Source organism: Sphingomonas sp. GM_Shp_2, from assembly GCF_026540875.1.
In the GTDB taxonomy this organism is placed as follows: domain Bacteria; phylum Pseudomonadota; class Alphaproteobacteria; order Sphingomonadales; family Sphingomonadaceae; genus Sphingomonas; species Sphingomonas carotinifaciens.
Genome location: NZ_JALNUQ010000034.1, coordinates 1 through 44,570 on the forward strand (window position 1 = coordinate 1; position 44,570 = coordinate 44,570).

The following is a 44,570-nucleotide window of genomic DNA, read 5'->3' on the forward strand; positions in this document are numbered from 1 at the left end:
ACCGGATCGAGCTGACCGAAGTGCACGGCGCGCCCGAAGGGGATGCGGTGGTGCCGCCGTTCACCGGCTGGCGCGAGGTGGCGCGCGAGGATCACGGTGCGGAGGGCGACCGGCCGGCGTACAGCTACGTCACGCTGGTGCGCGGGTGACGGGCGTTCTATAGCGCGCGCCATGCAGCGTCTTGACGGTGACGCGCCCGTTCCGCCGATGCTGGCCGGCGGGATCGTCGCGCTCGGCAATTTCGATGGGTTTCACCTCGGTCATCAGGCGGTGGTCGGGGCGGCGGTGGCGCGCGCGCGGGGCGAGGGGCGACCGGCGATCGTCGCGACCTTCGACCCGCATCCGGTGCGCCTGTTCCGACCCGACACGCCGCCCTTTCGCCTGACCACGCTCGCACAGCGCGCGCGGTTGTTCGCGGAGGCCGGCGCCGATGCGATGGTGGTGTTCCGCTTCGACGAGGCACTGGCGGCGCTGTCGGCGGAAGCGTTCGTCACCGAGCGGCTGATGGAGCGGTTGCGCGTCGGCGGGGTGGTGACGGGGGAGGATTTCACCTTCGGCGCACGCAAGAGCGGCAATGTCGCGATCCTGCGCGCGCTGGGTGCCGTGCACGGCTTCTCGACGCAGGCGATCGGCCCGGTGACGCTGGACGGAGAGCCGGTATCCTCCAGCCGCATCCGCGCGCACCTGCGCCTGGGCGAGGCGCGCGCCGCGGCACGGCTGCTGACCCGGCCGTTCGCGATACAGGGACTGGTGCAGCACGGCGACAAGGTAGGGCGCACGATCGGCTACCCCACCGCCAATGTCGACATGGGCAAATATCTGCGCCCGGCCTACGGCATCTATGCGGTGCGCGGGCGGCTGGCGGACGGGCGCGTGCTGGACGGCGCGGCCAATCTGGGCATCCGGCCGAGTTTCGACCCGCCCAAGGAATTGCTGGAGCCGCATTTCTTCGACTTTGCCGGCGACCTGTACGGCGAGCGGATCGAGGTGGAGCTGGTCGACTATCTGCGGCCCGAGGCGAAGTTCGACAGCCTGGACGCGCTGGTGGCGCAGATGGATGCCGATTGCGCGCGCGCCAGAGCGATCCTGCGCGCCTGATTTCGCGGGCCCGATTCTGGAGGGCTGACGGCGCCCGGCAAAGCCGCTAAGGGCGGCAGACTTATGACCGACACGCCCGAGGCCGCCAAGGATTGGCGCGACACCGTCTTCCTGCCGAAGACCGATTTCCCCATGAAGGCCGGGCTTGCCGCCAAGGAGCCGGCGATCCTGGAGCGCTGGGCGAAGATCGGGCTGTACCAGCGGCTGCGCGCCGAGCGGCAGGGACGCGAACGCTTCATCCTGCATGACGGCCCGCCCTATGCCAATGGCGACATCCATATGGGTCACGCCATGAACAAGGTGCTGAAGGACATCATCGTCCGTTCGCAGACCCTGGCCGGCAAGGACGCGCCCTATGTGCCCGGCTGGGACTGTCACGGCCTGCCGATCGAGTGGAAGGTCGAGGAAGCCTATCGCGCCAAGAAGCAGAACAAGGACGAGGTGCCGGTCGCGCAGTTCCGTGCCGAATGCCGCGCCTATGCCGACAAATGGGTCGGCGTGCAGCGCGCGCAGTTCGAGCGGCTGGGAGTGATGGGCGACTGGGCCGACCCGTATCTGACGATGACCTATGCCGCGGAGGCGACGATCGTCGGCGAGCTGTTGAAGTTCGCCGAGTCGGGGCAGCTTTATCGCGGCGCCAAGCCGGTGATGTGGTCGCCGGTGGAAAAGACCGCGCTGGCCGAGGCCGAGGTCGAGTATGAGGATATCGTCTCGACCCAGATCGATGTCGGGTTCGAGATCGTGGAAGCGCCGAATGCGCCCGAACTGGTCGGCGCGCATGCGGTGATCTGGACGACGACGCCGTGGACGATTCCGGTGAACCAGGCTTTGGCCTATGGGCCGGAGGTCGTTTACGAACTGATCGAGTGGAACGATCGCCGGTACATCATTGCGGCGGACCTTCAGGCAACGGCGCTGAAGCGCTGGGGCTTTGATCCGACCGAGGCCGGATCGCGCAGCCTTGGGCAGTTCAAGGGCACTCAACTCGAAGGCGCCGTCGTGCGTCACCCGATGCACGCGCTCGGCGGCTTCTTCGCCAAGCCGCGGCCGATGCTGCCGGGCGAATTCGTCACCACCGATGCGGGTACGGGTCTGGTCCACATGGCGCCCGATCACGGCGAGGACGACTTCCTGCTGTGCAAGGCGCATGGCATCGAGCCGGTGTTCGCGGTCGATGGCGCGGGGCTGTACCGCGCGGACTGGGCCTGGCTGGGTGGCCAGGGATCGGTGATCAACAAGAAGTTCGTCGCATCCGATGGGCCGATCTGTTCGGACCTGCGCGATGCCGGCGCGCTGCTGGCGGCGTCGGACGACTTCAAGCACAGCTATCCGCATTCGTGGCGGTCCAAGGCGAAGGTGATCTTTCGCGCGACGCCGCAGTGGTTCATTCCGATGGACCGCGCCGAGCAGGCTGAGCGCGCCGCTCCTGTCCTGACCACCGGTGACCCGGCCGACCTGCAACTTGGCCATGCCCAGGGCAACGGTGCCACGCTGCGCGAAACCGCGCTGGATGCGATCGGGCGGACGCGGTGGGTGCCGGCGCGTGCCGAGAACCGTATCCGGTCGATGGTCGAAGGGCGGCCCGACTGGGTGATCAGCCGCCAGCGCGCCTGGGGCGTGCCGATCGCGCTCTATGTGCACCGCGCGACGGGCGAGTATCTGAACGATCCGGCGGTCAATGCGCGGATCGTGGAGGCCTTCCGCGAAGGCGGGGCGGATGCGTGGTTCACCGCCGATCATCAGGCGCTGCTGGGCAGCGGCTATGATCTGCACGAATATGAGCCGGTCAACGACATTCTGGACGTGTGGTTCGATTCGGGTTCGACCCACGCCTTCGTGGTGGAGGCGCGGTTCGGCGAGGGCACGCGCGCGAACCTGTATGTCGAGGGGTCCGACCAGCATCGCGGCTGGTTCCAGTCGTCGCTGCTGGAGAGCTGCGGCACGCGGGGGCGGGCGCCCTATGACGCGGTACTGACCCACGGCTTCGCGCTCGACGGGCAGGGCCGCAAGATGTCCAAGTCGCTGGGCAACGTCGTCGATCCGCTGAAGGTGATCGGCGAGTCGGGTGCCGACATCCTGCGCATCTGGGTGGCCTCGGTCGATTATTTCGAGGACGTCCGCATCGGCAAGGAAGTGCTGGCGACCGCATCGGACAGCTATCGCAAGCTGCGCAACACTTTCCGCTATCTGCTCGGTGCGCTGGACGGGTTTGCGGAGGAAGAGCGCGTCGCGGTGGAGGCGATGCCGGAGCTGGAGCGCTATGTGCTGGCGCTGCTCGGGCAGCTGGACGCCGAATTGCGCTCGGCGGCGGATGCGTTCGAGTTCAACCGCTACTTACGCGCGCTGACCGATTTCGCGAACGAGGACCTGTCGGCCTTCTTCTTCGATATCCGCAAGGACGCGCTCTACTGCGATGCGGCCGACTCGCTGCGCCGTCGTGCCTATCGCACCGTGCTCGACACGCTGTTCCATACGCTGGTCCGTTATGCCGCGCCGATCATCTGCTTCACCGCCGAAGAGGTATGGCAGGCGCGCTATCCGTCCGAGGACGGATCGGTGCACCTGCTGGAATGGCCCGAGCTGCCGGCATTGCCGGGCGACGATGCGCTGTCGACGCGCTGGGCCGAGGTGCGGTCGCTGCGCACGCGGGTGACCGAGGCGATCGAGCCGCTGCGCCGTGAAAAGACCGTGCGGTCGTCGCTGGAGGCGGAGGTGTCCGTGCCGGCGCTGCCGCTGGCCGAGGATGCGCTGGCCGAGGCGTTCATCGTCGCGGCGGTCCGCCCCGGCGACGGCGTGAGCGTGTCGCGCACCAATTACGCCAAGTGCGGGCGCTGCTGGCGGCACCTGCCCGAAGTGAGCGCCGATGGCGGCCTGTGCGACCGGTGCGATGCGGTGGTGACGCATGGCTAAGCTTCCCCGTACCGGGCTTCTCGTCGCGCTGGCGCTGTTCATCGCCGACCAGGCGAGCAAGCTGTTCGTCACGCAGGGGCTGGGCATCCGCTATCTGGGTGACGTGCGCGACGTGCTGCCGATCTTTGCGCTGCGCTTCGTGCCCAATTACGGCATCTCGCTGGGGCTGCTGACCGCGGACGGGACGCTGCAGCGCTGGGCGCTGGTGGCGTTGACCAGCGCGATCGCGGTGGGCGTGGCGGTGTGGATGACGCGCGAGCGCAACCGGGCGGACCAGATCGCGCTGGGATGCGTGCTGGGCGGGGCGCTCGGCAATATCCTGGACCGGGCGCGGCTTGGCTATGTCGTCGATTTCGCCGACCTGCACTTTTCAACCCCGTGGAATCCGGATTGGCGACCGTTTTTGGTCTTCAATGTCGCCGATGCGGCGATTACGATAGGCGTTCTGGTTCTGCTGGCCCGCGCCCTGTTGGTGCGCGACAAGGCTGCCCCTGTGGAGAATAGCAATGCGTAAGTTGGTGCCCGTGATCGCAGGTCTGTCCTGCGCCGCGCTGCTGGCGGGCTGTGGTGGCCGTGGGGGTCTGGACCGAGCGCGGCCCGACGAGTTCGCGGTGGCGCGCCAGGCGCCGCTGGTGATCCCGCCCGATTTCGCGCTGGTCCCGCCGCAGCCGGGTGCCGCGCCGCAGGCGACGGGCGGGCAGCAGCAGACGCTGGACGCGCTGTTCGGCGGCCGCGCGCAGCGCAGCGCCGGCGAGCAGGCGGTGGTTGGCGCCGCGGGCGACGATGCGGCGGATGCCGGCATCCGTTCGTCGGTGGGCGATCCCGAAACCAATGTGGTCGACAAGGGCACCACGACCCGCGACATCGTGGCGGCGCCCGAGGGTGACGGCCAGGACGCACGCGCCGGCGCCCAGTAAGCTTCCCGGGGCAAACGAAAAGGGGGCGGCTTCCGCTATGGGAAGCCGCCCCCTTTTTCGCGTCCTGCCGATGGGATCAGAACGCGGCGGTCAGCGAGAACAGCACGGTGCCGTTGGCGATCGACTTGCCGCCCGGTTCCTGGAACTTCGAGAAATTCGGCTGGAGATAGGCGGATTCGGCGCGGGTGATGTCGGTGTCGATATAGGAGACGTTGAAGGTCAGGTTCTTGTACGCGACCACGTCGGCGCCGACGCCCCAGTCCCAATATTCGCCGGTGGGGGCCAGGCTGGTGCCGTTGGGGCCGAGGCCGGGATTGCCGTCCGAATAGCCGATATGCGCCTTCAGCGTGACGGGCGTGTTGGGGACGGCCACGACGCCGTCACCGGTCAGGTAGACATTGTGCTGGCGCTGCCCACGGCTGAACGGGGTGTTGGAGAAATTGCCGAGCGAAGTCTGCTTGGGCGCGTAATAGACGCCGGCGGTCAGCGTGGCGGGCCCCGCGACGCCGGACAGGCGACTGAAGAATTCCACCACGTCCGACTCGGACGCGCCGCCCGGATAGGTGTACCAGGTCACGCCCGCATCGACGGTGGCGGAGCCGACCGTGGTCTTGTAGCCGCCGATCGCATCGAGTTCGAGATTGGCGCCGCCGAACGTGCCCCAGCCGGCGAGGTTCGAGGCGAAGGTGCCGATATAGAAGCCGCTTTCATGAGCGACGGTCAGTGCGCCCTGCACGGCGGCGTTCCTGTTGGTCTGGGATATGCCGCGCAGGCGATAGTCGGTCAGCACCGCGACGCTGCCGCTGACCGTGATCGGCTCCGGCGGGGCGGTGTCCTGGGCGAAGGCGGGGGTGGTGACCGCCAGCATGAGGCCGCCCAGGAGTAGAGTGGAGAAGCGCATCGTTTCCCTTCCAAACGGAGAAGTCGATGTTCTCACCTGCATATCGCCGGATGCAGCGTCTGTTGGCGGCTGGAAGCCGCCTGCGCTGTCTATTCGGCGATGTCCGATTTGTGACAGCGGCTGTTGCGGTGCACAAGACGATTCTCGCGTCGGTACGCTTGTGACGTGACCGGATGTTGCGCCAGGGTCACAGCGGCGGCGGCGTGTCTTTCGGAGCATGGGGCGCGGTGCGGATGTGCACGTCGCGCTGCGGATAGGGCAGGGTGATGTCGTGCTCCTTGAACAGCCACCAGAGGCGGTTCAGCACGTCGGAGCGGACATTGCCGACGCCGCTCTCGGGATCGCTGATCCAGGCGAGTATCTCATGCTCCAGCGCATAGTCGCCATAGGACATCAGCCAGATGGTGGGCTTGGGGCTTTTCAGGACGCGGGGCGACTCGGCCGCGGCGCGCAGCATGAGTTGCTGGGCGAGGCGCAGGTCGGCGTCATAGGATACGCGAACGGGGATGCGGACGCGCACGTTGCGATCGGAATAGGACCAGTTCTCCACCTCCTGCGTCATCAGGTTCTCGTTGGGGATCAGGTGTTCCTTGCCGTCGCGGGTGACTATGGATACGGCGCGCACGCCGATCTTGTTCACCCAGCCGATCTCCTGCCCCAGCGCGATGACGTCGCCGGGCTTGATCGAGCGATCGAGCAGCAGGATGATGCCGGCGATGAGGTTGCCGATGGTCTTTTGCAGGCCGAAGCCGACGGCAAGGCCGAGGCCGCCGGAGAAGATGGCAAAGGTGGTCAGGTCGATTTCGAGGAGGTCGGTGCCGAAGAAGAAGGCGGCGACGACGATGGCGATGCTGGCGAGCTTCTGGCCGAGCAGGCGCTGGGTGGGGTCGAGGCCGCGGGCATGGGCGATCCAGTGTTCGACCACGCGGTTGGCGAGCCGGACGACCGCGTAGAGCGCGACGACGGTGACCAGCATGGTGACGAGGAGCATCAGCGAGAAGCGGCGGGTGCCGATGTTGAAGCCGATCGCCTCAAGCACGCGGATGATGGGGGCAAGGCCGCCGACCGCCTGGCTGAACAACCCGACGAACAGCATCGCCGCGGCCGTCCACGCCATCCACCGCGGCAGGCCGAGGCCGCGCAGCATCTGCACCGCGGCCAGCGCCGCCGTCACGCCCAGAGCCAGCCCGATCGGTGCCTGCGCCCAGGGCGACCAGCGCCACGCCGCCGACAGGATCGCCAGCAGCACGGCCGAGGTCAGATAGCGGGTGATGGTACAGAGCCGGCCGGCGACAAGCTCGCCATGATTGGCCGCGTGGCGCGTCCAGAAGCCGGCGAAGCGCGGGCCGGCGACGCGGCCCGCCACCGTGCCGGCGCCGAGCATCGCCAGCATCAGTCCGGTGGCGATCGCCGCCTCGATCCCCTCGGCCCGCGACGGGAGGTCGAGCCCGTTGGCCTGAAGCCATTCGGGAAGCGTCATCCCAGCGTCGCGCGGAACCGGGCCAGCCCGCGCTCGAGATCGGCGATCAGGTCGGCTGTGTCCTCCAGCCCGATCTGGAGGCGGACGATGGGGCCGGCGAAAGCGGTGCGCGCCACCGAGCGGATGCGACCAACATCGACCGGCGTGGCGAGGCTTTCGAAGCCGCCCCAGCTATAGCCGATGCCGAACAGTTCGAGCGCGTCGATCAGCGCCGCCCGCGCCGCCTCGCCGCCGCCGTTCAGGACAAAGGAGAAGAGGCCGCTGGAGCCGGAAAAGTCGCGTGCCCAGATGTCGTGGCCGGGACAGGTGGGAAGGGCGGGGTGCAGCACCTCGGCCACCTCGGCACGGTCCTGCAACCAGCGGGCGATGGTGAGCGCGCTTTCCTGATGCCGGTCGAGCCGGACGGCCATGGTGCGCAGGCCGCGACTGCCCAGCCAGCTGTCGTCCGGGCTGGTGACCTGGCCAAGCTGGAAGCTGGTATCGCGCAGCGCCGCAAAGCGGCCGGGCGCGGCGGTGACGGAGCCGAGCATCACGTCCGAATGGCCGACGATATATTTGGTGGCGGCCAGGATGCTGTAATCCACGCCCTTGTCGATCGCGGAAAAGAACAGCGGCGTCGCCCAGGTATTGTCGAGCAGCGTGACGATGCCGCGCGCCTTCGCCACCGCGACGATCGCGGGCACGTCCTGGATCTCGAAGGTCAGGCTGCCGGGGCTTTCCATGAAGATGGCACGGGTACGGTCGCCGATCAGGTCGGCGATGCCGGCGCCGATCAGCGGATCGTAGAAGCGGGTGGTGATGCCGAAGCGGTCGAGCAGCGACGCGGTCATCGCACGGGTCGGCTCATAGGCGCTGTCGACCATCAGCAGTTCGTCGCCGGGCGACAGCACCGCGAGCAGCGCGGCAGCGATGGCGGCGACGCCGGAGGGGTAGAGGAACGTCGCCTCTGCCCCCGGCTCCAGGCTGGTCAGCGCATCGGCGAGCGACCACTGGGTCGGCGTGCCGCGACGGCCATAATAGAGACGGTGATGCGTGTCGCGGCCGGCACTGGCGCGCAGATCGGCGATCGATTCGTAGAGGATCGTCGAGGCGCGCCAGACGGGCGGGCTGACGATGCCGGTGGTCCATTCCTTGCGCCGGCCGGCCTGTACCACGCGCGTGGCCGCACCCAGCGTATCGTCGTCCTTCATGTCAGTCCTTTGCCTTTGGCGTGTCGGGATGGCTGCCCCATTCGGCCCAGCTGCCGTCATAGACGACCATGGCGTGGCCGAGCAGATGGGCGCCGAAGGCCAGCACGGTGGCGGTGATGCCCGAGCCGCAGGTGGCGACGATGGGGCGGTCGAAATCGACGCCGGCCTCTGCAAAGGCGGCCGCGAGGGCTTCGCCGCGCTTCCACCGGCCATCCGGTTCGAACAGCCGGGCATAATGGAGGTTCTGCGAACCGGGGATGTAGCCGGGGATGACGCCGGCGCGCGGTTCCGGCTCCGTACCGGCAAAGCGGGCGGGCGAGCGGGCGTCGATCACCTGTTCGGCATCGGTGGCGAGGTTCGCCTGCATTTGGGCAAGGGTTCGCAGATGCGCGGCGGGCGGATGGGCAACGAAGTGGCCGGGGGCGGGGGCGGGTGCCGCGACCTGTTCGATCGGCAGGCCGGCCGCTTGCCAGGCGGGGAGACCGCCGTCGAGGATGGCGACGTTTGCCGCACCGAAGCTGCGCAGCATCCACCAGCCGCGCGCGGCGCTGTGCAGGGGAGACTGGTCGTACACGACGATGCGGTCGTCGGTGTTGATGCCGAGGTCGGCCATCGCGGTGGCAAAGCGCTCGGGCGAGGGCATCATCATCGGCAGGCTGGTGTCGGGATCGACCAGATGGTCGAGATCCATGAAGCGGGCGCCGGGGATATGGCCGTGATGAAACAGACGCCGGGACTGTTCGCCGCCGGGATCGCCGAGCAGGTGGGTCGCATCGAGCAGGCGGATGCCCGGATCGTCCAACAGCGCCGCCAGCGCCTGCGGTGTCAGCAATGCGTCCATCGTCACCTCCAGCGCGAAAGTCCCTATCGGGCCTGTCCGTCGCCGTCGATAGGAAGCGGGCGTTGGCGTCGGGCGCGACAGGCCCTACATGGCGGGCATGAATCCCATGCATCTTGGACAGACCAGCACGCTTCCCGCCAGCCCGGACGAGGCGGTGCTCGACTATGTACCCAATCCCCGGCCTGGCCGGACGTATCTGGTGCGTTTTGCGGCGCCGGAATTCACCTCGCTCTGCCCCGTCACGGGCCAGCCGGATTTCGCCCATCTGGTTATCGATTACGTTCCCGGCGAAACGATCGTCGAGTCCAAGTCGCTGAAGCTGTTCCTGGGCAGCTTTCGCAACCATGCCGGTTTCCATGAGGATTGCACGGTCGGCATCGGCGAGAGATTGTTCAATGAAATGAAGCCGGTATGGCTGCGGATCGGCGGGTATTGGTATCCACGCGGCGGCATTCCGATCGACGTGTTCTGGCAATCGGCGGCGCCGCCTGCCGCGCTTTGGCTGCCGGATCAAGGCGTTTCAGGGTATCGCGGGCGCGGCTGATCGCAGGGGCCGCGCGGCTCATCCTGCATTGCAACAGAAATGCAACCAACCCCGTCCTCGACTGTTCATCCCTCCGCAAGGTTTCGGGCAGGTTCATGTCCGGCGATGTCGAGGGTTGGCAGGATGGTGACGACGGATGGCGCGATGATCGAACGGCTGGCACTGATCGGCAATTTCCTGCCGCGGCAGTGTGGCCTCGCGACGTTCACGACCGATGTGTACAAGGCGATGCGGGACCGTTTCCCGGACATCGCGGTCGATGTCTATGCGATGGACGACCATCCGGGTCGCTACGCCTATCCGTCCGAAGTGACGGGCACGATCCCCCAGAACGACCGTGTGGCCTATCTCGACACCGCCCGCCGGATCGAGGCGAGCGGCGCGCAGGCGATCTGGGTGCAGCATGAATATGGCATCTATGGCGGCGCGGCCGGCGAGCATATCCTGGCGCTGCTCGACCGCACCACGCTGCCGCTGATCGTCACGCTGCATACCGTGCTCGAAAAGCCGAGCGTCGATGAACGCCGCGTGCTCGAAGGACTGTTGCAGCGTGCCGCGCGCGTGGTCGTGATGGCCGAGCGCGGTCGCGAAATCCTGCAGCGCGTCTATGGCGCCGATCCGCGACAGATCGTGATGATCCCGCACGGCGTGCCCGACCGGCCGCTGGTCGCCGCGGAAGCGATGAAGGATGCGTTCGGCTGGCAGGGCCGCAAGGTCGTGCTGACCTTCGGCCTGCTGGCGCCGAACAAGGGTATCGAGACGATGATCGAAGCGCTGCCCACAGTGGCGCAGCGGCATCCCGAACTGCTCTACGTCGTGCTGGGCGCGACGCATCCCAACCTGATCGCGCATGAGGGCGAGGCATATCGAGACCGTCTGAAGGCGCTGGCGGAAAGCCGCGGCGTGGCGGACAATGTCGCCTTCATCGACGGGTTCGTCGAGCATGAGGAGCTGCTGGATTATCTCCAGGCGGCGGACATCTATGCGACGCCGTACAGCAACCCGGCCCAGATCACGAGCGGGACGCTGTCCTACGCGGTGGGCATGGGCAAGGCGGTGATCTCGACGCCCTATGTCCACGCCACCGAAATCCTGGCCGATGGCCACGGTGTGCTGGTCGATTTCAACGACCATGAAGCCTTTGCACGGGAAATCGATCACCTGTTCTCTATCGAGCAGGACCGTAATCGTCTGTCGCAGCGCGCCTATGAGCGCGGGCGGACGATGATCTGGCCACGTCTGGCCGAAGCGACGCTCACGGAGATCAAGGCAATGGTGGCGACGCGCCCTAGACGGATGGTGCAGCAGGCACCGGCGATGAAACCCCTGGCGCCGGATTTCGCCGCGGTGGAGCGGATGAGTGATGCGACGGGGATGTTGCAGCATTCGATCTATTCGATCCCGGACCGCCGGCATGGCTATTGCATCGACGACAATGCCCGCGCGCTGATCTTCATGAGCGCGATGAGCGATCTGGATCCGGTGGTGCGTGACAAGTGGACGACGATCTACGCATCGTTCCTGCAATATGCGTGGAACCCAGAGGCGCGGCGCTATCGCAACTTCATGCGCTTCGACCGGACGTGGTGCGAGGATGTCGGGTCGGAAGATTCGAACGGCCGGACGCTGTGGGCGCTGGGCATCACCGCACGCGACGCGCAGTTGCAGAAGCATCGCGACTGGGCAGGGGCGATGTTCGATTCGACCGCGTCGCTGGCCCTGGAACTGGGGTCGCTGCGGGCGCAGGCCTTTGCGCTGCTCGGAGCGGCGGCGATGGTGGAGGCGAAGCCCGGCCATCAACTGGCGCGCACGATCCTGCAAAGCCTGCCCGACATTCACCTGGAACTGCTTGCCGAGGCGCGCCGCCCGGAATGGCAGTGGTTCGAGATCGTGCTGGCCTATGACAATGCGCGCGTGCCGCAGGCCCTGATCCGTGCCGGCAAGGTGCTGGGGCGGCAGGACCTGATCGATTGCGGCATCCAGACGCTGGACTGGATCGTCGGCAAGCAGACCTCGCCGGAGGGGCGTTTCCGGGCAGTCGGCACGGAAAGCTTCGGGCGGCCCTATGCCGAGCCGTTGCAGTTCGACCAGCAGCCGCTGGAAGCGCAGGCGACGGTGGAGGCATGCGAGGCCGCCTATGAGGCGACCGGCGACGCGCGCTGGATCACCGAGGCGCAGCGTGCCTATGGCTGGTTCCTGGGGCATAACGACCTGGACCTGCCGCTTGCCACCTCGGCCGATGGCGGATGCTTCGACGGATTGATGCCGGGTGGCCTCAACCGCAACCAGGGGGCGGAGTCGATTTTGGCGCTGCAACTGGCAAATTGTGCGATTGCGGGGCTTTCCCAAGCTACCTCGAACGTGGCAGGAGCGTCGCGCGTCGTCGCCTGAGAGCGGGGATGTGTTGAAGCTGCGGTTTACGGGCGAGACGAAAGCACGATGGATCTGTTCAACCACCGGCTGCGCCTGCACGCCGATCCTTCCCGCGTCGTGGTGCGGCCCTTTCACATCGCCTGGGCGGGCGGCATCGGCGCGCCACCCAGCCGCACCGAGCGGCTGGTCGCCGAAGTGCTGGAAATGTCCGCCGAGGAGGCCCGCAACCAGCTCGAAATCGTGTTGAAGGATTTCGAGGCGCGGCATTGGCAGACGCGGCGCGTGTTCATGACGCGCTACGACCAGATCGAGGACCTGCTGGGGCTGGACGGCAGCACCATCGGCGACGAGAAGCGCCAGCTGATCGGTGCCTATTTCTGCCACGAATACAGCTATGCCGCCGCCGCGCTGATGAACCCCAGTGCGGTGCCGCATTTCGACCAGTCGGGCATGCCACCGGGATCGCAGCGCATCCTGATGTCGATGCGCGCGGTGGGCGAGGGGCATATCTCGTCCGTCGCGTTTCGCGAAGGCATCATCACCGACCAGAACCAGTTGAAGCTGGCGCCCGAGCCGCCCTTCGCCACCGCGACCGACGTGGTGGGCGCGGGCGAGAACGAGGTGCCGACGGGGCAGGTGACGGTCTATCGCCACCGCGATTCGACGCTGTCCGGCACCGTCATCTTCCCGATCACCAAGGCCCAGTCCAAGGGGCTGGAGGACATGCGGATCGTGCGGTTCGAGCATGAGGACGGCACGTTCGAGTGGATCGGGACCTATACCGCCTATAATGGCTCCGAGATCCAGTCGGAGCTGATGCGGACCAAGGATTTCCGTGCCTTCGACCTGGTGCCGATGACCGGCTCGGCGTCTCGCAACAAGGGCATGGCGCTGTTCCCGCGCAAGATCGGCGGGCAATATATGATGATGGGCCGGCAGGACGGCGAAAACCTGTTCCTGCTGAAGTCCGACAGCCTGACGCACTGGGACGAGGGCGAGAAGATCCTGACCCCGGTCTTCCCGTGGGAGCTGGTGCAGATCGGCAATTGCGGACCGCCGATCGAGATCGACGAGGGCTGGCTGCTGCTGACCCACGGCGTCGGCGCGATGCGCAAATATTCGATCGGGGCGGCGCTGCTCGACAAGAACGATCCGTCCAAGGTGCTGGGCCGGACGCGCGAGCCGATCCTGGCGGCCAAGGACCAGGACCGGGAGGGCTATGTGCCCAACGTCGTCTATTCCTGCGGCGCGATCCGGCATGGCGATTCGCTGTTCCTGCCGTACGGCATCGCGGACAGCTCGATCGGCTTCGCCTTTGTGGCGATCAGCGAGCTGCTGGCGGCGATGTGAGACGGACGCTCCGCCGCGTGAAGCGGTAGAGCGCCCCGACCAATGCGAGAAAGACGAGCGTGCCGGCCGGCAGGGCCACGGCGGCGAAATCGTCGCCGACCAGCGCCAGCGGCGCATCCGAGCCGGTCGCATAGACGATGACCGCGAAGGCGACGCCCCACAGGCTTTCGCCGACGATCATGCCGGTGGCGGTCAGCACGCCCATGCGGACCGCCGCCTCCGGATCGCGCTGGCGCAGCGCCCAGCGGTCATAGACCCAGCCGATCACCGCACCCAGCACGACCGGCAAGGTCACCGACATGGGCAGATAGATGCCGAGCCCGATGCCGAGCGGCGGCAGGCGGAGCAGGCGGGCGCGGCCCAGCCCCTCGTCGAGCGCGATCACCGCGACGCCGATCGCGGCACCGATGCCGATCATCGTCCAGTTGAGGTCGCCGCCCAGCACGCCCTTGGCAAGGGCCGAGATCAAGGCGGCCTGCGGAGCGGGGAGCGCGTTGGGGCCGGCGCCGGGTGCACCGGCGAAGCCCAGCGTGCCGTTCAACAGCTCCAGCACGGGCGGCACTACGATGCTGCCGAAAACGACGCCGATGACGAGTGCCACCTGTTGTTTCCAGGGGGTGGCGCCGACCAGTTGCCCGGTCTTCAGGTCCTGAAGATTGTCGTTGGAGATCGTCGCCACGCCGAAGACGATGCCGGTGACGATGAGGGCATAGGCGACGAGCGCCTGCGTCGTCTCCGGCGGGGTGCCGCGGCCGAACAGGCCGACGAGCAGCAGCGCGGCGGCCAGTACCGATAGGATGCCGATGCCCGATACCGGGCTGTTCGATGCACCGATCAGTCCGGCCATATAGCCGCAGACCGCCGCGATCACGAGGCCGATGACCAGCACGAACAGCAGCGCGCCCGCGATCAGCGGGATCGCGGCGCCCGCCAAGGGGCCCGCCGCCACCACGCTCCACAAAAGTGCGGCGATCGGGACGAGCAGGCCGAGCGAGATGAGGGCGACGAGGCCGATCGGCAGGTCGCGTTCGGACATGTCGAGAATGGTGCCGCTGCGCCGGGCCTGCGAGGCGGCGACGGAGGCGCGGATGCCGCGCAGCACGGGCCCGATGATACGCAGCAGCGTCCAGATCGCGGCGACGCCGATGACGCCCGCGCCGAGGAAGCGCACGTCGCGGCTGAACACGCCGCCCGCCCATTCGGCGACGCTGCCGGTGGAGGGCGCCATGGCGGTGAGGATGGGCAGCGCGATCCACCAGCCGATGACGACGCCGGCGAACATGGCGAGCCCGACCGACAGGCCGACCAGGTGGCCCGCGCCGATCAGCGCGAAGGACAGTCCGCCCGCGATGCCGGTGGCGCCGGGGCCGGCGCGGAACCACAAGGCGGCCTCCGCGACGGCGAGGCGCGTCTGGGTGAGGATGGCGAACCCGGCCGAGACGAGCGCGTTGACGAGGATGATGCGCAGGCCGCGTGCGCTTTCCGCCTCGCCCTCGCGGCTGCCGGCGCCGATCTTGAGCACCTCGGCGGCGGCGCGGCCCTCGGGATAGGGAAGCGTGGTGTCCACCACCAGCGCGCGGCGCAAGGGTACCGAGAACATCACCCCCAATATGCCGCCGGTCATGGTGATGCCGGCGGTGAGCAGGAAGGGGAAGCCGTTCCACCAGCCGATCATGACGAGGCCGGGCAGGACGAAGATGATCGCCGCCAGCGTGCCGGCGGCGGAGGCGACGGTCTGGACGATGTTGTTTTCCAGGATCGTCGCGCCGGGCAGGTAGCGCAGGATCGCCATCGAGATGACCGCGGCCGGGATCGAGGTGGCAAAGGTCAGCCCGACCTTCAGCCCGAGATAGACGTTCGCGGCGGTGAAGAGCAGCGTGATGAGCCCGCCGAGCGCGATACCGCGCAGCGTGAGTTCGGCGGGGGAGCGCGAGTCGGGCGGGGTCATGGGCGGTCGGTCCGGGCAATCAGGCTGGAAGTGGACACTACATCCCCCATGCCGTGTCCACTTACCATTTTTGCAATCGTGATCTGCGGACGGTGTGCGGCGGGGGAGCAGGCTGGCATGACGCGAGGCTATGCCAGGCGGGGGCGTGTAGGACAGCGCTTTTTGCGCTTGCCGGGGCTGCACGCATCGGCGAGCGTGGGGGCGCCTGGGGAGGGAAGTGGGAATGGGGATGCTGAACACGGTGCTGATGCTGTTGGCGGTGCCGCAGGCGCAGGCGGCGCCCCCGACCACACCGACCACACCGACCACACCGACCGCACCGGCCGCACCGGCCGCACCGGCTGGTGACGCACGGCGGCTGGATCAGGTCGCATGGCTGGGGCGGATGCTCTACACCTTTGACCGTGCGGCCTGGGTCAGCACCGATGCGCTGCTGGCGAAGGTGTCAAAGGACAAGCTGGCCGGCGTCGGCGGCTATGTGGTGGAGCCCGGCGAGGGGGAGGTGCTGCACGTGACCTATTATATGGGCACGGGCGATGCGGCGCGGGCGTTCTTCGTGGCGGATGTGCGGGGTGGCAAGGTGACCGCGAGCACCATGCTGGCCGCGCCGACACCGCTGACGCCTGCACAGGCGATGCTGGCGCGGGCACGCGACGTGGCGGCAAAGGCTGCGGTCGAGCGCGGGTACAAGCCGTGTACGTCGGCCCCGTTCAACACGGTGGTACTGCCGCTGGGCAAGGACGGGCCGACCGCAGTCTATCTGCTGACCCCGCAAAAGGATGCGCAGCATTATCCGATCGGGGGCCATTTCCGGGTCGTGGTCGGGCCGGACGGCGCGGTGTTGGCAAAGCGGCCGTACAGCGTCAGTTGCCTGTCGGTGCCGCTGGCGAAGCTGCCCAAGGGCGCCGCGCCGGTGGCGTTGACGGTGAATTACCTGTTGGAGCCGACGCCGTCGGAACTTCATGTCTTTGCGTCGTACAATCTGGGATTGCCGCTGGTCGTCGCCACGTCCGACAATTCGGTCTGGCAGGTGGCGGGTAGCCGGATCACCAAGGTGCCGCCCGCCAAGTGACGATGCGGGCGGGGCGTTGGTGCGTTCGTCTTGAGGCGGCGATCGGTCTCTCGATACGCCGTCTCGATACGCGGCTGCGCCGCTACTCGACGGCTACTCGAGACGAACGGGTGGTTGGGGCGAACGGGTGGTCGGGGCGAACGGGTGGTCGGGGCGAACGGGTGGTCGGGGCGAACGGGTGGTCGGGGCGAACGAATGCTTGGGACGGGCCGGCGGCCTTTTGCCTCAGGCGTCGATGCGGGTGCCGATCGCGGCGTTGACCAGGCCGCCGTCGACGGTCAGCGTCTCGCCCACCACATAGTCCCCGGCGCGCGACGCCAGATAGATGGCGGCGCCGGCCATGTCCTCGGGCTCGCCAATGCGGCCGGCGGGGATCGCCTGGGCGACCGCGTCGCCGTGGTCGCGGGCGGCCTTGTTCATGTCGCTGGGGAAGGCGCCGGGGGCGAGGGAGGAGACGACGATGCGGTCGCGGATCAGGCGGGCGGCCAGGCGGCGGGTGAGGTGGATCAACGCCGCCTTCGACGCCTGATAGCTGTAGGTTTCCCAGCCGTTCAGCCGCTGGCCGTCGATCGACGTGATGTTGATCACCTTGGCAAGCGGACCCGCGGCGCCCGCGGCCTTGAGCATCGGATGCAGCGCCTGGGTAAGGAAGAAGGGGGATTTGACGTTGAGCGTCATTACCTTGTCCCAGCCGGTCTCCGGAAACTCCTCGAACGCCATGCCCCAGGCGGCACCGGCATTGTTGACGAGGATGTCGAGCCGGCCCTCGCGTGCCGCGATCTCGGCGGCGAGCGCGCGGCAACCCTCGATCGTGGAAACGTCGGCGGGCAGGGGGTGGGTATCCCCGCCGATCGCTGCGGCGGCTTCCTCGCACGCCTCGGCCTTGCGCGAGGCGATATAGACGCGCGCGCCCTGTGCGGCGAAGCCGGCGGCGATCATCCGGCCGATGCCGCGCGAGCCGCCGGTGACAAGAGCGACGCGACCGTCGAGGCGGAACAGGGTGGTGGTGTCCATGATGGGTGTCCTCCGGGGATCAGCCGCCGCGCTTGAGCGTCTCGCGGGCGATGATGAGCTGCTGGATCTGGCTGGTGCCCTCGTAGATGCGGAACAGGCGAACATCGCGGTACAGCCGCTCGATGCCGTAATCCGCGATATAGCCGGCGCCGCCGAAGATCTGCACCGCCCGGTCCGCGACGCGACCGACCATTTCCGAGGCATAATATTTGGCGGCGGCGGATTCGAGCACGACATCCTCGCCCCGATCCTTGGCGGCGGCGGTATCGAGAACAAGGGCGCGGGCGGCGAGCGCCTCGGTCTTGGAGTCCGCCAGCATCGCCTGGACGAGTTGATGCTGCGCGATCGGCTGGCCGAACTGGCGGCGGTCCGAGGCATAGGCGACGCAATCGGCGATCAGCCGTTCGGCAACGCCGACGCAGACCGCGGCGATGTGCAGGCGCCCGCGGTCGAGGACGCGCATGGCGATGCGAAACCCTTCGCCTTCCGCGCCGAGCCGGTTGGCGACGGGGACGGGCACGTCGTCAAAGGTGACGTCGGCGACCTTTGCGCCGCGCTGGCCCATCTTCTTTTCGGGTGTGCCGATGGTGATGCCGGGCAGGTCGCGGGGGACGAGAAAGGCGGATACGCCACGCGCGCCCGGATCGTCGCCGGTGCGCGCCATGACGGTGAACAGGTCGGCACGGTCGGCATTGGTGATGTAACGCTTGGTGCCCGACAGGCGGTACACGTCGCCGTCGCGCACCGCGCGCGCCTTTACCGCACCGGAATCGGAGCCGATGTCCGGCTCGGTCAGCGCAAAGCTGGTGATGATCTCGCCACTGGCGATGCGGGGCAGCCATGTTTCCTGCTGCTCGGGCGAACCGGCGATGACGAGACCCTGGCTGCCGATGCCGACATTGGTGCCGAAGGCGGAGCGGAAGGCAGGCGTCGTGCGGCCCATCTCGATCGCAACGCGCGCCTCCTCCGCCATGGTGAGGCCGAGGCCACCATGTTCCGGCGCGATCGACATGCCGAACAGGCCCATCGCCTTCATTTCGGCAATGATATGCGCCGGCACGGCGTCGTCCGCCTCGACCTGCGCCTCCAGCGGGCGCAGGCGCTCGGCAACGAAGCGGCGTAGCTGCGCGATCAGCGCGTCGAAAATATCGGCATCCAGCGCCATGCCCTTGGCATCCTCATCCTTTGCGCAGAAGCGTAGCGGGGTGGATGCCAGGGTGCAAACCCGATGTTCGAAAAATGGCAACGACGGCGGATTGCGGCCTGCCTCAACCGTTCCGAGTTGTCGATCAGTCGAGCGGGATCGGAATGCGCCGGGCCTTCTCGGCCTTGGAGGCGCGGGGGCGCTTCACCTCGGCGACGATATCGCGAACGAGCGCGAGGGGATCGCCCTCTTCGCCGGGGGCGCAGCAATCGTCGGTCGGGTCGATCAGCTTGGCAACCAAGCGCGCGGCGGCGACGCCGGGACCGAGGATGTTGAAGCCGACCTGGCAGCCTTCCAGCCGTGCGACGCAGGGTGCGGCCGCGGCGCCCAGCGCGCCTTCGCCGGTGAGATAGGGATTGGAGGCGAGCGGGCCGACGGGTGCGCGCTCGTCGGGCAGCGGCAGGCGATCGTCGGCGGAACGGCGCGCACAGACGAGGATATCGGCGCCCTCGGTGCGGGGGCAGGGATCCGGATTGAGGATCGACCAGCTTTTCGGCGCATCGGCGGCGGGCAGCGGGGTGGCCGCCGTCTGGATCAGGAGCAGGGCGGCAAGGACGGGCATGGGCGGAGCCTCAGGGTTGCAGCGGGGGAAGGGGCGGATCTTCCAACGGGATGGCGACCCGGCCTCTCTTGTCCGGCTTGGGCGCGGCGGCGCTGCGGATCGCGGAGGCGAGCGCGCCGATCACCGGGGCGATCGGCAGCATGACGCCCGTCTGGCATCCCCATTGCGATGCGGCGCAGGGCGTTGCCGCAGCGGCGAGGGCACCGGCCCCGTCGACCTTGGGGTTGGAGGGGGCGGGGCGGTCGGACGGGCCCCAATCCGGTTCGCGCTCGCGGCAGATGACGATCTCCTGCCCTTTGGCCTGCGTACCGGGACAGCCGGCGAGGATCGACCAACTGCTCTTCTCGGGCGCGCTGCTGGCGCTGGTGGCGGGCTGCTGCTGGAGCAGGACAAGCGCGGCGAGCAGGATCATGGCGCGGGCTTGCGCAGCGTGGCGCCGTGCACGGACCCGTCGCCGCCGACCGTGGCACTGACCCCGGCCATGCCGCCGCCGACGAGGAAGGGGCTTTTCTCCTGGATCGGATTGGTGCGCGCGAGCAGTGCCTCCCGCTCGACACGGACGGGTTGACGGCGGGGGTCGCCGGGATCGTTGATGGTGAAGGGCACGCGAAAGCGATCGGCGTTGCGCAGGCCGCAAACGGTGATGTCGGTGCTGTGCGGATCGTGGATGCAGCGGCGTTCCGGGGATAGCCTGGCGGCTGCCTGTGCCATCATCCCCTGTGCGTCCTGCAGCATCATCAGGACGAGACCCAGTGCCAGCATCGCCGATCCTCCCAAACCGGCGTCGATCATGCCCGGTTCGGGATCATTGTGCCAGCGCGATCGGCTCAGTTGGTCAATTCTGCACGGAGCAGCGTGCGCGGCTTGCGGGTGCAGACGCGGGCGCCGACGACCGAGCAGCGGCTGCCGTCATCGCCGATCGCGCGGGCCTTGGCATCGGGATCGAGCGCATCGTCATCGTCGAGGCGGAAGGGGGAACGGGTGGGCTCGGTACCGCAGTCCGGACCTTTGCAGGCGGCGCTGAGGCGGGTGCCGGCATGCCGCATCAGGTCGCGGCGGGGGAGGTCGTGGGAGGGCAGGGCGGCGCCGATCGCGTCACCGGTTTGGAAGCTCAGCAGCAGCAAAGCCATCACCGTCATCATCGGCGCCTGTCCCCCTTATCGTCCAGCCCTCTACCTCGACATCTGAACCCGGGGGATCAGTTGCCGGTTGCGTCGGTAATCGGGGCGACCCCCAGACGGGGTATGTCGATGGCCGGGCAGCGGTCCATGACGACCTTCAGCCCGGCGGCCTCGGCACGCGCGGCCGCCTCTTCGTTGATGACGCCCAGTTGCAACCACACCGCCTTGGCGCCGATGGCGATCGCCTCGTCCACCGCCTCGCCCGCGGCCTGGGGGCGGCGGAAGATGTCGACGATGTCGATCGGGTCGCCGAGCTGGGCGAGTTCGCGAAACACGAATTCGCCGTGGACATGCTCGCCGGTGATCTGCCGATTCACCGGGATCACGCGGTATCCGTGATCCTGGAGCCGTTTCATCACCCCATAGGAGGGGCGATCCGGGCGGTCGGATGCACCCACCATCGCGATCGTGCGGGCGCTTTCGAGCAGCGCCTTGATCTCGGCATCGTCAGACAGCGGCATGGATGCATCCCGACCGGGGGAAACCTGGTCCGCTCGTGCCCAGCGGGGGCACGACCGGTGACATCATAACGTGTTACCCCCGGATTGGTTTCATGCGCGCGCAAGCCATGCGTTCACCTGTGCGGCGATCGGCGCGAACACCATATCGTCCGCCTCGGCCGCGGGCGGGCGGCCGGCATCCGATGCGGTGCGGATCGCGACGGTGAGCGGCACCCGGCCGAGAAAGGGGATGTCGAGGTCGTTGGCGGCGGCCTCCGCACCGCCGAGCCCGAACGGGTCGGAAAAGCCGCCGCAATGCGGGCAGCAATAGCCGGCCATGTTCTCGACCAGGCCGATGATCGGGATGCCGGCCTTGGCGAACAGGTCGATCGCGCGGCGCGCGTCGATCAGCGCCAGATCCTGCGGGGTGGAGACGATGATCGCGCCGGCGGGGCGATGCTTCTGCACCATGGTGAGCTGCACGTCGCCGGTGCCGGGCGGCAGGTCGAGCACCAGCGTGTCGCTGGCCCCCCAGTCGCCGTCGACGAGCTGGCCGAGCGCGCCCGCCGCCATCGGCCCGCGCCACGCGATCGCGCGGTCGGCCTCCACCAGCTGGCCCATCGACAGAAGCGGCACGCCGTAAGGGGTGGGAACCGGTTGCAGCTTGCCGTCATGCGCCACGGGCTTTGTGCCCTCCGCCGCCATCAGGCGCGGCTGCGAGGGGCCGTATATGTCGGCATCGACCAGCCCGACCCGGCGCCCCGCACGCGCGAGCGCGATGGCGAGATTGGCGGACAGCGTCGACTTCCCGACGCCGCCCTTGCCACTGGCGACCGCGATCAGCTTGCGGCCGATCCGCTCGGCGGTGACGACGACGCGCACCTCGGTGACACCCGGCCGCCTGGCGGCGGCGCGGACGTCGGCCTCCATCCGGTCGCGCGCGCCCGCATCGAGCCCCGTCGCGTCCAGCACGATGCCGGCTTTGGTGCCCTCCATGCGGATCGCGGCGCGCTTGCCCGCCACTGCGGCCACCGCCGCCTTTACTTCATCGATCAGTGCCATGGCGGCCAGATAGGATGCTTGTCCCCGCTTGGCACTGTTTTTGTCGCGCGACCCTTCCTATACAGTCCCCATGAGAACCTTGCCGGGCTGGTTGAAGCGCCCTCCGATCCTTGCCGCAGAGACACCGAAGGGCCCTTGGGGCGGCTCGGGCGACGAGGGTGGCGGATCGGATGGAAACGGATCGGGCGGTGGCCCGCGTAATCCCTGGGCCGTGCCGCCGGGCGGCCGGCGGACCGGTGCCAAGCCGACCGCGCTGGACGAGTTCCTGCGCAAGGCCCGCTCCGGCGGGCCGGGCGGCGGCGGGGGCGGCTTTGGCGGCATGCCGGGATCGCCCAATGCCCGCGCGCTGTGGCTGATCGGCGTTGCGATCATCCTGGGCATCTGGGTGCTTTACACCTCGATCCACCCGATCGGGCCGCAGCAGCGCGGCGTGGTGACCTATTTCGGGCGCTATGCCGGCATCCTGTCGCCCGGTATCCAGATCACGCCGCCGGCCCCGATCGCCAGCGTGCGCGTGCTGGACGTCCAGAAGATCCGTACCGAGAATTTTCCGGAAGGGTCGGGCGAGAACCTGACGCTGACCGGCGACCAGAACATCGTCGACCTGACCTATTCGGTGCGCTGGGACATCGCCAATCCGCGCGACTTCACCTTCCAGCTGGCCGAGCCGCAGGCGACGGTGCGCGCCGCTGCGGAAAGCGCGATGCGCGCGGTGATCGCCACCACCACGCTGGAACAGGCGCTGGGCTCCGGCCGGACGACGATCGAGCAGCGGGTGCAGGACCTGACCCAGGACCTGCTCAACCAGTATAAGTCGGGCGTGCGGGTGCAGGGCGTGTCGATCAAGCAGGCGACGCCGCCGACGCAGATCGTCGACGACTTCAACAAGGTGACGGCGGCACAGCAGGAAGCGGCGGCCGCGCTGAACCAGGCGCGGTCGTACCGGCAACAGGTGATCGCCGCCGCGCAGGGCGAGGCCGCGTCGTTCGATAAGGTGTATGCCGAATACCGGCTGGCGCCCGAAGTGACGCGCCGCCGCATGTATTACGATACGATGGAGGCCGTGCTGGCCAAGACGGACAAGACGATCGTGGAAACGCCCGGCGGGGTGGTGCCGTACCTGCCGCTGCCCCCGACGGCGCGGCGCGTGCCTGATGCCGCCTCGACGACGCCGGTCCCGGCGCAGGAGGGCGGCCAGTGAACGGCCTGTCGCTCCGCAACCCCGTGGTGCTCGGCGTAATCGCGCTGCTGGCCGTCATCCTGGCGGCGGCGACCTTTGCGATCGTGCCGGAAACCAAGCAGGCGGTGGTATACCGGCTGCAACAGCCGATCCGCGTCATCAACCGGTACCAGCCGGGCCAGGAACTGGGCCAGACCGGTGCCGGCCTGATCATGCGGCTGCCCTTTGTCGACCGGATCGTCTGGGTCGAGAAGCGGGTGCTGGACCTGGATCTGGAAAACACCCAGGTGCTGTCGACCGACCAGTTGCGCGTCAATGTCGATGCGTTCGCACGCTTCCGGGTGGTCGATCCGCGGCTGATGCTGGCGACGGCGGGCAGCGAGGACGGCGTCGCCAACCAGCTTCGCCCGATCTTCGGCTCGGCGCTCCGCAACGAACTGGGCAAGCGGCGCTTCGTCGAACTGCTCAGCCCGGAGCGCGGGCGGGTGATGGACGCGATCCAGGACGGGTTGCAGCGCGTGGCGCAGCAATATGGCGTGCAGATCGTCGATGTGCGCATCAAGGAAGCCGACCTGCCGCAGGGCACGCCGTTGCAGAGCGCGCTGCGCCGGATGCAGTCCGCGCGTCAGCAGGAGGCGATCACCATCGCGGCCGAAGGGCAGAAGCAGGCGCAGATCGTGCGCGCCGAGGCCGACGCCGAGGCCGCGCGAATCTATGCCGGCGCGTTCGGCAAGGACGCCGACTTCTACGACTTCTACCGGGCGATGCAGTCCTATCGCCGGACGTTCGGGGCCGATGGCCGACCGGCGCCGGAGGGTTCGACCTCGATCATCATGTCGCCAAACAACAGTTATCTGAGGGAGTTCGAGGGACGTGGGCGATGACGGAACGAGGCGGCCGTAATTCTTGGCCGCATCGGACCTGATCCGCTGTCCAATCGTTCATATTCAAGCAGGGTTCAGCCGAAGCGTGGCAAATAGGCCACGGTTTGCAGAATTCTTCATCTGAGAGGAACACCCTAGACGTGCGTTACGCCTACGCCATTACCAGTGCGCTCCTTCTCGGCGGTGCGACCGCGACCCTGGCGCTTCAGCCGGGCAACGCCCAAGTCGCGCAGAACGAGCCCGGTTCAATCCAGGCAGTCGCCCCGCGCCAGGGCGCGCCGATGAGCTTCGCCGACATGGTCGCCAAGTTGCAGCCGGCGGTGGTCAACATCTCCACCAAGCAGTCGATCACGGTGCGCCCGCAGGCCAATCCGTTCGCCGGCACGCCGTTCGAGGGCCTGTTCGGCCAGTTCGGCGGGCCGGGCGGTCCCGGCGGTGGCGGCGGCGGTGCGCCGCAGAAGCGCGAGGGTGCCTCGCTTGGCTCTGGCTTCATCATCTCGCCCGACGGCTATGTGGTGACCAACAACCACGTCATCGCCCCGGCGCAGGGTGCGCAGGTCGATTCGATCACGGTGACGCTGCCCGATCGCAAGGAATATACCGCCAAGGTGATCGGGCGTGACGAAACGTCCGACCTCGCGCTGCTCAAGATTCAGGCGACCGACCTGCCGTTCGTGCGCTTCGGCGACTCGGCGCGGGCGCGGGTCGGCGACTGGGTGGTGGCGATCGGCAATCCGTTCGGGCTGAACTCGACGGTGACGGCGGGCATCGTCTCGGCGGTGCACCGCGTGACCGGGCAGGGCGGTGCGAACGACCGTTTCATCCAGACCGACGCGGCGATCAACCAGGGCAATTCCGGCGGCCCGATGTTTGACATGAACGGCAACGTCATCGGCATCAACAGCCAGATCTTCTCGCAGTCGGGTGGCAACATCGGCATCGGCTTCGCCATTCCGGCCGAGGACGCCAAGCCGATCATCGACACGATGCGGCGCGGCGAGAAAATCGAGCGCGGGTATCTGGGCGTGTCGATCGGCGGACCCGTCACCGACGATGTTGCGGCCTCGCTGGGCATTCCCAAGAACCAGGGCGAGGTGATCGCCAGTGTCGAGCCGAATGGTCCGGCGGCCAAGGCGGGTCTGCGCGGGTTCGATGTCGTGACCAAGGTAAACGGTCAGGCGGTAAACCCGGACTCGACGCTCTCTTACCTCGTCGCAAACGTGAAGCCTGGCTCGCAGGTGCGCCTCGACGTGCTGCGTAACGGCAAGCCGGTGACGGTGACCGCGACCGCGGCGGTGCGTCCCTCCAATGAGGAACTGACCGCGCTAGCCGGTGGCGATGCCAATGCCTTCCCGGAATCCGATGACGATGCAGAGGTTCCGGCAGCAGCCGGCAACGGCATCGGCCTGACGGTCCAGCCGCTGACCCCGGCGATCGCGCGGGCGGTGGGCGTCGATTCGACGGTGCAGGGCGTGGTGGTCGCCGCGGTCGATCCGTCGAGCGATGCGGCCGGCAAGCTGAAGCGCGGGGACGTGATCTCGGCGATTAATGGTACGCAGGTGCGCGCCGCCGCGGACGTGCAGCGGGTCGTGGCCGAGGCCAAGTCGGCCGGCCGTACGCAGGTGCTGATGCTGGTGCAGCGGGCGCGTGGTCAGCGCGGCCTGATCCCGGTGAAGATCAAGTAAGCCATCCGGCATCGAGACGCCTTTGGCATCGAGACAGGGGGCCGTCGCAGGAAACTGCGGCGGTCCTTTTCTTTTGGGGCGGGCGCGATAGGCTGGCGCGATGGACGGCATCTTCCTCGGCTCCGATGGGGCGACGCCCCAGATCCTCGACCTGCACCGCGCCAACCGGCACGGCCTGATCGCCGGTGCGACGGGCACGGGCAAGACGGTGACGCTGCAGCGCATGGTGGAGGGGTTCGCACGCGCCGGGGTGCCGAGCTTCGTCGCGGATGTGAAAGGCGACCTGTCTGGGCTGGGCATGGCGGGATCGCCGACCGCCAGGACACACGGTGCTTTCACGACCCGCGCGGCGGAGGTGGGACTGACCGACTGGGCCTATGCGGCGATGCCGGTGCAATATTGGGACCTGTTCGGGCGGCAGGGACATCCGGTGCGCGCCACGGCGAGCGAGATGGGGCCGGTGCTGCTCGCCCGCATGATGGGCCTGAACGCGGTGCAGGAGGGGGTGCTGACCATCGCCTTCCATCTGGCGGACCGGGAAGGGCTGTTGCTGCTCGACCTGGACGATCTTCAGGCGATGCTGGCCGCGTGTGCCGCCAGGGCGGACGAGCTGACCGCGACCTATGGCAATGTGTCCAAGCAATCGGTGGGGGCGATCCAGCGCGCGTTGCTGCAGTTGCGTGCGCAAGGGGCGGAGCATTTCTTTGGCGAGCCGGCGCTGGCGCTATCCGACCTGATCCGTACCGACGATGCGGGGCAGGGCGTGGTCAACATATTGGCGGCGGACCAGTTGATGGCGAGCCCGAAGCTGTATGCGACGTTCCTGCTGTGGCTGCTGTCCGAACTGTTCGAGCAACTGCCGGAGGTGGGCGACCCCGACAAGCCGGTGTTCGTCTTCTTCTTCGACGAGGCGCATCTGCTGTTCGACGATGCGCCGCCGGCGCTGATCGAAAAGATCGAGCAGGTGGTGCGGCTGATCCGGTCAAAGGGTGTCGGCGTGTATTTCATCACCCAGAACCCCGTCGATGTGCCGGAGCGGATTGCGGGGCAGCTGGGCAACCGGGTGCAGCATGCGTTGCGCGCCTTTACCCCGCGCGATCAGGCCGCGGTACGCTCGGCCGCCGAGACATTCCGTGCCAGTCCCGGCGTGGATGTCGCGACCGCGATCACCGAACTGAAGGTAGGCGAGGCGCTGGTTTCGCTGTTGCAGGCGGATGGCGCGCCGGCCCCCGTCACGCGTACGCTGATCGCGCCGCCGGTCAGTCGGGTGGGGCCGGTGACGGCGGAGGAACGGCGCGTGCTGGTGGCGACCGATGCGGTGGGCGACCGGTACGACGTCGCGGTCGATCGGGAGTCGGCGGAAGAGATGCTGGCGGCCAAGGCGGAAGCGGCGGCGGCTTCTGCGGCGGCGGACAGGGCGGAAGCAGAGGCGGCGAAGGAGGCGAAGCGGGGTGGGGCCAGGTCCAACTGGGACGTGATGGCGACCAGTGCGGCGCGGGCGGCGAGTTCTTCGCTGGGGCGGCAGGTGGCCAACGAGATCGGGCGGCAGGTGTTTGGCGGCAAGCGGCGACGCGCCTCCGGCGGGGGCGGTGTGATGGGCGCGGTGGTGCGCGGCGTGCTGGGGGGATTGTTCCGGGGCTGATATGCCGGGAGAGGGGCGGGCAAGCCGTGTTGCGCTGCGTGGCCGCCCCTCACCCTCCCACTGCCTGCCGGCAGTGGGCCCCTCCCTCTCCCCGGAGGGGAGAGGGGCAGGATGTGCTTACTTCTTGATCAGGCCGATTTCGACCAGGCGCTCGTAGAGATAGTCGTGCGCGGTGATCGGCGTTTCGTAGCGGTTGGGATTGTCCGCGGTGATCGTGCCGGGCAGCGTTTCGATCAGGAAATCGGGCGCGGGATGCAGGAAGAACGGCATCGAATAGCGCGAATGGCCGCGCCGCTCGGGCGGCGGGTTGACGACGCGGTGGGTGGTCGAGGGCAGGACATGGTTGGTCAGGCGCTGCAGCATGTCGCCGACATTGACCACCATCGCGCCCTCCGGTGGCTTGATCGACAGCCACTGGCCCGAATCGCGGTCGAGCAGTTCGAGGCCGGCCTCCTCCGCGCCGAGCAGCAGCGTGATGAGGTTGATGTCCTCATGCGCGCCGGCGCGCACCCCTTCGGCATCGGCGGGGATGGGGGGATAGTGGAGCAGGCGCAGGACCGAATTGCCGTCGCGAACCGCCGGGTCGAACCAGTCCGGCGCCAGCTTCAGGTGGCGGGCGATGGCGGAAAGCAGGCGGTCGCCGGCGCGGTCGAATGCGGCGAACAGCTCGACAAAGGTATCCTTGAACCCTTCCGGGCGGGTCGGCCAGATATTGGCGGGCATCCGGTCGGCGAAGCGGTGCCCGGCGGGCAGCTCGCGGCCGACATGCCAGAATTCCTTGAGGTCGACGACCTTGGCATCCTTGGCGATCTCGGTCTTGAACGGCGTATAGCCGCGCGCGCCGCCGCCGCCGGGAACGTGATATGCCCGCTTCTCGTCCTCGGGCAGGTCGAACAGCGCGCGGGTCTCGCCCCAGGCGCGCTCGATCAGATCCTGTGGGATGCCGTGATCGGCGACGATGGCAAAGCCGAAGCGTTCGAACGAGCCACCGAAATCGGCGGCGAAGCCATCGGGATCACGGGCCTGATCGTTGAGGCTGAGGATCGGCACCTGGGCCGTGGGCGTATCGAGCATGAAAGCCTGTCCAAACAAAAAGCGTCCTGAACCCATCATATAGGCGGTGTGAGCGGTGGCGGATAGCGGTAGTGCCGCGCCGCGCGGAGACGGGTTCCGCGCATCGCACGGCGCCGCTATGGACAGCGATCATGACCGATTCCCCCTCGCATCCCGCGCCGGACAGTCCGGGCGCGCCGATCGGCTTTGTCGAATTCGTATTGCTGGTCGCCGCGCTGATGGCGCTGGCGGCGCTGGGGATCGATTCGATGCTGCCTGCGCTGCCCGCGATCGGCGACAGCCTGGATGTGCGCGACCCCAATGCCCGCCAGTTCGTCATCACCGCCTTCCTGATCGGGTTCGGCGTCGCGCAACTGGCGCATGGGCCTCTGGCGGATCGGTTCGGGCGGCGGCGGGTGCTGATCTGTGCGCTGGTCGGCTATGTGATCGCCAATGCACTGGCCGCGGTGGCAGGCAGCTTCACGCTGCTGCTGGCGGCGCGGGTGTGCGGGGGCGCGGCGGTGGCGGCGACGCGGGTGGCGACGGTGGCGCTGGTGCGCGACTGTTACCAGGGGCGCGCCATGGCCAAGGTGATGTCGATCGCCTTCATGGTGTTCATGGTGGTGCCGGTGCTGGCGCCCGCATTCGGCGAATTCATGCTGATCTTCGGTCGGTGGCGGGTGATCTTCTGGGCGATCGCCGGCCTGGCCGCGCTGGTGCTGGCGTGGTTCGCGATCCGCATGCCCGAGACGCTGGTCCCTGAACGGCGGCTGGCGATCGCGCCGGGGCGGATCGCGCGCGGCTGGTTGCAGACGGTGAGCGACCGGCTGTCGCTGGGCTATACGCTGGCCTCCACCGCGCTGATGGGAGCGCTGTACGGTTATCTGAACTCGGTACAGCAGATCATGGCGGAGACGTTCGGGCGGCCCGCACTGCTGGCCGTGGTGTTCGCGACGACCGCGGCGACGATGGCGGTGGCGAACCTGCTCAACTCGCAGATCGTGATGCGGCTGGGTACGCGATTGATCAGCCATGGTGCGGTGACCGCGCTGATCCTGCTGTCGGCGATCCATCTGGCGGTGGTGTGGACGGGACACGAGACGCTGTGGGCGTTCGGCATCCTCCAGGGCCTGACCATGGCGTGCTTCGGCCTCGCGACGTCCAACTTCTCGGCGATGGCGATGGAGAATATGGGCGGGATCGCTGGCACCGCCTCCAGCGTGCAGGGCTTTACCAGCATCACCTTCGGATCGGTGATCGGTGCGCTGATCGGTCAGGCGTTCGATGGCACGCCCGTGCCGCTGGTCGCGGGCTTCCTGGTGGCGGGGCTGATCGCCTTCGCCCTGGTGTTCGTCACCGAGCGCGGCCACGTCTTCCGCCGGGGCTGACGGAACCCGGCCCGGCGCCCCGCCGTTCGACCTCCACGATTTGCATGGGTTGTGGAGAAGGAGTCGATCATGGGCGGACATCAGGTTCAGGGCCGGGGCACGGGCGACGACGGCTGGGACGAGGAAGGCTATGACGAAAGCCAGCGTGCCGAGATCCTGGAAGCGACGCGCAACGGCCCGACCGACGGCGTGCTGCTGACCGATGTCGATCCCGATCTGGGCGACGACGATGCCGAGGACGAGCCGATCGACGAACTGGACATGGATTCCGAAGAGGTGGGCGAAAGCGACGCCACGGTGACCATGGACGAGGACGATATCGACGAGGACGACGTTCAGGACGATTTCGACGCCGATACCGTCGAGGATGACGAACTCGACGACAAGGATGATGCCGCGCTGCGTCCCTGATCCGATATGAAATGCCGGGGCCGGCGTTCCAGCCGATGGAGCGCCGGCTTTTTCGTGTCTTCACAACAGTGTCACATCGCGGCGCAATAGCGGGCGTGGCTTCTCTGCATGCCCCGCGCCGATTCTGCGCGACCGTGAGGACGACAGCTCAGGCTTGATTTGCCTCAATATTGGCGCAAATCCGCCATTCTTGCGGCGGTTCCGGGGCGCGGCCACAGCAAGCCCGCAATTCGTTAATCCAGGTGACAGGAAGTGTTGCGTTGCAGCAACACCGGGGGAAAAGGCGCGCATCCGGGATCATCTTTGTGCAACTCCCGCCGGTTTGCGCGGTTAAGCGGGTCCTGGGCCACGCGGCACACTGGATCGCGGCCCCCCAAATAGAAGAAGAAGGGTATCTCTCATGCGTAAGCTTTCCCTCGCAGCCGCGATTGCGGCCGCGTTCGTCGCCGTTCCCGCAGCGGCCCAGGACACCTATTCCGACTCGTCGGCCCCCGCGACGGCGCCGGACGGCACCAAGGCGTTCGGGTTCGAGCCGTATGTGGCGGTGATGGGCGGCTGGGAAGGTTTCGACCGTCGCGTCGGCCACGGCATCCCCAACACGCCGATCGGCGGCCGCAAGCTGCAGGGCGCGATCGTCAACGGCATCGTCGGCGCGAACATTCCGCTGGGTCCGGTGTTCGTCGGCGCCGAGGGTGAAGTGATGAAGGGCGTCGACGGCGCGATCGACTGGGGCTACGGCGCCGCCGGCCGCTTCGGCTTCCGCTCGGGCGACAGCGGCCTGTTCTACGGCAAGGTCGGCTATCGCTGGGTCAACTTCGACCGGTTCGGCAACAACAGCCCCGACTATCACGCGATGACCTACGGCGTCGGCGCCGAAGTCGGCCCCAAGGACATCGGCCTGGGCGGTCTGACCGGCAATTCGGGCCTGCGCTTCCGCGTCGAAGTTTCGACCTTCGGCAACGCGGACAGCTTCCGCCCGACGGCCGGCCTCGTCGCACACTTCTGATCGGTTACCGATCCAGTAAAAGCGTACCAGTACCGCGTACATCAGCGGGGTCCGGCCAGGTGCCGGGCCCCGTTTTCTTTTGCGCGTGCGCCACCCCATATCGGCGGCATGAGCGGACGGGTGAAGCGCAAGGCGGCGTTGGCGGCCGGGGAGGCGAGGGCGGCGGCGGTGGCATCCGATGCCGGGCTGTGCGCGCTGTGCGGCCGTATGCTGGGTCGCCGGGTGGAATGGCACCATGTCGTGCCCAAGAGCGAGGGCGGACGCGAGACGGTGCCGGTGCACCCGATCTGCCACCGCACCATCCATGCGCTCGTCTCCAATGCGGATCTGGCGCGGCATTTCGCCGACCTGGAAACCCTGCGCGCGCGCGAGGATATGGCGCGTTACCTGAGGTGGATTGCCAACAAGCCACCCGATTTCCATGCGCCGACACGGAAAATGCACGGCTAAGGCTGGTTGCCGTGACGCAGGCCGACTCCTAACGCATTGTTATGGCACGAAGTGGTTTGCGGGTTTCGTCGGGTGGTTTCCTGCGTGACGGGCGGCTCGTCCTGATCGGACTGGCGCTGGGGCTGGCTCTGCCGCATGTCGCGGACTGGCGGCAGGTGGGCGATGCGGTCGCGGGGGAGATCGGCGTGACCGATCTGGAACGCATGCTGCGCCGCCTGTGGCCGGGCCAGTGGGCGCCGATGGGCGAGGCGGCGAGCGGCCGGTTCGTCCGTTGCCGGCGGGGGGAACGGGCGGACTGCGTCGTCGATGGCGACACGTTCCGCATGGGCGGCGATACCATCCGCATCGCCGACATCGACACGCCGGAAACGCACCCGCCCCGCTGCGCCGCCGAGGCGCGCAAGGGCGAGGCGGCGACGGAGCGGATGCGCGAACTGTTGAGCGCAGGGCCGTTCGTGATGGAGCCGCAACCCCGCGCGCGCGATAAATATGGGCGCAAGCTGGCGGTGGTCAGCCGCGACGGCGTGTCGCTGGGCGCGCAACTCGTCGAGGAGGGGCTGGCGCGGCCCTATGCAGGGGGCAAGCGGCGGGGGTGGTGTTGACCAGTTATATATTTTGGGTTGAAGGCGGGCAATCACGTGATTGCCCGCCCGCTCAACTGGCTAGTGCCTGGATCATCTGACGCTTTGCTTGAGCAATGGCAATCTCGGCATCAGACCGATTGAAGTAGCTCTCGGTGGAATGCATCGCCACATTCTTACCGTCAAAGCAGTGCCAGCGCCACATGAAGTCGCGATCCATGGACGTCCAGAAGGTTAGTGAAGTCATGTCAAACTCCATCATCCCGGATATATCCAACCTTACAGGCGATCGTTTGTCCTGCTGATTGCGAGAGAAAACTTACTAGCCTCCAGTATTCCGGTTGAGCGTTCTGTTAAGTCTATGTGCAATAGCCCGTTTTCACGCCTTGTCATGTTGGCCTGCGGTTAGCCTGTACTCATGCGGGTCTCCTTCCTAAAGAGTGTAGGGAGTGACGGAGATGCTAATAGCATTGGCGCCACTCCCGCTGGAACTTGAGAAAAAGCGCTTACGCGGCAGCCACCCCGGCTTGCGAGAACATGTCGCCCATGCCCGCGGGAGCTTCCTCGTTCGCCGGCTTGGCGCCCTTGGCCTTTTGACGCTTGTCGAACGAATCCCACACGTCGTTCCACTGGCCCTTGGTCGCGGCCTTGGAATATTCGGTGGCGCGCTGCTCGAAGAAGTTGGCGTGCTCGACGCCGTTCAGCATCGGCGCGAGCCAGGGCAGGGGATGCTCGTCGATCATGTAGATCGGCTTCAGGCCGAGCTGGCCCATCCGCCAGTCGGCGATGTAGCGGATATACTTCTTGATCTCCTTGGGCTTCATCCCCTCGACCGGGCCCATTTCGAAGGCGAGGTCGATAAAATTGTCCTCCAGGCGGATCGTCGTCTGGCAGACATCGGCGATGTCGTCCTTCACCGCCTTGGTCAGGCACTGACGCTCGTGGCAGAAGGTGTGGAACATCTTGATGATGCCCTCGCAGTGCAGGCTTTCGTCGCGGATCGACCAAGTAACGATCTGGCCCATGCCCTTCATCTTGTTGAAGCGCGGGAAGTTCATCAGCATGGCGAACGAGGCGAACAGCTGAACGCCCTCGGTGAAGCCGCCGAACATGGCCAGCGTGCGGGCGATGTCCTCGTCCGAATCGACGCCGAAATTCTGCATGTAATCATGCTTTTCCTTCATCTCGGCATATTCGAGGAAGGCGCCATACTCGCTTTCGGGCATGCCGATCGTGTCGAGCAGATGGCTGTAGGCGGCGATGTGCACCGTCTCCATGTTGCTGAACGCGGTCAGCATCATCTTGATCTCGGTCGGCTTGAACACGCGGCCATATTTCTCGTGGTAGCAGTCCTGCACCTCGACATCGGCCTGGGTGAAGAAGCGGAAGATCTGGGTGAGCAGGTTGCGCTCGTGATCCGACAGCTTCTGCGCCCAGTCGCGGCAGTCCTCGCCCAGCGGCACCTCTTCGGGGAGCCAGTGGAGCTGCTGCTGACGCTTCCAGAACTCGAACGCCCAGGGGTATTCGAAGGGCTTGTACTGCTTGGAGGCCTGAAGGAGGGACATGGGATTACTCCGGTACGAAGAAGGGGAAGGAAGGCGCGGCGCCGGTGGCGTCGCGGGAAACGGGGGTGGCGGTCATGGCGCAATGCTCCATGCCTTGAGCGCCGCGGCGGAGGCGGCGAGCGAGGCGGCGCCGGCCAGCGCCATGATGCCGATCATGCGATAGGCATAGACCTTGCCCGCGCTTTGCGGACGGGTGAGCGCCAGCAGCAGCGCGCCGCCGACCAGGGCGAGCACGCCGGCGACGATATACATGATCGCCCAGCCGGTCACGATGCCACCATTTCGGGTGCGGTGCGTTGGCACGTCGAACCCATCACAGGAGGAAAACGATGGTCGATATCAGCCAGATCCAGGAACACGCAGAAGTCATCGGCGCGGACGGCACGCATGTCGGCACCGTCGACCATGTCGAAGGTGACCGCATCAAGCTGACGAAGAACGATTCGCCGCAGACCGAGGACGGGCAGGGCGCCAAGCATCATTACATCTCTGTCGGCCTGGTCGCGGATATCGAGGACGGCAAGGTCCGCCTCTCCGCCAACGGCGCCGAAGCGGTGACGTTCGAAGAGACGGAGTGATCCGTCACGTCCCTCTCCCACCGGGAGAGGGAGGGAGCGGCCGGCAGGCCGCGGAAGGGTGAGGGCGGTGCCGGTCATGCGGTGCCGCCCTTTTCCTTTGCCATATGCCCGACACCGAGACGCGACGCGATATGGGCGGGAACGCCGGCAAGGTTGTTGGTGACGTCGCCGTTCGCGACACGAAGTGTGCGATACCCGGCACGCGCCATCAGTGCCGCGCGCGAGCCATCGGCAGGGGCGGTCAAGCCATGCGTATCACCATCGACTTCGATCACGAGACGTTCCGAAAAACATAATATGTCAGCATAAAAAGGGCCCACAGGAACCTGATGGCGCCATTTCAGAGCGGGAAGACTTTCGCGCACAGCGCGCAACAGGGGCCGTTCGGGCGCGGGGGCCTCGCGACGAAGCTGACGGGCTTTGACGGTCGTGCCACCCGGTTGCTGATCGTAGAGCTTCATCTCGCCCTCACCTTCCCACCCGGCCTTGCCGGGCGGGCCCCTTCCTCTCCCGATGGGAGAGGCGTTCAGGGCGAGGGCAATCCGCTACCCTCGCCCGATCACCTCACTGACACGCCAGGCATTCGTCATAGTCGGTGGACTCGCCCAGATCGAACTTCGGCTTGTCGATCGTGTTGTCCGCCTCGACGCCGCCCGACCCTTCCGAACCGGCGAAGCCGGCGCGCTGGACGGACTTGGAACGCAGATAATAGAGCGACTTGATGCCCAGTTCCCAGGCGCGGAAGTGGAGCATCAGCAGGTCCCACTTCTCGACATCGGCCGGGATGAACAGGTTGAGCGACTGTGCCTGGTCGATGAACGGCGTGCGGTCACCGGCCAGTTCGAGCAGCCAGCGCTGGTCGATCTCGAAGCTGGTCTTGTACACATCCTTTTCTTCCTGGGTCAGGAAGTCGAGATGCTGGACCGAGCCGCCATGTTCCAGGATCGAGCTCCACACCGCCTCGGAATTCTTGCTCTTCTGGTTGAGCAGCTTTTCCAGATACGGGTTCTTGACCGCGAAGCTGCCTGAAAGCGTCTTGTGGGTGTAGATATTGGCCGGGATCGGCTCGATGCAGGCGCTGGTGCCGCCGCAGATGATCGAGATCGACGCGGTCGGCGCGATCGCCATCTTGCACGAGAAACGCTCCATCACGCCGACATCGGCGGCGTCGGGGCAGGGCCCGCGCTCGACCGCCAGCGTCATCGACGCCTGGTTCACCTGCGCGTTGACATGCTTGAACATGCGCAGGTTCCACGACTTGGCCATCGCGCCCTCGAACGGGATGCCGCGCGCCTGGAGGAAGGAGTGGAAGCCCATGACGCCGAGGCCCACCGAACGCTCGCGCCCCGCGGAATAGGCGGCGCGCTCCATGCCCGGCTCGTGTCGGTCGATATAGTCCTGCAACACATTGTCGAGGAAGCGCATCACGTCCTCGATGAACTGCTTGTCGTCCTTCCACTGGTCCCAGGTTTCCAGGTTGAGCGAGGACAGGCAGCAGACCGCGGTACGGTCGTTGCCGAGGTGATCGACGCCGGTCGGCAGCGTGATTTCCGAGCACAGGTTCGAGGTCGAGACCTTCAGGCCCAGATCGCGATGATGCTTGGGCATGGTCGAGTTCACGTGATCGGCAAAGACGATGTACGGCTCGCCGGTCTGGAGGCGGGTTTCGACCAGCTTCTGGAAGAGCGAGCGCGCGTCGAGGGTGGCGCGGACCTCGCCCGTCTTGGGGCTCTTCAGCTGCCATTCGGCGCCGTCGCGCACCGCTTCCATGAAGGCGTCGGGGATGAGGACGCCGTGATGGAGGTTGAGCGCCTTGCGGTTGAAGTCGCCGCTGGGCTTGCGGATTTCCAGGAACTCCTCGATCTCGGGATGCGAGATGTCGAGATAGCAGGCGGCCGAGCCGCGGCGCAGCGATCCCTGGCTGATCGCCAGCGTCAGCGAATCCATGACCCGGACGAACGGGATGATGCCACTGGTCTTGCCGTTCAGGCCGACCGGCTCGCCGATGCCGCGGACATTGCCCCAATAGGTGCCGATGCCGCCGCCGCGCGAGGCCAGCCACACATTCTCGTTCCAGGTGTCGACGATGCCGTTCAGGCTGTCGGGAACCGAGTTCAGATAGCAGGAGATGGGCAGGCCGCGCCCGGTGCCGCCGTTCGACAGAACGGGGGTGGCGGGCATGAACCACAGCTTCGAGATATAGTCGTACAGCCGCTGTGCATGGGCGGCGTCATCGGCATAGGCGGAGGCGACACGGACGAACAGGTCCTGGAAGCTCTCGCCCGGGAGCAGATAGCGGTCCTTCAGCGTCTCCTTGCCGAAATCGGTCAGGTTCGCGTCGCGCGCGTGATCGACCTCGACCGGATAGGGCTGGGGCCGAATCGCCTTGCTGTCCGCCACCGCTGCCGCGGGGGCAGGAGTGGTGTCGAGCGCCATGCTGGTCTGGCCCTTGTCGATCGTGTCGGTGGTCATGTCGCTGTCCCGGCTGAAGTCCATCGCGAAGCCGCTCCTTGTTCTCAATTCGTTCGACTCGTGGCGTTTGCCCAGTCTAACCCCAAGCGGCTGGATTGTTAGAACAAAAAGAGATCATGCATCGCATTTCGCGCGCACGACACCCCCGCCGAGCCATCATGGATCGACCGTGTTCATACCAGAGCTTGGGTGGGCCCCTCGCGTCTTATACCAGTGCTTGTGTATAATCTGCGTCAGGCTCGCAAGAGGATAAGCGGTGAGACGAGCATCGGTTCCGGGGGGCGATGCGGCCCCGTCCGGTGCGACGCATGGATGTCTGCGGGGTTCGCGAAGCGCAAGAGGCAAAATATTTTTTTGGCCGGCAAATTGCGCGTGCCCACACAAGGGATGGTGTCCGAAGACATGGCCCACCTACCAGTTCAGGCGGCCGGCCCCGGCGGCAGCGTGACGGGCACCCGGTGGCCGGAAGGTAGGTCGAGCGAGATGTGGACCGGTCGCCGGCACCCGCGATCGGTCCACATCAAGACGTTGCAGGTCGTAGGTAGGAGCGGCCGGAAGGGGCGGCTCAGCGTGCCCAGGGCTTCTCCCGGAACCACTTGGTCACGATGTACTTCGTGCCTTCCAGAACGGGCTGGCCGGCGTGAAGCGTGTGCGGGTTGGACAGGCCCCCCGGTCCGATATTGTTCCAGCACAGCATCGTGCCGGTTTCCGGTTTGAAGGCGTGATCGAGATAGTGGAAGAAGGTCTCGCCGCCCTGCTCGGGTTCGTTCAGGTAGATCATCGCCGTCCAGGTACGCTGGCCGCAACGCTGCGTATGGGTGCGTTCCTCGGGGTGATGCGGTTCGAAATAATCGTGGTGCAGCTTGAACTCCTGGCCGACGGCGTACCGCTGACCCTGGATCGGTTCGCCAAGTTCCGGTGCGACGCCCAGGAACAGGGACAGGCGCAGGTCGAGCAGCTGGATGATCGGGGTCGCTGCGTCGAATATGCAGGTTTCGCTGGTGCGCGATACGGCGACGCCATCGGCCACTTCGGAGCGGCGGCGGTTCGCATCGATCAGTCGGACCAATATTTCGCACTCGTTCGAGTCGAGGAAATTGGGCGCCACCAGCATCTCGACATGAGAGTTGAGGAAGCGATGGCCGCCGGCGAAGCGCATGGCGCGTACGGTGGCTTCGTCAAACGCCACATCGGCGAAATCGATGGATTGCTGGACGGTCATGGACTTCCTCTTGGAGCGGCCGAATGCTGTGGCGGTGCAGGACATGCATAAGGATAGATGGTGAAGATCGATTTAATGGTGGCGTGGCGGCTGGCGAGTTGAACCGCGCGACCGGCGTAGCTACGGGGCGGGCCATGTCCCTCGGCCTGCCCTTCATCCTGATCCTGCTCGCCGGAATCGGCATCGCCGTTCAGGCGCCGACCAATGCGGCTCTTGCCAGAACATCGGGGTCGGTGCTCCTGGCCGCCTTGGTGTCCTTCGTGGTCGGCACGGTGGTGCTGCTGGTCGCCTGGACGGCGCTGGACCGCACCGCGCCGGCGGCGCTGCGGGGGGCGCCGTCCTGGGCGTGGCTCGGTGGCTTCTATGGGGCAGGGTTCGTCGCGGCGATCGCTTTCGCCGCGCCGCGACTGGGGCTGGCGACCGCGCTGACCATCGCGATCGCCAGCCAATTGGCGACCGCTCTCGCGCTCGATCATTTCGGCCTGCTGGGGCTCCGGACCGACCCGGTGACCATGCCCAAGCTGCTGGGCGCCGCGCTGGTGATCGCCGGCGCGGTGCTGGTCCGGCGCGGATAGGTCAGCGCTCACCCGCCTGGCGCAGCGATCGTGCGGGCGGGTTCAGCCGCTCCAGATTGAAATGCTCGGCGAACTGGATGCCGGCGCGGCCATCGCGGGCCCAGCGGACCTGGGCGGTGAACATCTGGTCTTCGAGCAGCTCGATCAACAGGTCGACGCCCACCGCCTCGCCGTCGATGGCAAGGCCGTCGATCATCGCCCCCGTCGCGGACATGTCGCGGATGCGGACATCGCCGTCGATCACCGCACCACCCGCATCCCGGACCGCGACGCGGGCGGAGCGAAGCATCTTCACGCGGGGCGCACGGCTGACCCGGAACCCGCTTGCGGTGGCATAGCCGCGCCTGGCGGATAGCTGCGCCAGCGCATCGTCGGCATTGGCCGGCTGGCCATAGACGAAGCCCTGGATATGGCTGCACCCCAGATCGGCGAGGAGCGCGATCTCGTCCTGATGCTCGACACCTTCGGCCGTGGTTTCCATGCCCAGCGTGTCGGCCAGCGTCACGATCGCGCGCACGATCGCGGCGTTGCGGTTGCCGGGCTGCGCGGTGCCGCGGACAAAGGACTGGTCGATCTTGATCTTGTCGATCGGCGCGGTGCGCAGATAGCCGAGGCTGGAATAGCCGGTGCCGAAATCGTCCAGTGCCAGACGGATGCCCAGGCCCTTCAGCGCCTTGAACATCTGGTCGGTATCCGTCGATCCGTCGAGGAACACGCCCTCGGTGATCTCCAGCTCCAGCCGGTCCGGGGCGAGGCCGGCATGGGCGAGCGCGCTGGCGACCAGATCGGGCAGGCGACGATTGGCGAACTGGATCGGCGAGACGTTGACCGCGACGCGCACCCCGCCCGGCCAGCGTGCCGCCTCGCGACAGGCGGTACGCAACACCCATTCGCCCAGCGGTTCGATCAGGCCGCACTCCTCGGCAATGGGGACGAACTCGGCCGGCGAGACGGCGCCGCGCGTCGGATGCGTCCAGCGGAGCAGCGCCTCGTAACCGACGATGCGGGCGTCGCCGGTCGCGACGATCGGCTGATAGGCCAGGTGGAAGCTGCCCTGCGCCAGCGCCTCGCGCAGATCGGATTCCAGCCGCTGGCGGGTGCGTGCACCTTCCAGCATCTCGTCGGCATAGAAGCGGTGGACGCCGCGCCCGTCGCCCTTGGCGGCATAAAGGGCAAGGTCGGCATTGCGGACCAGCGTTTCGCCATCCTCGCCGTGATGGGGGGCCATGGCGATGCCGATCGAGCAGCCGATCGTGACCGCGCCGTCGTCGATCATATAGGGCTGGGAAAGCGCGGTGATGATCGTGCGCGCCAGTCGCCCCAGCCGTTCGCGGGCATCGATATCGGGGAGCAGCACCTGAAACTCGTCGCCGCCCAAGCGGCCGACCAGCCCGGCATCGCCGACGCATTCCTCCAGCCGCCGGGCCACCTGTTTCAACAGCGTATCGCCCGCCTGATGGCCCAGCGTGTCGTTGACCGCCTTGAACCGGTCGAGATCGAGCAGGAACAGGCTGGCAGGCCGGTAGGGGCCGGAATCGCGCGCCAGCGTCTTGTCGAGGGCGGTGCGCATCCGCTGGCGATTGGCGAGGCCGGTCAGGCTGTCGGACAGGGCGAGACGGGTGATCTCCGCCTGCGAACGCCGCTTTTCGGTCAGGTCGGTGCCCGAGCCGATAAAGCCCTGGAACCGGCCGAGCGAGTCGATCATCGGCCGCCCCGAGATCGACCACCAGCGCGCACCCTCCGCATCGGCGGCGGCGCAGACCGAATAGTCCGAAAAGGCGGTGCGGGAGGCGAGATGAAAGGCCAGGGTGCGTTCGGCGCGGGGGGCCAGCGCATCGACCCGGAACAGATCGGCCAGCGCCGCGTCCGTGGTGCGCATGCCGCAGCGGGCGAGGTCGGCGGCGACCTTGTCGGTCAGATAGGTGACGCGGCCATGCCGGTCCGTTTCCCAGAACCAGCCGGTGCCCTGATTCTCGAACTCCGCCACCATCTTGGCGGCGGTGCGGCTCTCGGCCGATTCCTGCGCGTGCGTGTCGGCGGTCGCCCGGTCGACCAGCCCCAGCCGCCGGTTGACCAGGATCAGGGCGCCCAGGCACGACAGTGCGGTGACGAACGTCGCATCCACCCCCTTCAGCGCGCCGATGGTCAAGGCCAGCCCGGTGGCCAGCCCCAGCGTCATCGGCCGCACGTCATGCGCGGCCACGACGCTCAGCCCGATCGCGCCGGCCAGCGCCACCATGCAGCCGAGCCGCACCGGATCGGGCAGATCGGTCGCGATCCACATCTGCATGGTGAGCGTCGCGGCGAGAAGTGCGGCGACGGTGGCAAGGACGCGGTGCCGTTGGAAAGGATGCCAGCGTTCGCGCACCATCCAGCGGAGCAGCGGCATGCTGCTCCCCGACAGGAGCAGCGCCAGCCCCGTGAACAGCGCAGCGGGCATCAGCGCGGCGGTCTGGCCACTGCGTGCCAGCATGACGATCAGAAAGGCGGAGGCCGCCGCCTGTGCCACCACCGCAAAGGGCCAGGTGGCGGCAAGCTGGTCCTGCCGGACATGCTGGAGGATCGCCACCTGATCGCGCTCATCCTCGACAAGTCCCAGCAGGCAGGCGATCGATACGGGTCCGTCAAGAAAAGCTGATCGCGGCATGGTGCCGATGCTAGGGCCCCCAAGTTGCGAAACTGGACAGTGGATGTGGTTAATGCCGGCTGTCCGCCGATTGCATCGCGCGCGCGCATCGCGCAAAGGCCTGCCATGACCACGATCATCCGCGACACCGACCTGATCGAGAGCGTGGCCGACGCGCTCCAGTTCATCAGCTACTATCACCCGATGGATTATATCCGTGCGCTGGGCGAGGCCTATGAGGCCGAGCAGAGCCCCGCCGCCAAGGATGCCATCGCCCAGATCCTGACCAACAGCCGCATGTGCGCCGAGGGGCACCGGCCGATCTGCCAGGATACCGGCATCGTCACCGTGTTCGTCAAATGGGGGCAGGATTGCCGCCTGTCCGGCGACCGGTCCTTGCAGGAGGTGGTCGACGAGGGTGTACGCCGCGCCTATCTGCATCCCGAGAACAAGCTGCGCGCCTCGATCCTGGCCGATCCGGCCTTCACCCGGCGCAACACGCGCGACAACACGCCCTCTGTGCTGCACGTCGAAATGGTGCCGGGCGCCAAGGTGAGCGTGGACGTCGCCGCCAAGGGTGGCGGCAGCGAGAACAAGTCCAAGTTCAAGATGATGAACCCCAGCGACTCGATCGTCGACTGGGTGCTGGAGATGATCCCGCAAATGGGTGCGGGCTGGTGCCCGCCCGGCATGCTGGGCATCGGCATCGGCGGCACCGCCGAGAAGGCGATGCTGCTCGCCAAGCAGTCGCTGATGGGCGCGATCGACATGGGGCAGCTGCGTGCGCGCGGGCCGCGCAACGATATCGAGGCGCTGCGCATCGAACTGATGGACAAGGTCAATGCGCTGGGCATCGGCGCGCAGGGGCTGGGCGGGCTTTCCACCATCCTCGACGTAAAGATCCTCGACTGGCCGACGCATGCGGCGTCCAAGCCCGTCGCGATGATCCCCAATTGCGCCGCAACCCGCCACGCGCATTTCACGCTGGACGGCTCGGGCCCGGTCTATCTGGAAGCGCCCAAGCTGGACGAATGGCCCAAGGTCGACTGGAAACCCGATGTCGCGGCCAAGCGTGTCGATCTCGACGCGTTGACGCCGGAGGTGGTGCAGAGCTGGAAGCATGGCGACCGGCTGCTGCTGAACGGCAAGATGCTGACCGGGCGCGACGCTGCACACAAGCGGATCGCCGACATGCTGGCCAAGGGCGAGCAGCTCCCGGTCGAGTTCAAGGGCCGGGTGATCTATTATGTCGGGCCGGTCGATCCGGTGGGCGAGGAAGTGGTGGGCCCGGCGGGTCCGACCACCGCGACCCGCATGGACAAGTTCACGCGCATGATGCTGGAACAGGGCCTGCTGGCGATGGTCGGCAAGGCCGAGCGCGGGCCGGCCGCCACCGAGGCGATCAAGGATCACCGCTCCGCCTATCTGATGGCGGTGGGTGGCGCGGCCTATCTGGTCGCACGGGCGATCAAGGGATCGAAGGTGGTCGGGTTCGAGGACCTGGGCATGGAGGCGATCTACGAGTTCGAGGTGCAGGATTTCCCCGTCACCGTCGCGGTGGATGCCGAAGGCCAGAACGTCCACCAGCTCGCCCCGCTGGTGTGGCGCGAGAAGATCGCGAAGGAAGGGCTGCTGACGCCGGCCTGAGGGCGTGGCGACGAGGCGACTTATTGCGCCTCGTCGTCGCCGGGCATCGGGACCATGAACTCGGCCAGCATCGCGGGCAGATTACTGGCGACGGCGAGGAAGGTGATGGCCCAGGTGGCCCAATCGCCCCAGTGATGCGGCATCGGCAGATCGCGGGCGCTGGCGAATGCGCACCAGCCGAAGGCAGCCGCCGCCAGCACACTCAGCGCGCTATAGGCGTGTGACGTGGCCCGTTCTAGAGCGACACGCTCGAATTCGTCATAGCGATCCGCTTTCATGCCAGCGCGGGCAAACGGAGATTGTCCTGCCGCCACGTTGACCACCACCAAGGCGATGAGTGCGCCGAATGGTAAGCCTGCGCCGCCGTCTGATGGAAACAATGGCTGAGCGACCGCGATGCCTATGCTGCCGATGACAATCGCAAGCAGCACCCACCGCAACGCGCGGCGACGATACGGATGCGTCGTACGGAATTCCGAAGGCATTTCGCCCGGCCGGTACCGTCCCGTCCAGCGTCGACTGTCATAGTGCATCATGCATCTCCTGCCCGGCGCAGCGTGTCGGTAAGCGAGGGGAAGGGGTGGAGCGAGAAGAGCAGGTCCACCGGCACGCCGAAATAGGCCGCGATCCTTAGGCCCAGTTCCAGGCTCGGCTTGTAATCGCCGCGTTCTAGATATCCGATCGTCTGCGGATGAACATCCACCGCCTCTGCAAGCGCGCGCCGGGAAATTGCACGATCGTTCCGGAAGAGAGCGATGCGATTGTACATGAGAGGAGGATGGATCGATTGTTGTCTTTACACAACGATTCGTTGCGGAGAAGCACTCGACAGATATGAGAAGAGGCTGCCGGGAGGCGTCTCTCGACGTCCCGACAGCCCCTAAACATGGTCAGCGGCCGGAGAGCTCCAGCCCGGGAGACCATGCAGGCCTCAAGCCCTTGGGGACCATGCCGTTGCTTGGGGGAGGATACCCTCCGGCCGGTCCGGCGGTCTTAGAAGCGCGTCCCCCGAACGAACTGAACCGACCCCATTGCTGAACCATGAGACATCGGATCACCTCCTTTCGCTTGTTGATAGCCAATGCGGCCATCACTGGCCGCAGCGCCAATGTGTGATGGCCGGTGCCGATAAACAAGTCTTGTAATGACCGGGCGTTTGGCCGACCCTCTTGCGCCGCCGGTGAGTCGATCAGCCGCGGCAATCCTCGATCACCCGACCGATCTCGGCATAGGCCGGCACGACCAGCGGTGGCGTGCCCGGCCGCTCCAGCACGAAGCGACCGCGGGTGAAGGCCATTGCATCCAGCAGCGAGTCGCCCGCTGCCAATACGGCCGTGCCGCCCGACTGCAGGGGCAGTGGGCGCGTGGTACTGGAGGTGCGGATCGTCGCGGTGCCGGCCTGCGCGCCGGCGCGCACCAGCGTGATGCGCCGGGTCGCCGCATCACAGCGCAGCGTCAGCGCCGGCGTGCCTGTGCCGAAGTTCGCGATCGAGCCGCCCGCCTGACGCGTATAGCGCC

General features: G+C 67.1%; 43 protein-coding genes and 2 pseudogenes. 21 read left to right on the forward strand and 24 right to left on the reverse strand.

Going from position 1 to position 44,570, the window contains the following annotated elements:
* From OXR08_RS12130 to OXR08_RS12150, 5 genes and pseudogenes are all read left to right on the forward strand, one after another.
* Positions 1 to 149, forward strand: a pseudogene (locus OXR08_RS12130) (dihydrofolate reductase); the annotation flags it as partial.
* Between the two features lie 22 nt (positions 150 to 171).
* Positions 172 to 1,098, forward strand: a complete 927-nt coding sequence (locus OXR08_RS12135) for a bifunctional riboflavin kinase/FAD synthetase (RefSeq protein WP_112381291.1) — start codon at positions 172 to 174, stop codon at positions 1,096 to 1,098.
* A gap of 63 nt (positions 1,099 to 1,161) precedes the next feature.
* A complete protein-coding gene (gene ileS, locus OXR08_RS12140; RefSeq protein ID WP_267350178.1) occupies positions 1,162 to 4,008 on the forward strand; it encodes an isoleucine--tRNA ligase in 2,847 nt (948 codons plus the stop codon).
* Entirely contained in the window at positions 4,001 to 4,522 is a 522-nt protein-coding gene (lspA, locus tag OXR08_RS12145; RefSeq protein ID WP_112381289.1) for a signal peptidase II, read from the forward strand. Before ileS ends, lspA begins: the two co-directional genes overlap by 8 nt.
* A complete protein-coding gene (locus OXR08_RS12150) occupies positions 4,515 to 4,925 on the forward strand; it encodes a DUF3035 domain-containing protein (RefSeq protein WP_112381288.1) in 411 nt (136 codons plus the stop codon). The genes lspA and OXR08_RS12150 overlap by 8 nt, the downstream gene beginning before the upstream one ends.
* A gap of 76 nt (positions 4,926 to 5,001) precedes the next feature.
* Here OXR08_RS12150 and OXR08_RS12155 read toward each other — a convergent pair whose 3' ends face one another.
* From OXR08_RS12155 to OXR08_RS12170, 4 genes are all read right to left on the reverse strand, one after another.
* Positions 5,002 to 5,826, reverse strand: coding sequence for a TorF family putative porin (locus OXR08_RS12155; RefSeq protein ID WP_267350182.1), 825 nt, complete (start codon positions 5,824 to 5,826; stop codon positions 5,002 to 5,004).
* 187 nt (positions 5,827 to 6,013) lie between these two features.
* Positions 6,014 to 7,306 (reverse strand): mechanosensitive ion channel domain-containing protein, encoded by a 1,293-nt coding sequence (locus tag OXR08_RS12160; RefSeq protein ID WP_267350184.1) that lies wholly within the window; start codon positions 7,304 to 7,306, stop codon positions 6,014 to 6,016.
* Positions 7,303 to 8,496 (reverse strand): cystathionine beta-lyase, encoded by a 1,194-nt coding sequence (gene metC, locus OXR08_RS12165; RefSeq protein WP_267350186.1) that lies wholly within the window; start codon positions 8,494 to 8,496, stop codon positions 7,303 to 7,305. The genes OXR08_RS12160 and metC overlap by 4 nt, the downstream gene beginning before the upstream one ends.
* A 1-nt stretch (position 8,497) precedes the next feature.
* A complete protein-coding gene (locus OXR08_RS12170) occupies positions 8,498 to 9,337 on the reverse strand; it encodes a sulfurtransferase (protein WP_267350188.1) in 840 nt (279 codons plus the stop codon).
* 97 nt (positions 9,338 to 9,434) lie between these two features.
* On the opposite strand from OXR08_RS12170, the gene queF reads away from it, so the two are divergent.
* The 3 genes from queF to OXR08_RS12185 all read left to right on the forward strand — a co-directional run bounded on the left by queF (position 9,435) and on the right by OXR08_RS12185 (position 13,604).
* Positions 9,435 to 9,881, forward strand: a complete 447-nt coding sequence (queF, locus tag OXR08_RS12175) for a preQ(1) synthase (protein WP_112381756.1) — start codon at positions 9,435 to 9,437, stop codon at positions 9,879 to 9,881.
* A 123-nt stretch (positions 9,882 to 10,004) separates the two neighbouring features.
* Positions 10,005 to 12,272 (forward strand): glycosyltransferase family 4 protein, encoded by a 2,268-nt coding sequence (locus OXR08_RS12180; protein WP_267350190.1) that lies wholly within the window; start codon positions 10,005 to 10,007, stop codon positions 12,270 to 12,272.
* 48 nt (positions 12,273 to 12,320) lie between these two features.
* A complete protein-coding gene (locus tag OXR08_RS12185; RefSeq protein ID WP_267350192.1) occupies positions 12,321 to 13,604 on the forward strand; it encodes a glycoside hydrolase family 130 protein in 1,284 nt (427 codons plus the stop codon).
* Here OXR08_RS12185 and OXR08_RS12190 read toward each other — a convergent pair.
* Positions 13,579 to 15,552 carry an oligopeptide transporter, OPT family gene (locus tag OXR08_RS12190; RefSeq protein WP_267350193.1) on the reverse strand — a complete coding sequence of 658 codons (1,974 nt, stop codon included), beginning with the start codon at positions 15,550 to 15,552 and terminating at the stop codon, positions 13,579 to 13,581. The genes OXR08_RS12185 and OXR08_RS12190 overlap by 26 nt on opposite strands.
* A 223-nt stretch (positions 15,553 to 15,775) precedes the next feature.
* Between OXR08_RS12190 and OXR08_RS12195 the strand changes: the two genes are divergently transcribed.
* A complete protein-coding gene (locus OXR08_RS12195) occupies positions 15,776 to 16,624 on the forward strand; it encodes a hypothetical protein (RefSeq protein WP_267350194.1) in 849 nt (282 codons plus the stop codon).
* A gap of 225 nt (positions 16,625 to 16,849) precedes the next feature.
* Here the strand turns inward: OXR08_RS12195 and OXR08_RS12200 are convergent, their stop codons facing one another.
* The 8 genes from OXR08_RS12200 to OXR08_RS12235 all read right to left on the reverse strand — a co-directional run bounded on the left by OXR08_RS12200 (position 16,850) and on the right by OXR08_RS12235 (position 22,087).
* Positions 16,850 to 17,638 (reverse strand): SDR family oxidoreductase, encoded by a 789-nt coding sequence (locus tag OXR08_RS12200; RefSeq protein WP_267350197.1) that lies wholly within the window; start codon positions 17,636 to 17,638, stop codon positions 16,850 to 16,852.
* A 19-nt stretch (positions 17,639 to 17,657) separates the two neighbouring features.
* Positions 17,658 to 18,803, reverse strand: coding sequence for an acyl-CoA dehydrogenase family protein (locus tag OXR08_RS12205; protein ID WP_267350198.1), 1,146 nt, complete (start codon positions 18,801 to 18,803; stop codon positions 17,658 to 17,660).
* 124 nt (positions 18,804 to 18,927) lie between these two features.
* Positions 18,928 to 19,404, reverse strand: coding sequence for a hypothetical protein (locus OXR08_RS12210; protein WP_267350200.1), 477 nt, complete (start codon positions 19,402 to 19,404; stop codon positions 18,928 to 18,930).
* A 10-nt stretch (positions 19,405 to 19,414) separates the two neighbouring features.
* A complete protein-coding gene (locus OXR08_RS12215; protein ID WP_267350202.1) occupies positions 19,415 to 19,816 on the reverse strand; it encodes a hypothetical protein in 402 nt (133 codons plus the stop codon).
* Positions 19,813 to 20,196: a hypothetical protein gene (locus tag OXR08_RS12220; RefSeq protein WP_267350204.1), complete on the reverse strand. Its 384-nt coding sequence runs from the start codon at positions 20,194 to 20,196 to the stop codon at positions 19,813 to 19,815. The genes OXR08_RS12215 and OXR08_RS12220 overlap by 4 nt, the downstream gene beginning before the upstream one ends.
* A gap of 35 nt (positions 20,197 to 20,231) precedes the next feature.
* Positions 20,232 to 20,546, reverse strand: coding sequence for a hypothetical protein (locus tag OXR08_RS12225; RefSeq protein WP_267350206.1), 315 nt, complete (start codon positions 20,544 to 20,546; stop codon positions 20,232 to 20,234).
* A 56-nt stretch (positions 20,547 to 20,602) separates the two neighbouring features.
* The gene (locus OXR08_RS12230) at positions 20,603 to 21,046 is read right to left on the reverse strand and encodes a CoA-binding protein (protein ID WP_267350208.1); all 444 of its coding nucleotides are present in this window, start codon (positions 21,044 to 21,046) and stop codon (positions 20,603 to 20,605) included.
* A 90-nt stretch (positions 21,047 to 21,136) separates the two neighbouring features.
* Positions 21,137 to 22,087: an Mrp/NBP35 family ATP-binding protein gene (locus OXR08_RS12235; RefSeq protein WP_267350210.1), complete on the reverse strand. Its 951-nt coding sequence runs from the start codon at positions 22,085 to 22,087 to the stop codon at positions 21,137 to 21,139.
* Positions 22,088 to 22,157: 70 nt separating this feature from the next.
* Here OXR08_RS12235 and OXR08_RS12240 point away from each other — a divergent pair, with 70 nt between their 5' ends.
* The 4 genes from OXR08_RS12240 to OXR08_RS12255 all read left to right on the forward strand — a co-directional run bounded on the left by OXR08_RS12240 (position 22,158) and on the right by OXR08_RS12255 (position 27,478).
* A complete protein-coding gene (locus tag OXR08_RS12240; RefSeq protein ID WP_267350212.1) occupies positions 22,158 to 23,288 on the forward strand; it encodes a protease modulator HflK in 1,131 nt (376 codons plus the stop codon).
* A complete protein-coding gene (locus OXR08_RS12245) occupies positions 23,285 to 24,151 on the forward strand; it encodes a protease modulator HflC (RefSeq protein ID WP_174236578.1) in 867 nt (288 codons plus the stop codon). The genes OXR08_RS12240 and OXR08_RS12245 overlap by 4 nt, the downstream gene beginning before the upstream one ends.
* Before the next feature lie 140 nt (positions 24,152 to 24,291).
* Positions 24,292 to 25,836 carry a Do family serine endopeptidase gene (locus tag OXR08_RS12250; RefSeq protein WP_267350216.1) on the forward strand — a complete coding sequence of 515 codons (1,545 nt, stop codon included), beginning with the start codon at positions 24,292 to 24,294 and terminating at the stop codon, positions 25,834 to 25,836.
* Between the two features lie 100 nt (positions 25,837 to 25,936).
* Positions 25,937 to 27,478 (forward strand): helicase HerA-like domain-containing protein, encoded by a 1,542-nt coding sequence (locus tag OXR08_RS12255; RefSeq protein ID WP_267350217.1) that lies wholly within the window; start codon positions 25,937 to 25,939, stop codon positions 27,476 to 27,478.
* A gap of 117 nt (positions 27,479 to 27,595) precedes the next feature.
* Here OXR08_RS12255 and OXR08_RS12260 read toward each other — a convergent pair whose 3' ends face one another.
* The gene (locus OXR08_RS12260) at positions 27,596 to 28,552 is read right to left on the reverse strand and encodes a 2-oxoglutarate and iron-dependent oxygenase domain-containing protein (RefSeq protein WP_267350219.1); all 957 of its coding nucleotides are present in this window, start codon (positions 28,550 to 28,552) and stop codon (positions 27,596 to 27,598) included.
* 131 nt (positions 28,553 to 28,683) lie between these two features.
* Between OXR08_RS12260 and OXR08_RS12265 the strand changes: the two genes are divergently transcribed.
* The 5 genes from OXR08_RS12265 to OXR08_RS12285 all read left to right on the forward strand — a co-directional run bounded on the left by OXR08_RS12265 (position 28,684) and on the right by OXR08_RS12285 (position 32,388).
* The gene (locus OXR08_RS12265) at positions 28,684 to 29,919 is read left to right on the forward strand and encodes a multidrug effflux MFS transporter (RefSeq protein WP_267350221.1); all 1,236 of its coding nucleotides are present in this window, start codon (positions 28,684 to 28,686) and stop codon (positions 29,917 to 29,919) included.
* A 69-nt stretch (positions 29,920 to 29,988) separates the two neighbouring features.
* Positions 29,989 to 30,330, forward strand: a complete 342-nt coding sequence (locus OXR08_RS12270) for a DNA primase (RefSeq protein ID WP_112381753.1) — start codon at positions 29,989 to 29,991, stop codon at positions 30,328 to 30,330.
* A 400-nt stretch (positions 30,331 to 30,730) separates the two neighbouring features.
* Positions 30,731 to 31,336 (forward strand): opacity protein, encoded by a 606-nt coding sequence (locus OXR08_RS12275; protein ID WP_267350222.1) that lies wholly within the window; start codon positions 30,731 to 30,733, stop codon positions 31,334 to 31,336.
* Between the two features lie 207 nt (positions 31,337 to 31,543).
* On the forward strand, positions 31,544 to 31,786 hold the full coding sequence (locus tag OXR08_RS12280) for an HNH endonuclease (protein WP_267350242.1): 243 nt from the start codon (positions 31,544 to 31,546) through the stop codon (positions 31,784 to 31,786).
* A 41-nt stretch (positions 31,787 to 31,827) separates the two neighbouring features.
* Positions 31,828 to 32,388 carry a thermonuclease family protein gene (locus OXR08_RS12285; protein WP_267350224.1) on the forward strand — a complete coding sequence of 187 codons (561 nt, stop codon included), beginning with the start codon at positions 31,828 to 31,830 and terminating at the stop codon, positions 32,386 to 32,388.
* 52 nt (positions 32,389 to 32,440) lie between these two features.
* Here OXR08_RS12285 and OXR08_RS12290 read toward each other — a convergent pair whose 3' ends face one another.
* The 3 genes from OXR08_RS12290 to OXR08_RS12300 form a co-directional block, all read right to left on the reverse strand.
* Positions 32,441 to 32,629 carry a hypothetical protein gene (locus OXR08_RS12290; RefSeq protein WP_149680989.1) on the reverse strand — a complete coding sequence of 63 codons (189 nt, stop codon included), beginning with the start codon at positions 32,627 to 32,629 and terminating at the stop codon, positions 32,441 to 32,443.
* Positions 32,630 to 32,873: 244 nt separating this feature from the next.
* Positions 32,874 to 33,932, reverse strand: a complete 1,059-nt coding sequence (locus OXR08_RS12295) for a ribonucleotide-diphosphate reductase subunit beta (RefSeq protein ID WP_149680988.1) — start codon at positions 33,930 to 33,932, stop codon at positions 32,874 to 32,876.
* A gap of 72 nt (positions 33,933 to 34,004) precedes the next feature.
* A complete protein-coding gene (locus OXR08_RS12300) occupies positions 34,005 to 34,202 on the reverse strand; it encodes a hypothetical protein (protein WP_267350227.1) in 198 nt (65 codons plus the stop codon).
* A gap of 59 nt (positions 34,203 to 34,261) precedes the next feature.
* Between OXR08_RS12300 and OXR08_RS12305 the strand changes: the two genes are divergently transcribed.
* Positions 34,262 to 34,510 (forward strand): DUF2171 domain-containing protein, encoded by a 249-nt coding sequence (locus OXR08_RS12305; protein WP_112381266.1) that lies wholly within the window; start codon positions 34,262 to 34,264, stop codon positions 34,508 to 34,510.
* A 74-nt stretch (positions 34,511 to 34,584) separates the two neighbouring features.
* On the opposite strand, the gene OXR08_RS12310 is transcribed toward OXR08_RS12305, so the two are convergent.
* The 3 genes from OXR08_RS12310 to OXR08_RS12320 all read right to left on the reverse strand — a co-directional run bounded on the left by OXR08_RS12310 (position 34,585) and on the right by OXR08_RS12320 (position 38,204).
* Entirely contained in the window at positions 34,585 to 34,971 is a 387-nt protein-coding gene (locus OXR08_RS12310) for a DUF559 domain-containing protein (RefSeq protein ID WP_267350229.1), read from the reverse strand.
* Positions 34,972 to 35,074: 103 nt separating this feature from the next.
* Positions 35,075 to 37,006: a ribonucleoside-diphosphate reductase subunit alpha gene (locus OXR08_RS12315; protein ID WP_112381264.1), complete on the reverse strand. Its 1,932-nt coding sequence runs from the start codon at positions 37,004 to 37,006 to the stop codon at positions 35,075 to 35,077.
* Between the two features lie 541 nt (positions 37,007 to 37,547).
* Positions 37,548 to 38,204: a 2OG-Fe(II) oxygenase gene (locus tag OXR08_RS12320; RefSeq protein ID WP_267350232.1), complete on the reverse strand. Its 657-nt coding sequence runs from the start codon at positions 38,202 to 38,204 to the stop codon at positions 37,548 to 37,550.
* A gap of 134 nt (positions 38,205 to 38,338) precedes the next feature.
* Here OXR08_RS12320 and OXR08_RS12325 point away from each other — a divergent pair, with 134 nt between their 5' ends.
* A complete protein-coding gene (locus OXR08_RS12325) occupies positions 38,339 to 38,779 on the forward strand; it encodes a DMT family transporter (protein WP_267350234.1) in 441 nt (146 codons plus the stop codon).
* Position 38,780: 1 nt separating this feature from the next.
* On the opposite strand, the gene OXR08_RS12330 is transcribed toward OXR08_RS12325, so the two are convergent.
* Complete coding sequence (locus OXR08_RS12330) at positions 38,781 to 41,426, reverse strand: EAL domain-containing protein (protein ID WP_267350235.1); 2,646 nt, start codon at positions 41,424 to 41,426, stop codon at positions 38,781 to 38,783.
* Positions 41,427 to 41,531: 105 nt separating this feature from the next.
* Here OXR08_RS12330 and OXR08_RS12335 point away from each other — a divergent pair, with 105 nt between their 5' ends.
* Complete coding sequence (locus OXR08_RS12335; RefSeq protein ID WP_267350236.1) at positions 41,532 to 43,052, forward strand: fumarate hydratase; 1,521 nt, start codon at positions 41,532 to 41,534, stop codon at positions 43,050 to 43,052.
* 20 nt (positions 43,053 to 43,072) lie between these two features.
* Here OXR08_RS12335 and OXR08_RS12340 read toward each other — a convergent pair whose 3' ends face one another.
* The 3 genes and pseudogenes from OXR08_RS12340 to OXR08_RS12350 form a co-directional block, all read right to left on the reverse strand.
* Positions 43,073 to 43,588 (reverse strand): hypothetical protein, encoded by a 516-nt coding sequence (locus tag OXR08_RS12340; RefSeq protein ID WP_267350238.1) that lies wholly within the window; start codon positions 43,586 to 43,588, stop codon positions 43,073 to 43,075.
* Positions 43,585 to 43,821: a helix-turn-helix transcriptional regulator gene (locus OXR08_RS12345; RefSeq protein WP_267350240.1), complete on the reverse strand. Its 237-nt coding sequence runs from the start codon at positions 43,819 to 43,821 to the stop codon at positions 43,585 to 43,587. The genes OXR08_RS12340 and OXR08_RS12345 overlap by 4 nt, the downstream gene beginning before the upstream one ends.
* A gap of 420 nt (positions 43,822 to 44,241) precedes the next feature.
* A pseudogene (locus tag OXR08_RS12350) lies at positions 44,242 to 44,570 on the reverse strand (hypothetical protein); the annotation flags it as partial.

Excerpts from the sequence above, each read along its gene's own strand:
- OXR08_RS12135 (WP_112381291.1), top strand. The coding sequence starts at position 172 with ATGCAGCGTCTTGACGGTGACGCGCCCGTTCCGCCGATGCTGGCCGGC.
- ileS (WP_267350178.1), top strand. The coding sequence starts at position 1,162 with ATGACCGACACGCCCGAGGCCGCCAAGGATTGGCGCGACACCGTCTTC.
- lspA (WP_112381289.1), top strand. The coding sequence starts at position 4,001 with ATGGCTAAGCTTCCCCGTACCGGGCTTCTCGTCGCGCTGGCGCTGTTC.
- OXR08_RS12150 (WP_112381288.1), top strand. The coding sequence starts at position 4,515 with ATGCGTAAGTTGGTGCCCGTGATCGCAGGTCTGTCCTGCGCCGCGCTG.
- OXR08_RS12155 (WP_267350182.1), bottom strand. The coding sequence starts at position 5,826 with ATGCGCTTCTCCACTCTACTCCTGGGCGGCCTCATGCTGGCGGTCACC.
- OXR08_RS12160 (WP_267350184.1), bottom strand. The coding sequence starts at position 7,306 with ATGACGCTTCCCGAATGGCTTCAGGCCAACGGGCTCGACCTCCCGTCG.
- metC (WP_267350186.1), bottom strand. The coding sequence starts at position 8,496 with ATGAAGGACGACGATACGCTGGGTGCGGCCACGCGCGTGGTACAGGCC.
- OXR08_RS12170 (WP_267350188.1), bottom strand. The coding sequence starts at position 9,337 with ATGGACGCATTGCTGACACCGCAGGCGCTGGCGGCGCTGTTGGACGAT.
- queF (WP_112381756.1), top strand. The coding sequence starts at position 9,435 with ATGAATCCCATGCATCTTGGACAGACCAGCACGCTTCCCGCCAGCCCG.
- OXR08_RS12180 (WP_267350190.1), top strand. The coding sequence starts at position 10,005 with ATGGTGACGACGGATGGCGCGATGATCGAACGGCTGGCACTGATCGGC.
- OXR08_RS12185 (WP_267350192.1), top strand. The coding sequence starts at position 12,321 with ATGGATCTGTTCAACCACCGGCTGCGCCTGCACGCCGATCCTTCCCGC.
- OXR08_RS12190 (WP_267350193.1), bottom strand. The coding sequence starts at position 15,552 with ATGACCCCGCCCGACTCGCGCTCCCCCGCCGAACTCACGCTGCGCGGT.
- OXR08_RS12195 (WP_267350194.1), top strand. The coding sequence starts at position 15,776 with ATGGGGATGCTGAACACGGTGCTGATGCTGTTGGCGGTGCCGCAGGCG.
- OXR08_RS12200 (WP_267350197.1), bottom strand. The coding sequence starts at position 17,638 with ATGGACACCACCACCCTGTTCCGCCTCGACGGTCGCGTCGCTCTTGTC.
- OXR08_RS12205 (WP_267350198.1), bottom strand. The coding sequence starts at position 18,803 with ATGGCGCTGGATGCCGATATTTTCGACGCGCTGATCGCGCAGCTACGC.
- OXR08_RS12210 (WP_267350200.1), bottom strand. The coding sequence starts at position 19,404 with ATGCCCGTCCTTGCCGCCCTGCTCCTGATCCAGACGGCGGCCACCCCG.
- OXR08_RS12215 (WP_267350202.1), bottom strand. The coding sequence starts at position 19,816 with ATGATCCTGCTCGCCGCGCTTGTCCTGCTCCAGCAGCAGCCCGCCACC.
- OXR08_RS12220 (WP_267350204.1), bottom strand. The coding sequence starts at position 20,196 with ATGATCGACGCCGGTTTGGGAGGATCGGCGATGCTGGCACTGGGTCTC.
- OXR08_RS12225 (WP_267350206.1), bottom strand. The coding sequence starts at position 20,546 with ATGATGACGGTGATGGCTTTGCTGCTGCTGAGCTTCCAAACCGGTGAC.
- OXR08_RS12230 (WP_267350208.1), bottom strand. The coding sequence starts at position 21,046 with ATGCCGCTGTCTGACGATGCCGAGATCAAGGCGCTGCTCGAAAGCGCC.
- OXR08_RS12235 (WP_267350210.1), bottom strand. The coding sequence starts at position 22,087 with ATGGCACTGATCGATGAAGTAAAGGCGGCGGTGGCCGCAGTGGCGGGC.
- OXR08_RS12240 (WP_267350212.1), top strand. The coding sequence starts at position 22,158 with ATGAGAACCTTGCCGGGCTGGTTGAAGCGCCCTCCGATCCTTGCCGCA.
- OXR08_RS12255 (WP_267350217.1), top strand. The coding sequence starts at position 25,937 with ATGGACGGCATCTTCCTCGGCTCCGATGGGGCGACGCCCCAGATCCTC.
- OXR08_RS12260 (WP_267350219.1), bottom strand. The coding sequence starts at position 28,552 with ATGCTCGATACGCCCACGGCCCAGGTGCCGATCCTCAGCCTCAACGAT.
- OXR08_RS12265 (WP_267350221.1), top strand. The coding sequence starts at position 28,684 with ATGACCGATTCCCCCTCGCATCCCGCGCCGGACAGTCCGGGCGCGCCG.
- OXR08_RS12270 (WP_112381753.1), top strand. The coding sequence starts at position 29,989 with ATGGGCGGACATCAGGTTCAGGGCCGGGGCACGGGCGACGACGGCTGG.
- OXR08_RS12275 (WP_267350222.1), top strand. The coding sequence starts at position 30,731 with ATGCGTAAGCTTTCCCTCGCAGCCGCGATTGCGGCCGCGTTCGTCGCC.
- OXR08_RS12280 (WP_267350242.1), top strand. The coding sequence starts at position 31,544 with ATGCTGGGTCGCCGGGTGGAATGGCACCATGTCGTGCCCAAGAGCGAG.
- OXR08_RS12285 (WP_267350224.1), top strand. The coding sequence starts at position 31,828 with ATGGCACGAAGTGGTTTGCGGGTTTCGTCGGGTGGTTTCCTGCGTGAC.
- OXR08_RS12290 (WP_149680989.1), bottom strand. The coding sequence starts at position 32,629 with ATGATGGAGTTTGACATGACTTCACTAACCTTCTGGACGTCCATGGAT.
- OXR08_RS12295 (WP_149680988.1), bottom strand. The coding sequence starts at position 33,932 with ATGTCCCTCCTTCAGGCCTCCAAGCAGTACAAGCCCTTCGAATACCCC.
- OXR08_RS12305 (WP_112381266.1), top strand. The coding sequence starts at position 34,262 with ATGGTCGATATCAGCCAGATCCAGGAACACGCAGAAGTCATCGGCGCG.
- OXR08_RS12310 (WP_267350229.1), bottom strand. The coding sequence starts at position 34,971 with ATGAAGCTCTACGATCAGCAACCGGGTGGCACGACCGTCAAAGCCCGT.
- OXR08_RS12315 (WP_112381264.1), bottom strand. The coding sequence starts at position 37,006 with ATGGACTTCAGCCGGGACAGCGACATGACCACCGACACGATCGACAAG.
- OXR08_RS12320 (WP_267350232.1), bottom strand. The coding sequence starts at position 38,204 with ATGACCGTCCAGCAATCCATCGATTTCGCCGATGTGGCGTTTGACGAA.
- OXR08_RS12325 (WP_267350234.1), top strand. The coding sequence starts at position 38,339 with ATGTCCCTCGGCCTGCCCTTCATCCTGATCCTGCTCGCCGGAATCGGC.
- OXR08_RS12330 (WP_267350235.1), bottom strand. The coding sequence starts at position 41,426 with ATGCCGCGATCAGCTTTTCTTGACGGACCCGTATCGATCGCCTGCCTG.
- OXR08_RS12335 (WP_267350236.1), top strand. The coding sequence starts at position 41,532 with ATGACCACGATCATCCGCGACACCGACCTGATCGAGAGCGTGGCCGAC.
- OXR08_RS12340 (WP_267350238.1), bottom strand. The coding sequence starts at position 43,588 with ATGATGCACTATGACAGTCGACGCTGGACGGGACGGTACCGGCCGGGC.
- OXR08_RS12345 (WP_267350240.1), bottom strand. The coding sequence starts at position 43,821 with ATGTACAATCGCATCGCTCTCTTCCGGAACGATCGTGCAATTTCCCGG.